We start from the raw sequence: 57,671 nt of genomic DNA, 5'->3' as shown, positions 1-57,671 counted from the left end.
TGCTGCGGGTGGGCACGTGATGCTTTCAGCCGCCAAACGAGGATTGGTCGCGGGTGCAATGGCCGCTGGAGTCACTGCCCCCAAGTTATTAGCGATTACGCAGTTAACTTCGACTAATCAAGCTATTTTGAATCAGGACCAGCAAATCATGGGAACGGTTCGGGCGAGTGTCGTGCATTATGCCAAACTAGCACGGGCGAGTGACTGTGATGGCGTCATTTGTTCCGCCCAAGAAGTTCAGGCGATTCATACGGCCGTCGGTGCTGATTTTCTCGGAATTACGCCGGGAATTCGGCCAGCGTCGGCGCAGTCAGATGACCAGCAACGGGTGATGACACCGGCTGCCGCTGCTAAGGCTGGGAGCAACGGTCTCGTCATCGGGCGGCCAATTACGCAGGCTGCAGAACCAGTTCAAGCTTACCGAGATATTATGACAGAATGGAGTAACTAATATGAGTGAAATTGCAGCAACTATCGCCACTGATTTGTTGACGATTAAAGCCGTTACACTACGACCAAACGACCCGTTCACCTGGGCCAGTGGCATTAAAAGTCCAATTTATACGGACAATCGGCTGACGATTTCTTATCCGGCGGTCCGTCAGCATATCGCGCACGGAATCGCTGCCATCATCAAGCGTGAATACCCGGCGACCGAAGTGATTGCGGGGGTCGCAACGGCTGGCATTCCCCATGCAGCCTGGGTGGCGGAATTGTTAAATCTACCATTGATCTACGTTCGTGCTAAACCCAAGGATCACGGTGCTGGCCGCCAAATCGAAGGGGTGTTAAAGCCCGGTCAAAAAGTTGTCATGCTGGATGATCTGATTTCGACGGGTGGCAGTGTGTTACAGGCGGCCAAAGCCGTTCAAGCAGCAGGTGGCGATATTCAGGCTGTTGGGGCAATCTTCAGTTATGCCTTGGATGCGGCAACGCAAAACTTTGCTGCTGCGTCATTACCGCTGTTCAGTTTGTCCAACTATCCTGAACTAATCAAAGTTGCTCGCCAAGCAGATTACATTGATGACGAGGAATTAGCTTCGCTGCATACGTGGCGTCAGGACCCAGAACACTGGGGAGTGACTGATTAGGATTACTCGCCATAAATGGCTGGCATATTTAAAATAGTCATGAAAATTAAGCTGGATTATCCAGACGATTTTCATGACTATTTTAGTTACCGGCTCGTGCTAATATTAACCTGTGACAGATTGTTAAGACAAGATAAAGAAATGAGGGAATATTCGATGTTAGCAATTTTAGTTGGCTTAGCAATCGGGATTGGGTTACCAATGCAAACGAGTATTAATTCGCGATTGCGCAATTCAGTGGGATCTCCATTTGGTGCCTCCCTAATATCTTTTGCTGTGGGGACGTTGTTTTTGGCGATAATGACACTAATTGATGTCCATACTTTAGGATTTTCGACGACGTTATTTACGAGTCAACCGGTTTGGATTTGGCTGGGTGGGCTGTTGGGGGTCGTCTACTTAACTGGCAATATCTTGTTGTTTCCGAAGCTGGGTAGTGTTCAAACCGTTATTATGCCCGTGCTTGGTCAAATTTTGGCCGGGCTATTGATTGATAATTTTGGTTGGTTCGACTCACCCCAAAGTACATTGACGATGACCCGATTTTTGGGTGCAATTTTAGTCTTGGCGGGAGTCATCATCACCGTTGCGGCTCAGGGGTGGCTCGAACAGCGGCATAATCGAATCACTGAAACAGCGGAAAAAGATACAGCTACTGACACTGACACTGACCAAAGTGGCCTTGGAATTTGGCGTGCACTAGGTGTGGTTGCCGGAATGCTCAGTGCGATGCAAACTGCGGTCAATGGGCACCTAGGTCGGGTGCTTGGCTCCACAGTGCACGCGGCATTTGTTTCTTTTTTAGTTGGTACTCTGGGGCTGATCGTCATCGTGTTAGTCTTGCGACCTCAATTCAAATTGATTAGGCCAACTAAGACGCCTAATCCTTGGTGGATGTGGATTGGTGGCATGATTGGCGCGCTGTATGTTTTGGGTAATGTTTACTTGGTTCCGGTCGTTGGCACTGGTTTAGCGGTCGTCATTGTTTTAGTCGGACTGATGGCCGGTAGTTTAATGATTGACCAATTTGGCTGGTTTGCTTCAAAAAAGAACCCAATTTCGGGGGTCCAGTTGATGGGCTTGCTCGTCATGATTGTGGGGGTTGTGCTAATTCGCGTCTTTTAAGCACTCTGAGGATTGGCGAGTGTCACCGGGTGATCGGTAAGGTGTTTTGAGGTCGAGACTTGCAGCCGGATGAATAAGCGACCGTGCGAGTTGACCACATTAAGCCGTGACCACGTTCGTTAAAGCTTCTAAAATTTCAAATCAGGATGACAAAACGGTACTGGATGCCGGGCACGATAAGCCATTATAAATCCGACGCACATCTGGCAGCAGTGGCCGTCAACGTTGAGAATTAAGACGTGCAGCACACGGGTCGCCTGGCTGAATAACGTGGTATTTAATGGACGCGATAATAAACATCTAACTTACGGGTTAGGTGTTTTTTTAGCCGGTTAAATATGCGATAATGAGACTAACTTAATGAGAACATTTGTTCAGTTCAGAGGAGGAATTAGTGGTGAGCTTACAATTTGTATTGGGACCAGCCAAGATGGACCATCGCCGTACCATGGTGGCGCAGTTAGTGGCAACTTTGATGGCTAAGCCACAAGATCAGTTTTTTTATTTGGTACCGAACCATATTAAGTTCGATACTGAAGTTGACGTGTTGAACCGCTTGGCACAGGCATTTGGGCAACCAGATTTGTATGCCCAGACTCAGGTTCAGGTCTTTTCATTTACCCGTCTTGCTTGGTACTTGATGAAGAATGAAGCAGCTTATCAAGTACCACGACTCTCCGCTGCTGGGATTGACATGCTATTATATCGCATTCTACAACGACATGCCGATGAGCTGCGATTGTTTGGTGGTGAAATCTCGCAAACGGGTTTTGTGACTCAACTAGCTCGTGAAATTAATGAGTTACAGACCGCTAATTTGCAACCAGAAGATGTGGTTCAATTGGCAGCGAATGCTCAGGCGGGTGACTTGCAGGCTAAGCTACATGATCTGGCGATCGTTTACAAAGACTTCGTGGCGGCGACTGCAGATAAGTATCTTAAGCCCGCTGATATTCTCGTTCAATTGAATGCTTACTTACGGCGTCAAGACTTGCACGGAACGCACGTTTATGTGGAACTCGCTGGCTTTGCCCAATTACCGGCCCAGGAACAGGGAATCGTCACGACTATGCTGGAACAGGGCGCGGACGTGACAATCAGTTTGATGCTCGATCACAAAGTCGTTGACCGGGCGCCAGAAAATGGCACGCTGTTTTATCAATCTGGTCGGCTTTATTATCGGCTTTATCAGTATGCCCGTATTCGTCAGATTCCGGTTAGCCAAGATATTTATGCTGAAACGCCGCGCGTGGCTCCCGGCTTAGTGGCTCTCGATGATTTTTGGCGTGGTCAGCCCCAAGCGGCTACCGGTTACGAGGAGCCGAATACGAATGTGCATTTATTCCGGACCGATAGTCGACAGACCGAATTGGCACAAGTTGGCCGCATGATTCGGGCAATGGTCGCGAAAAAACATGCCGATCCCGCCGACGATTATCATTATCGGGACTTCTTGATCATGACACGGCACTTAGATGCCTACCAAACGATGTTAGCGCCGACTTTTCATGAATTAGAAATACCATACTTTGTTGATTTACAGCGTTCAATGGCCGACCATCCGTTAGTTGAGTTGATTAACGCGTTGTTTGATATCGACGCACAGCAGTATCAATATCGTGATGTTATGCGAGTGTTGAAAACCGAGCTGTTGATGCCAAATATCAATGGGCAACCGATGGATCGGCAAGCCTACCGCCAAGCAGTAGATCTGACCGAAAACTTTATCCTTAAAAGTGGTTATCACGGCCAGCGGTGGGTACAAAGGGAAGATTGGCAATACTTTCAATTAACCGAGGGTGATGCCGGGGTCGAGACGGACCAAAATGCTGAAATTTCGCGACAAATCAACTTGATTCATCACTTTGTTGCTGAAACGTTACCACCGTTTTTTAAAAAAATGCGGCAAGCACCGGATGGCAAAGCGGCCGTGACATTGCTGGTCAACTTTTTGACAAGCCAGGGCGTTACGGACCAGCTATTAGCTTGGCGTGATCAAGCCTTGGATCGCCAAGATGTCCGGGCAGCTGCCGAGCCTGAGCAGACCTGGCAAACTTTCTGTGGGATGCTAGATGAATACGTGACGATTTTAGGTGCAGAGCCATTTGAAATTACGGACTTTTTGGCACTATTACAAGCGGGCTTTGAAGGTGCTAGTTACTCGCAAATTCCGTCGACGTTGGACCAGGTGTTAATTTCAGAGAGCGGAATGGTTCAAAGTCAGGACCATAAAGTTGTCTTCATGGTTGGGGCAACCGATTTAGTGATGCCTGACCGGATTATGACGAACAACTTATTGAGTGATGTGGATAAAGAAAATTTGCAACCAACGCTCAGTTCGTTAGATGGTGACCACTATTTAAATGATTCAGCTGTCGTTCAGCTCGGTGATGAAAGTTGTCTGAATTATTTGGCCTTTTTAAGTGCCCGTCGACACTTGTTTTTCAGCGCCCCGTTAAAAGATGATCAAGAAACAGATTTAAATTGGTCCAACTATGTGCGGCGAATTCAACGCCAGTTCAATTTGCGAGAACATACTTATCTTGGGACGCCTGATCCGACTAATGCCGATGCGCGGCCATTTGTTGGGACTAAGCGCCGGACGATTAGTCATGTGATTCAGGTTTACCGCGATGTGTTAACGACGAATACTGACCGTAATCGTGTTGGCGCACCATTACAACCTGCTCCGGTGTGGGTGTGGTTACGGCAACAATTGACGCGTGACCCCCAATTCGGTGAGCTAGCACGTCAATTGATGGCTGGATTAAGCTATCGCAATCAACCTGTCAAGCTGACACCAGCCAGCGTTGAGGCTTTGTATGGGCATCAAATTTATACGTCAATTTCAAAACTAGAAGAATTTTATCGTAATCAGTACGCTTATTTCTTGAAATATGGGCTCAAACTGCGTGAGCGTGATGTGTTCGAGTTATCAGCTGCTAGTACTGGGGAGTTTTTCCACGCTGTCTTAGATGGGCTCATCAAGGCGTTACGGTCTGATCAAATCCCATTGGCCCAAGCCAGTGATCAGCAGTTAGGACAGTATTTAGAGACTGTGACCCGTCAAATCTTAGATCAACCACAGTTTACAATTTTGACGAGTTCTAACCGGATGGCTTACTTGCAACGGCAGTTAATCAACACAGTCCGGCAGATTGCGTTTGCGATTCGCAATCAAAGTAAACTGTCAGCCGCTGAACCGAAGCAAACCGAGGTCTTATTCGGTAACGTTGGCAAGGAACACGGATTAAAAGCGCTCGATTTTCAAATTGATGCAACGCATAGTGTGCACGTGCGGGGGAAAATTGACCGTCTCGACCAAATCCAAGTGGCAGATCAAAGTTACCTGGGAATCGTCGATTATAAGTCATCCCAACATAAATTTGATTTTCAAGAGGCTTACTATGGTCTCGCAATGCAAATGTTAACTTATTTGGATGCTGTGCTGCACAACGAGCAAGCTTTAGTCGGTTCTGATCAAGCTGCGGTTAAATTAGCCGGCGCACTTTACATGCACATTCAAAATCCAACTCTGAAACCAAAAGATATTCAGGGCGGTTTTGAAGCAGCGCTTCTAAAGAAGAATAAGTATAAGGGAATTTTGCTCGATGATCCGCAGCTATTGGAACATTTAGATAGCGAACTACAACAAGGTAACGGGACCTCGAAAGTTTACCCATTCGCACGTAAAAAGGATGGGGCGTATAGTGGGGGGCGTGCAGCTTCACTGGTGACGAATGACCAGTTAGAACGATTATTACAGCATAATAGTCAATTGATTATTGCAGCTGCTGAAGCGATTTTCGCTGGAGAAATTCAACTAAATCCAATTCGGCTGAACGATAAGACGACTGCTTTACAGTATTCGCCGTATCTATCAATTATGCAGTTTGATGCAATGTTGGCAGAAAATGCTTATCGGGATCTACCGCCATTATCAGCCAAACAGGTTCTTGATTTACTGAAGACACAGAAAGGTGGAGAAAACCATGAGTGAGGGTACAAACTATACACCTAGCCAGCAAGCTGTTATCGCACAGCAGGGAAATAACTTGTTAGTTTCAGCTTCGGCTGGTTCTGGAAAGACGACCGTATTGATCGAACGTATTATGCGCAAGATATTGGCCGGAACGAATATTGACCAGTTACTCGTGGTGACGTTTACAAACTTAGCTGCCAAGCATATGAAACAAAAGCTGGAATCGCAAATCAATAAGCAAATCTCAAAGTTAATGACGGACAATCCGGCGCAAACCACGGCGTCACCAGCGATTCGGCAATTACGGCAGCAATTAAATTTGCTCGGGGTAGCCAACATTAGTACGTTGGATGCTTTTTGTCTCCGCGTGATTCAGCGTTATTACTACGTTATTGATTTGGATCCTGTTTTTCGCCTATTGACGGACAACACTGAAGGGTTACTCATTCGTGATCAGGTTTGGGACAGTGTTCGTGAACAATTATATGATGAAGATGGTACGTTATTTGACTTATTAACAGCGAATTTTTCTAATGATCGAAGTGATGATGGTCTCAGTCGATTGATTTTTCGGTTATTTGATTTTGCCCAGTCGACCCCGGATCCGGAAGGCTGGCTGAGCAAGTTACCGGAACCTTATCAGGTGGATGAGGAAGCGTTAACGGCCAGTGCCTTTTATCAACAACAATTATTACCATTGCTCATTAATGAAGTCGATGGGATGCAAATGAAATTACGACAGGCACAAAAAGTTGCGACGGATGCTGACTTAGTCCCGAAAACGCTTGAGGTACTCGCTACAGCACAAAAAACGCTGACGACGCTCCGTGAACAATTGGCAACGGCAAGTTGGAATGAGTTACGTACTCAAGTCGCCACTTTCAAGATTGGAGCTCTCAAAAAAACTTATAAGGACGAGCCGGAGAAGACTGCACGGGCCAAAACTATGGGCAAATTTGTTGACGGTGTCAAGAAACAAATGATCACCCTTAGTGAGACCTATTTTGCGGCCGATGAGCAGCAAGTCTTAGATATTATGGTAGGGGCAAAGTCAATTGTGACTGAGCTAGTGGATGCGACCAAGCAGTTTAAGACGGCTTTTGCAGCTGAAAAACGGCGGCGACACGTCCTGGACTTTTCGGATTTGGAACACCTAACGTTGCAAATCTTAACGAGTGACAATGAAAGTGGTCAGGCAGCTTTGGCGCAGTTACGGGCCCAATTTGAAGAAGTTATGGTTGATGAATATCAAGATATTAACTCTTTGCAAGAAAGTATTTTGCAGCTGTTGGCGCGCGACCAGCCAGGAAATATGTTCATGGTGGGAGACGTCAAACAGTCGATTTACCAGTTCCGATTAGCTGATCCGTTATTATTTTTGCACAAGTATCACGATTTTGGGACGAATCCCGAACACGGGGAACGAATCGTATTAGCTGAAAACTTCCGGTCGGTGGCGAATGTCGATCATTTGACTAACCTAATCTTTAGTCAGCTGATGGACGCGCCGGTCGGGCAAATTGATTATGATGAAGCGGCTTACCTCAAGTATGGGCCCAAGGATTATCCGGCCGATATGCCACAAACGACGAATCTATTACTTTACCAGACGGAAACTGACAAGTCGACAGAAGATGTCTCCACGGATGAAACCAATTTTTCAATTGATGATCCTGCCGTTGGGAGTATCACGATGGTCGCCCAAAAGATTTTGGCACTTAAGGCCCAAGATAAGCCAATCTATGAACGTGCTAATGGGGAATACCGGCCGTTTCGTTACAGCGACGTGGCGTTACTAGTGCCAACACGTAATCATAATTTAACAATTATTGATGTTTTCAAACGGTATCACATTCCCGTTGTGGTCAATGATGCCCAGAATTATTTTCAAACCACTGAGATTCGGATCATGATGTCACTACTCAGTATTATCGATAATCCATATCAAGATATTCCGTTAGTGGCGGTTCTACGCTCGCCAATTGTCGGATTAGACGAAAATCAATTAGTTTATTTGCGTATCCAGAATAAAACGAGTGATTATTTTCAAGCCGTCCAGGACTTTTATCATCATTATCCAACTGGTCCGGCGACTGAATATGGTGATCAAGTTTATGCTAAGATCGAGACCTTCTTGACACAACTGACTGAATTTCGAGATTTGGCACGACGTAATCAAATCGTAACCCTGATTTGGCAAATCTATGAACGAACTGGCTTTTTAGACTACGTTGGCGGCATGCCAGCTGGTAAACAGCGTCAGGCTAATCTCCACGCTTTATATGAACGTGCTTATACGTATGAACAGGGCAGTTTTAAGGGCTTATTTCAGTTCGTTCGTTTTATTCGCCGGATGCAGGAAAAGGACCAGGATTTGGCAGCTGCCGTGGCCGAGACTGATGCGGAAGCAGTCAACGTAATGACGATTCATGGTAGCAAGGGGCTTGAATACCCTGTGATTTTCGTGATGGATATGGATAAGCAGTTCAATCAGACTGATACGCGCTCGAGCGCGCTATTGGACCGAGAAGCGGGGATTGGGATTACTTATTTGGACCCAGAAACGCGTGTGAAGTACCCGACCTTGCCACAAGTTGTGACTAAGCAGGTAGTCAGCAAGAAGATGCGCGCTGAAGAGATGCGGAAACTATATGTCGCGATGACGCGAGCTCAACAACAGCTCTATTTGGTTGGAACAATCAAGGATATTGATACCGCGACCGAAAAATGGCGGCAGGCCTTTGCTAGCGACGGGCGCGTTTTGAGTGCTCAGGCACGAATTTCTGCGACTAATCAATTAGATTGGGTCGGTATGGCCGTGATGCGGCATCCGGCCATGAAGGCATATTGGGGAGATGAATGGCCCAATTACGAATTGACGGATGATCCGACCAAGCTAGCCGTTGAATTGGGAGATGCCACCACCGTCCTGGCGGAGCAAAGTGAAGCGGTAACGGATACTCAACCTGATGCGCTTGAACTAGTTGAACAGCAAGTCACCATCGATGTTGATCAAGTAACGCGTGATTATCTGACCACGTTACTGAATTTTCATTATCCACACCAGGCTTCCACGACGACGACGGCATATCAATCGGTATCAGAAGTGAAACGAATCTTTGAAGATCCGGATACCCCGCTGATGAATGCGAACCCGACTGTTAGTCAGCGGCGTTCACGACCGACATCCCGGTTTGTGACAGGGTCACTGGAGTTACCACAATTTTTACAAACTACGCAGGCGCCAACCAGTGCGGAAGTTGGGAGTGCGACCCACTTAGTTTTAGAACAACTTGATTTGACCAAACCGGTCAATGAAACGACGGTTCAAAGTACGATTGATGGGTTAGTGGCTAACCGGGTCTTAACGACCAATGTCGCGAAATTGATTGCAGTTGACACCATCGTGGCTTTTTACCAGAGTGCGCTGGGCAGTCAAATTTTGGATAATCCGGCGAAGGTGCACCGCGAAGTGCCATTCTCGTTACTGATTCCAGCACGTCAGATTTTCGATGTTGATGAACATGAAACGGGAAAAGTTCTGATTCATGGAATTATTGACGGCTATTTAGAAACGGCTGATGGGTTAACCTTGTTTGATTATAAGACGGACCACGTCAAACGGCCTGAAGATTTGAAGACGCGCTACGCTGGTCAAGTTAAACTATATGCAGCAGCGCTAGCGTCGATGTATCCAGGAAAGGTGACTAAACAGTATTTGTACTCACTGCCACAACAGGTGTTTGTGCCAGTTAATTAAGTTTGGCTGTCAGGTGGTGTTTACAAAATTGGAAAAAGCACGTCAGAATAATCTGGCGTGCTTTTTGTTGAGTTTGGTCTTAATTAAAGCGTTCGTGATGTTTAAAGCCAAATGCCGCGTGGCTGACAAATATTAGGATAGTAGTAACTGATAAGCATTCCGTTGATCGTTGTTGTCATGATTCATGTAGACGATACCACGGTATTCGAAGCCAGCTTTGGTAATAATGTGTTGCATTCGCTTGTTTAACAAGTGCGTATCAATTCGGAGTTGACGAAAGCCGAGTTGGTAACTCATGGTAATGAGATTGCTAAAGTAAAAGTCAGTCAGATGTTGTCCGTGGTAACCATTGGCAATAGCAATACGGTGAATCGAGGCATAGCGGTGGTTCTCAGTAGGCGCCCAGCTGCCATCATAAATAATAGCGTAATTGGGGTCAGGTGTTGTTAGCAGTGCAGCCGTCCCAGCAATCTGATCATCGACAATGAGTACCCAGGCAATTCTAGCATCAATGTCAGCCTGAATATCAGCAGCTAACGGGTAACCATCTTGCCATTGGGGAATCTGATCGGCAGCCAAGGCGTGTTTGCCCTGTTCGATAATAGCCATCATGGCTGGTAAGTCAGCACTAGTAGCTTGACGAATATATTTTGACATGAATTATCACTACTCTCGTTTAGATGCTCATATTATAAGCCAATTTTGTAAACTGGACAAATCAGGAACAGAATGATACTTTTTTGTCCTGGTAAGCTTTATAATGAAACTTAACTAAAGGACAGGAGTGACCCAGATGAAAATCTTTGTGATTGGTGCCCATGGGCAGATTGGTAAGAAAATCGTTTCCAAGTTAGTTGCCCAAGGTGACCAAGTGTACGCGGGTATTCGCCAACCAGAACAGGCTGAGGCTTTCGAGGATGCTGGTGCGCAGCCAGTACAATTCAATTTGATGGCTCAGCCTGAAGATTTAGCGTTGGCTTTTAATGGTATGGATGCCATTGTTTTTGCAGCCGGATCAGGTGGTCAAACGGGTTATGATATGACTTTAATGATTGACTTGGATGGGGCTGTCAAATCAATGGTCGCAGCCAAAATTGCCGGCGTTAAACGCTACGTAATTATTAGTGCTGAATTTACACCGGATCGGAGTCGTTGGCCACGAGCATTACAACCGTACTACGTGGCAAAGTATTATGCTGACGAATGGTTAAAAAACAGAACCCAATTGGATTACACCATTTTACAACCAGGTACGCTGATCAATGATGCCGGTACTGGCAAAGTAACCGTTAACCCTGACGTTGGCGGTGAGATTACGCGTGATGATGTCGCAACTTTTACAGTTCAAACGTTACACACCCCTGCAACGGTCGGTAAAACCATTGCGTTGATCAATGGCGATACCCCAATCTCAAAGGCTGTTCAACAAGCTTAATCTGAGGTTGAGACGGGTTAGCGACCATGATAGGTTACTAAAACTTGTCTGTTTAATGACCTGCATTTGGCGACCTAACTTGACGTACAGTCGTTATAAAATCCACCGTGTGAGCTTATCATATTGATAAACTTACACGGTGGATTTTTAGGTGCTGGTTAGTATGCGTGCCAATCGACGGATTGAAAAGCAGCGGTCAGTCGTTGGATCAGGTCGGCTTGGGTTGGACTAAACGTCATTGAGTGGCGGTACGCAACACCGACATTGAACGTGGGCGCTTGCGCGTCAGTTAGGGGGAGCCGCTGTAATCCCGCCGGTAATTGGACGGCGTTACTCAATAAGGCAATGCCCACATGCTGACGAACCATGTTTAAGATACTGCCGATTTCATTGGATTCAAAGACAATCGTTGGCCGAACATGATTTTGATGACTGAGTTGACGAAACGCCTGGCGGTGGACAAAGTTATCTTTGAGAGCCACAAAATGCTGATGACGCAACGATCTGAACTGAAGTTGTGAGTTGGTTGCTAGCGGATCGTCAGTTGGTACAACAATACTAAATGACTGGGTGTCAAACGTCGTGAGTTGAATGGTCGTATCCGTGAATTCATTGAGGTAAGCAAGTACGGCTAAGTCTAATTGTCCGTTTTTTAATCCTTTGAGCGCCGCGAGTGAACCTTGACTGATAGGTTGAATCTGGCTGAATAAAGCTTGTGGTAATTGGCTTGCAATCCGGGGAAAGTAGTTGATTTCAATGATTGGCGGCATCCCGATGACAAGTTGATCGGTTGTGGTGTGGGCAACTTCTTGGCACATCAGTTGGTGCTCTAATAGGATCTGATTGGCGTGTCGTTGGACTTGAATCCCGGTCGTGGTGAGTGCCACGGGTAAGTGGGGATTAGCCCGAATTAGTAATTGTGTTTTCAGTTCGGTCTCCAATCGCCGAATAGCAGCCGAAATGGTCGGTTGACTAACGTGAAATTGGGCTGCAACTAATGAAAAATTTTTCAGCTGAGTTAACGAAACATAATATTGCAAATCTTTAATATTCATCTTAAAGTCCTTATTTAATTAATGCTTAATTGTTAGTATTATGATTTGTTATTATAACATGGTTATTTGACTATGGTAATCGTTGTGGCTATTGTAGGGCTATTAAGAGAGAAGGGAACGTTGCACATGTTTACGTTCGGAGAGTTAATCGTTATTTTAGTCGTTGTTGGGATTGTTGCGGGTATCGTTAGCACTGCAGCGGGGTTAGCGTCGCTGGTTTCGTACCCGGTCCTACTGGCGCTGGGACTGCCGCCCGTTACGGCTAATGTCACTAACACCGTGGGCTTAGTCTTTACTAGCTTTGGAGCCGTGCCAGCCTCACGCCGGGAACTACGGGGGCATGGTCAGGAATTGAAGACGCTCATCCCACTGACTTTAGTTGGGAGTATTGTTGGGGCAATTCTGTTATTTATTATCCCGGCAGCGACCTTTGCGAAGGTCGTCCCATTTTTTATTTTGATTGCGGGAATTTTAGTACTGATTCCTCGTCATATTCATATTAAACAGCCCGGTGAAATTGTTGTGACACCTAAATGGATGACGGCTTTAGCTTGGTTGGGCATCTTTTTAGTCGGGGCTTATACGGGGTATTTTGGTGCTGCGGGTGGTGTCTTGATGTTGTCGATCCTGTCTTTCACGAGTGCCGCACCATTCGTCGTCTATAATGCTCAGAAAAATCTGGCGTTGGGATTAGCCAATATTGTTTCAGCCGTCGTTTATGGCTTGCAAACGCCAATTCAGTGGCGCTATGTATTACCCTTAGGCATTGGGTTTCTGATTGGTGGTAGCTTAGGACCACGAATTGTACGCCACTTACCTGCCAGATTACTTAAAATTGTGATTGGAATCGGGGCATTGGGACTGGCGGCCAGTTTGTTCAAATCGGCTTATGGATTGTGAGTGAAAATGAAGTTAGTGGGGACAAACTCAATAGCAATGTTAAGGCTGGTAAACTTACTTACGTTACGATCTTGAAATTAAGTCATTGGGTCTAAATCAGCGTTTGGACTGATACTATCAGGCAAAACTGCAGGTCACCTGAAATGGGGAGGGGTTGACCCGGTTGTCTGATCCCTGATGATGAAACAAAAAAGACTTTCAAGCCGTGCCTTGAAAGTCTTTTTTGATTATCCCAATGAGAACTTTAATCGTGATGGCGTGAACGTGTCCCTAAAAAGTAAGCACCAACGGCTAACAGAATCAGTAAGCTGATAATGCCCAAGCCGCCACCCATCCACATAAAGGGCATACCGCCAGTAAAAGCCCAACCGCACATCATGGTCACCACTTTCCTAATTATTTTAGGTTCAGTATACGCGCTTTTGCCAGGTACTACCAACCGTTCTGCATTATTTTAAGCTGTTGAGTAGTTGACTTTGTTCATTGGTGGTTAACGGTAAAATTGGTAGGCGCGTGCTTCCGACTAACCAGTGTTGGGCGTTCAGCGCGGCTTTGACGGGTGCCGGTGAGGGTTGTGTGAATAGTGCTGCCATCTTCGGCATTAAACGTCGTTGAATTTGCCCTGCTTGGGTGATATCGCCGTGGTTCAAGGCGCGGCGCATCGTCGCCATTTCATTTCCAAATAAATGACTCGCCACTGAAATCGTTCCCTGACCACCCAAGACGAGGGTGGTCAAGCTCTGAGCATCTTCGCCCGTGTAAACGAGAAAATCTTTAGGCGCCTTTTCAACAATTGCGGCCAGTTCTTCATCGGAACCACATTGTTTGATCCCAATAATGTTGGGGTTGTGGGCCAACGTGAGAATCGTCGTGACCGTCATCTTAACGCCTACGCGACCGAGAATATTATAAATTATAATGGGCAAGTCTGATTTTTCGGCAATGGCTGTAAAATGCGCCATCATCCCGGTTTGGTTGGGTTTGTTATAAGGCGGGACAACGACGAGGGCGGCGTCGATGCCCTCGATTTGACTGACAATGTGGGTGAAATGAATTGTGGCGGCAGTGTCATTGGTCCCCGTATTAGCGATGATTGGAACTCGCCCAGCAACGATCCTAGCTGTCTGCGTGTATAAATCTCGTTTCTCAGCGATGCTCAACGTGGGGCCTTCGCCAGTCGTGCCCCCGACTAATAAGCCGTCCGTGCCAGTTGCAAGTAAGTGTTCGATCAGTTGCTCTAAGCGGTGGAAATCAATGTGTTGTTGGTCATCAAATGGGGTGACCATGGCGGTAATCAGGTGTGCGGATGCTAAATTCATGTGGCTAATCCTCCTGTGTGGTAGTTTGGGCGCGCCATAAGGCTAAACGATTTAGCCCTTCGCGTAGTGCCGATTGACTGGCTGCATAACTTATCCGGAACCAACCCTCGCCACTCGTACCAAATGCTGAGCCAGGAACGACAGCAACTTGGGCCTCGTGTGCGAGTCGGGTCGCAAAGTCCCAGCTGGTGCCTTGGAAATCCTGTGGTAGCTGGACAAAGATATAGAATGCGCCCGTCGGATAAATATAATTGAATCCAATTTCACTCAGACGTTTGACGACGTAATCGCGGCGTGTTTGATAGACGTCACGCATTTCTGAGCCATCATCCAGACCATGGGTAAGTGCTTCGATACCAGCCGCTTGGGTGATTGAACTCGTTGAAGTAACGAGGTACTGGTGGGTCTTCTTCATCTCGGTAATCAAGTTACTTGGGGCCATGATGAATCCCAGTCGCCAACCAGTCATGGCATGCGATTTGGAGAGGCCATTGATTGTGATCGTTTTGCTTGGATATAGTGTGGCAAAAGCAGTATGGGGCTGTTCATAGGTTAGTTCACTGTAAATCTCATCGCTAATAACGTAGATTCCAGCGGTAGCAATGACGGCTTGCAAAGCCCGTAATTCATCATCAGTGTACGTGACGCCGGTGGGGTTGGTCGGGTAGTTTAAAATTAAGGCCTTGACGTGGTCGCGACGGTGATCATCTAGCGCAGCTTGTAACGCACTGGGTGTTAATTTATAACCCGTTGCGGTTGTGTCAATGGGAGCTAATTTTGCGTTTGCGATGTCAACGACGGGTTGATAGCTCGTGTAAGCCGGTGTTGGCAATAAGACGGTATCGCCAGGATTAAGTAAAGTGAGCAGGGTCGTTGCAACGGCTTCACTAGCGCCGACTGTTGCAATGATTTGCTCAGGTGCATAGGTGAGTTGGTATTTCTGTTGAAAGTAGTGACTCGCAGCATCTTGCAAAGCGGCAAATCCCATTAGTGGCGAGTAGTGTGTCCAATCATTATGAATAGCTTGAATTGCCGCTTTTTTTACGTGACTTGGGGTGGGTAAGTCAGGTTCGCCGACCGTTAATCTGATAATATCGGGAATTTGACTGATTGCTTCATCGAAGCGTCGGATGCCAGAGACTTGAATTTGTTGGATCCGAATATTTGTATTCATCATTAGGACCTTCCTCTCAACGTGATTACCGTTTATAATAAACAACAATCGTCCGGTTAGAAATAGACAATTTTGATAAAAATGAAAGGACAGTTGTGTGATGCCATTAAATCGTCAGTCAACGACACCGTTATATATTCAGTTATACCAGCAGATGCGTGATGACTATGATGCTACTCAAGCCAACCACCAGTTATGGTCAATTCGTAAAATGGCACAAAATTTGGGAGTTTCCAAGACCACTGTCGAACAAGCTTACGATCAGTTGCTAGCAGAGGGCTATGTTTATACCGTTCCCGGGAGTGGCTACTTTTATCGCGATCGGACACACTGGCCAGCAGCTAAACAGGCGCTGGAGACTGTGCCACAGCCCACTAAACCCAGGGCGTTCACTTATGATTTTCGGTATGGTGTGACTCAGTTGTTATCGCCAAGTTGGAACGCTTGGAAACGGGCTGTCCGACTAGCGTTGCGTCAGACTGAGCAGCAACCAACGGCCGTTTATCCGGATGCGCAGGGCTTACCGGCTTTACGTGAAAACTTGGTTCGATTTTTGAAAACGACTCGTGGTGTGCGGTGCACAGCGGACCAGATTGTCATCACGAGTGGGGCTAAGGCAGGTCTCAGTATTCTACTTAGTATCTTGCCACGCGGAACGGTCGGAATTGAGAATCCAGGCTACCGCGGTTTATCCGAATTGGCGGCTAGTTATGGACAGACGGCGGTCCCCATCAGAGTGACGGAAGATGGGCTCGATTTGACACAAGTTCGTGCGCGTAATCCTCAGATCATTTATACGACCCCTGGCCATCAATTTCCATTAGGAGTCGTCTTGCCCATCGAGAAACGATTAGCGTTGTTACAATGGGCGGGGACTCAGCATCTCATCATTGAGGATGATTATGATAGTGAATACCGATACAGTGCGCACCCATTACCCGCGCTACAGTCGCTAGCAACGGCTAATCAGGTGGCTTATTTGGGGACATTTTCGCGGGGAATTGATCCGACATTACGGATGGGATATTTGGTCTTACCACCACAACTGGTGGCAACTTATCATCAACGGTATCAATATCGGGCTGAAATGGTGGCCGGCCTGTTACAACAAGCAATGGCTAATTATTTTGAAGATGGGGCGTATTATCGGCACCTTAGTCGAAACCGAGCTGCTAATCGACAAAAGTATCGGGTACTTTGTCACCAGTTAGCGCAAACTAAGCAGATCCGACCAATTGCAACCGGCGCGGGGGTACACTTAGTTGTTCAGATTCCAGGCATTGCACAGGCTAAATTATTAGAAGCCCTAGAACGGCAACAGGTTCGGATTTATCCGCTTAACTCCAATTGGCGCGACATGCCCACGGCGGACTATTACTTGTTAGGGTTTGCCGGGCTGACACTGTCAGAGTTGACGACCGGTGTCAAACGGTTGATTCAAGTTTGTGAACAACTGGTAGGGTAGGCGTTTATAAGCGGAATGGGTGGTGTTAGGGATTATTGCGACGCTAGTTAAGCTAATCCGCAGGCGCAATCCCGAAGAGCAAAATAAACGTGTATTGCCGATGGGCAGCAACCCATCCAATTGTTAAAGCGATATAAAAAGGACCAGTTATCAACACGTTGTTAGGCAAGTGTTGGTAACTGGTTCTTTTAATTAAGCCATTTAAGTGAATACGCTAGGACGGCTAGTTGCGGTAGACCCAGCGGTGACCATCTTGACGTAATAATTCATCGGCCGCATCTGGTCCCATTGTACCAGGGCGGTAGTTTGGAAATTCGGGTTGATGTTCATCCCAGTATTTTTGAATGACGTCAACGAATTTCCACGAATCGGCAACCTCTTGCCAGTGGGTAAAGTTGGTTGCGTCGCCATTTAAGGCATCGTGAAGCAAACGTTCGTAAGCTTCTGGGCTACCAGCCGTGGCTTCAGCATCGTGAGAATAATTCAACTTGACCGGGGTGGTTGCGAAGCCTTGGCCGATTGCTTTAGCATTCATGCGGAGCTCGAAGCCTTCAGTCGGTTCAACGTTGATTGTCAAGATGTTTGGATCGAGACTGGTTGCTGCGTCGTCATTAGCTCGGACGTCTTCATGATTGAAGATATTGACGACTGGCCGTTTGAACACCACGTCGATTCGCGTGAACTTATCGGCTAAGCGTTTCCCAGTCCGGATGTAAAACGGCACTCCGGACCACCGATAATTATCGATCATGACTTTACCAGCGACGAAAGTATCGGTGTTAGAATCTGATGAAATCTTATCTTCGTCACGGTAAGCTTTAGCATCATCGCCGGCACCGTATTGACCACGGACAAAGTTGGTTGCGACTTCTTCTGGTTTAAGTGGTCGTAAGCTCCGTAAAGCCTTGACCTTTTCCACGTCGATATCATTTTCAGTGAATTCAACTGGTTGATCCATTGTTAACAGACTCAAAATTTGCAAAATGTGATTTTGGACCATATCCCGCAAGGCACCGCTGTTATCATAGTAAACGGCCCGTTCTTCGACACCCAGTTTTTCACTTAACGTAATTTGGACATTGTCGATGTAACGGTTGTTCCATAATGATTCCCAAATATTATTGCCAAAACGAATGGCCGTGATATTTTGAATCATTTCCTTACCAAGGTAGTGGTCAATTCGATAAATCTGATTTTCGTTAAAAGTAGCCGTTAATTGGTCGTTAAGTTCCTTGGCACTTTCATAATCATGACCAAAAGGCTTTTCGATAATGACGCGGTTAAAACCGTTATCTGTCAGAATATTTTCGGAACGTAAGTGTTGGGCAATCGTACCGAAGAAGTTTGGTGCCATTGCTAAGTAGAAGATCCGGTTGCCTTGTAAACCATATTGGGCGTCCAGCTTTTCTGATAATTTTTTCAAAGTTCGGTAATGTTCAGCATCAGTAACGTCATGCGATTGATAATAAAAATGGCTCGCAAATTGCGTCACCGTTTCCTGATCAGCATTCAGATCAGCTAGGGAGTCACTAATAACTTCATGATAGTGATCATCAGTCCAAGGACGCCGAGCCGTCCCAATAACGGCAAAGTGGTCCTTGAGATAGCCCTTTTGATAGAGCTTAAATAGTGACGGGTACAGTTTACGCTGTGCGAGGTCACCAGTACCGCCAAAGATGGTGAATAAGGCAATTTTTTCGTTACTCATCAATTTCACTTCTTTACTAAGAATATTTTAAACCAAGTACTTGTTCATAAGCATTAATTCAGATTAAACTACCGTATTAATATTAAACCATACGTGGTGATGGTCAATTATAAAGTACTAATGTTGCGGAGATTTTGGGAACTGGTGTTTCAGTTCACGCTCAGTTGCAACGTTTTGCATGATCAAACCAACCGCTAAGGCGATGGCTTGAAAATTAAAGCTTTGCAATAGCGGAATCTTGAACAGACCACCAATAATCGCGCCGATTAACAAAATGGAAAAGATTTCGATGCCAAACATTGAATAGAAGCGTTGTGCGAACCGCCATGTTTCCTCATTTTCAATCGCGCGTCGCGACATGTAGCCAGCGAGTGAGCGCATCTTAGGCATTCGCACGCGTTGATAGATCCAGAGCAACAGAATCACTAGGAAGCCTAACGCCAAGCCAAAGTTGTTATTCGCCATGTTGTCACCTCAATTGTTGAAAGATTACACCGGTTGGCAGTGTTTAATTATATTATAACAATCATCAGGGGTGGTAGTCGACAATCAGGTTCAAAAACCGGACATTTCAATATTAATTTTTATGGATTGTCGAATTAATATTAGTACAACCTGGTTGAGACAGTTTGAACTTAGTCCAAATTCATCATGGCATCGTGAATTATAACTGGTTGTTAAGTGTGCTGGGAAGTTTAAAGTGATTCATTAAATTAAATTGATTGGTTTGTTACCAAGTGTGCCATGGTTAATTGGGCCGCTAAAATAAAAATGAACGTTCAGAAGTCCTTCGAACTCTGAACGTTCATTTTTACAGTGGGACTAGCTACTAAGAATGGTGCCGGAAGATATTTATTGAGTAGCAGGATTGGTTAATCCGTCACGTGAATGACGATTTTACCCGTCGTATGGCGACTTTCGATGGATCGATGACCCTTAATGACATTGGCTACGGAGAACGGTAATGTCGCAACGGTTAGCTTCACTTGACCGCTGACAACTAATTGGGCTAAGTCGGCTAGGTCTTGTGATGAGCCTTGGGTGAACTGAAAGGCAACTTTTTTCTGTTGATCATGTTGCTGCTCGTCCGTCGGTTGACCGGCAATGGTTGCAAGCTGGCCGTCAGCTTTTAGGACCTTGAGACCAGTATCAATATCACCAACGGTGTCAAAAACGGCATCATAGTCGTGCAAGACGGCGGCAGGATCGGTTTCATGGTAATCAATGACTTCATCGGCCCCTAGGCGAGTTAACAAGTCACGGTGATTAGCACTAGCGGTGGTCGCGACGTAAGCGCCAAAGGCTTTAGCAATTTGAATTGCAAAGAGGCCAACACCACCAGCTCCACCCTGCACCAGAATCTTCTGTCCGGATTGCAGCTTAAGATTGTGCTTCATGCCGTAATAAGCGGTTAGTCCAGCGATTGGCAAAGCAGCAGCTTGATCAAATGATAAGCCTGCTGGGAGATGGGCTAATTCTTTAGTATTAACAGTAATAAATTCACCATAAGTGCCGTTATTAGCTGCGTGGGCAGGCGCGGCGGAACCAAACACAGCGTCACCGATGTTAAAACCAGTGACGGCCTTGCCCATTTTGGTAATGACACCAGCGAAATCCCAACCTAAGACCAATGGAAAGGCCCATAAGTCAGTAAAAGGTGAGGATAGGGCTCCCATCCGGCCAGCAATATCCATGGGATTGAGACTAAAGGCGTGAATCGCAACTTGAACTTCATCAGCTTGTGGTTCGGTCGTGGGCATGTCGACCATCGTAAATTCATCTGCGGAACCGTATTGGTTAATAGCAATTGTTTTCATAATATCGTAACCTTCTTTGATTAAGTGTGCCGTTAGTATAAACTATGGTGTCCACACGATAGCAAGTAAAAAGTAAAAAAAGTTGGTTAATGATTTGGAGAAGCTTCAAAGTAAGCAATCTTATGTGCTAAAAACTGATCAGTTGCCTGTAATTGAGCGATTTGCTTTTTCACAGTAGCACGATATGCGCTCAGTTCTTGGATTCGCTGGGCCCGGTTTGGAATGTTGCCGTCACCGCTGAGTAGTTTTAGATCAAGGCCTAATTGCCGAAAAGTGGCAACGAATTGTAGACGCTCTAAATTTTGACGTGAATACTGTCGGTAGTTGTTGTGGTTGCGTGGTACGGGCCCAATCAACTGTTGTTGTTCATAATAACGGAGGGCGTCCTTGGTCATACCGGTGATGGCGACAACCTCTTTGGTACTAAATGCCGTTTGTTCGGCTGGAATGGTGAAAAGTCTCATGTCAATTGCTCCTTTTTGACTTTAGTATACACGTGGTCAGTGCTTCTCGGAACAATACTAAAACGGATGAAACGGATCCGCGGAGTGGGGGCCGCATTTAGAATGCACCAAATAGTCAAAGCACGGGCCTAGGCTGCGACTACAGCGTTGCGATTGTAAACAACATGCAGTGTAAGACTTGATGCTAAGCGCGGCTTAAGTAAAAATGATTTCGTAGACTACTCAGCACCTTTTGCGACCTGATTGGTAGGTAAAAACGGTCAGGCGGCGTATACTATTTAGGGTATTGTTTTCTCAATGAATAAACTTAAATTAGAAATGTGGTGAGGAGATGCAAAAAGAAGTTCGGTTACGGTGGCTGTTTCTAGCCAATTTGCTGAATAATGCGGGTGCCGCTTTTATGTGGCCATTAACAACGGTCTACATGCATAATTATCTCAAACAAAGCTTGACGTTTTCGGGAATTATTCTTTTTTTGATGTCGTTGGCTATGATTGCTGGTAACTTTATTGGCGGGCGCTTGTTTGATCACTGGCGACCATATTATACAGCGCTACTTGGTGGTGGTATTTCGACCGCAATTTTAACAACGTTGATTTTCTGGCATAGTTTGTGGCCTTACGCGATTGGCTTGATCATTGTCGGCTTTGGTGATGGTATCAGCATGACAGTCGTCAATGCCTATGCCGCAACGGTAACGACTAGATCCAACCGGTATGTTTTTAACATGCTTTATTTAGCACTCAACGTTGGGGTCGTTATTGGGACATTATTGGTCGGTTACTTGTTGGAACTAGGTATCAATGTGGTGTTCATGGTGGCAACAGTTTGCTACCTTGGTCTTATGACGATTACGCTAAGTACCTTTAACGTCACACCGACTGTTCGGACAGAGAAAGCTGCGCCACAGAAGCGGGATGTGACGCCTAAAAATCACCGTCAATTAATCTGGATGATTTGTTTGATGATTTTCACCATTTATCTGAGTTATGCCTTATGGGAAAGTATTCTTTCCGTGCACATGACCAACTTGGGGATTCCGTTCCGCCGGTATAGTGAAGTTTGGACGATTAACGGGCTATTAATTATTGTGAGTCAGCCGATCGTGGCGTTATTCAACGAACGATTTAAGATTGGCACTCAGATTGGCTTGGGCATTACGCTATTTGCCTTATCATTCTTGGGATTAGTATTTGCCCGGCAATACGTTGATTTTATTATTATCATGGTGGTTTTAACGATCGGTGAGGTCATTGGCTTACCGATTGCACCCGCCTGGGTCGATGATATGGCGGCTGATGATCAGCGCGGAAAATATCAAGGCCGATACAACATGGCTTTGTCATTGGGACGAGCTGTGGGACCATTGTTCGGTGGCATGATGGTGGCTCAGTTCTCCTACTCGTTATTGTTTATTACGGTGACTATCTTAATGTTAGGTAGTTTGGCGTTAGTCTTGTGGCGCGCCCGGCGAGAACACTTATTAAATGGTTAAGGAGCAGGTGGGCCCCGTGATATTAACAAAGCTTTTAAGGTCAAATGCCTTGAAAGCTTTTTTGATTCTTTGAAAGTGATGATGGAGACGATTGACGATACAATTTGAGCATTATCGGATAGAATAAATGAATTAATTAATAAAATGAGGTGAGTACGTGAATTTGATGGTTTCCAGTTTTATTCTGGTGTTGGCTGCGGTTGTTAGTATTTTTATTTCCCGGGTAATGCCGCAAATATCTGTGAACTACTTGAGTCTGATCGTCGGTATTGGCTTGTTTTTTATTCCAGTTTTGAGCAATCATATTGAAAACTTCAATTCTGAAATCTTTATTGGCCTGATTGTTGCGCCACTCCTGTTTTTTGAAGGACAAGCCACTCGACTGAATGCTGTTGGTAAGGAATTAAAGCACATTATCCAAACGACAGTTGGACTAGTCATTCTTGCCTTAATTGTCGCGGGATTTAGCTTGGCAGGGCTGGGATTAGTCGGCTTGCCGTTAGCTTTTATTCTAGCGGCTATCAGTACGCCGACCGACGCCACGGCAATGGAATCGGTGACGAACGGTTTGGAGATGCCATCAACTGAGGGAACTTTTTTAAAAATGGAGTCGTTGTTTAATGATGCTTCTGGCATCATCTTATTGAACATGGCGGTTCTCTGGTATGCTAATGGCTATATTAACTATGGGCAAACGATTATTGATTTTATTATTTCAGCTGTGGGTGGGGTACTCTTTGGTTTTGTCAGTGCCTGGATCATGGTTCTGTTTCGGCAAGTATTGTTACGCTCTTCGTATAATTCGTTGAATGCGTCGCTGTTGATGTACGTGATTACGCCCTTTATTTTGTATTATGCTGCTGAGGCGATTCACGTTTCTGGAATCATTACGGTTGTGGTTGCGGGATTAGTGCATAATGCGGAAGCCCAACGAAGCCGGTTAATTAATGCACAACAAGTTCATTTTGCTTTTGACTTGGTGAGCATGATTACTGAAATCTTTAATAGCATGGTGTTTGTGGTTCTTGGATTCATGTTTATCAAAATTCTTGTTAACGAACAATTCGGGCATGGGTCCTTGAACTTTTTGTTGATTGGGCTTGTTCTGTATATTAGCAATGTGCTGGTGCGTTACAGCTACGGTCGGTTGCGGTTGAGTTTCAAAAATCGGCCCGCATGGATTTTTGCGCTAGGTGGCGTGCACGGTGCGGTAACGCTGGCCTTAGCCTATACGTTAACCGATACTGCGGTCGGACGTGGTGACTTTAACTTGGTTCTAATGGCTGCCAGTACGTTGATTATTCTGAGTATGGTCGTGCCGACGATTATTTTTCGCTGGTTGCTAAAGCCGGCGTTGACTGATGATGAGGCAACTAGTGAGATTGATCAGATTCGGGTGGCGATGGTTCACCACGCGATTGATACAGTTCAGAAAATGTATTTGCCGCCGAATGTGAAAGAATCCGTCATTTTTGATTTGATGACCCAGAAACAACGGACTAGGACTCGTGATTTTGCACGGGCCTGGGTTGACGTTGTTCGGCGACCGGAATTTACTGGTGCAGAAAAAGAATTAGAGATGCGAGCATTTATGAATGCACTCGAACAAGAACGGCAATATTTGGATATGATTTCACAACGAGAGGTCAAGTATCAGAAGTACGTTTTTAAATTGTACAATGAAACCTTATTAGCGGAATCACTAGTCATCGGCCCCACGATATTTGATAAGGATAAGGCAACGGAATAGCGTGAAATCGTCGTTACTGAGGCGATTGGTCAACTTCGTGCTGTGAACACAATCAAGGTCCAAGTTAGCGAAAACTAACTTGGACCTTGATTGTTTGGTTAATTCGATTAAAAGGTTTGATTGTCTAAATAGGCGGCCAAACGGTCTTTCATCACGTTATAGACGCGTTCAGTATCAACGGCAGTCCCGCGAAGCTCATAATCCGCAATCATGTCCGTGTCAAGTTGTTCAGCATAACGCCGAGCGGTTAGACAGTACTGATCGTTAAAGTTACGGTTACCAGAACCAACAACTCCGAGACAGAACCGTGAGTTTTGATCGTAGTTAAGATATTCACCTAACACGTTGGTCATCAATTCCTTAACCCCATTGTCAATGCCGTTACCACCGTCAAGGTAGGTTGGGACAAAGGCGAAGTAGGGTTCAGTCTCAATGGCAAAGTCTGACTGTTCGGTGATTTCTTTTAAGGTAATTAACGGGTTGCTATCATCAGCTGCATGCTGGGTCTTGGCGTAATCCTGCATACCAGTGACAAATGAGCGGGTATTGCCTTCAATGGAGATATAAATGATATTGATTGTTGATTCACTCACAGCAGTTCCTCATTTCTGTTTTACATTAGTTTTAGTTTACGCTGGGCACTACTTAATTGCAAACGACTACGGCTCCGAATCGTCGCAGTTTGTCGTGATAACGGCCGGCTTAAGATAAACTTAATTTTTAGTAGGCTTTCCCTTAAATCAACCGCATCCAATTTATGTACAACAGGTTAGTGGCAATTCACACGACTTATCATATAAAAGTACCAAAGTTGACCAGTTGAAGTTCGCCGGATACAAAAAAATGGCCCCTAAGAAATCAACTTTCTTAAGTGCCATTTTAAGTAGTGCGTGTAAATATTTAGTCTTGTGTTTGATCGTCATTATGATCGTCAGGTGTGCTATCCCTCTGGGCGCTAACCTCAAACCAATTGATATAAGCATTTTCAAAATCAAGCGCTTTGAAATTGAAGTTACCGATTTGAATCGTATCACCGGCTTGGATTTTAGGAAAATTATCCAAAATATAACCGGTCAAAGTGACAACATCGGAATCTTCAAATTCTTGTAAGTCGGTCTTGAAGTAGCGTTCAAAGTCGTAGATGGTCATCTTACCACTGATGCGGTAAGTGCCATCGGCCTGCTTTTCGATGTATTCGTTAGAAACATTGTCGATTTCGTCATTGACGGTTCCGAAAAGTTCTTCGTAAATATCCTTATCAGTGACGATCCCACTGGTCCCACCATATTCATCAACCACGACGACGATCGGCGTTTGTTTGTCGATCATCTTTTGGAGAATAGCTTGAATCGGTGTAGTTTCAGGAATTGTAATGATATTACGCAATAACTTATTGACCCGAATATCATCGTCAACTTCACCTTGGCGAATTAAGTCATAGTTATAAACGTAACCCAGAATCTTGTCCTTATCATTGTTAGCTACGACGGGTAAGCGGCTAAAGCGTTTCTGTAAATAAACGCGAATGGCTTGCTTGACGGTATCGTTGATATCAATCACAACTAGCTGAGTACGGTCGATCATGATATCCTTAGCGATCTTGTCATTGAACTCAAATGCCCGCTCCATGTAAAGGTAATCGTTACGTTCAAGCTCACCGCCAGTTACGGCATTTCGTGATAGGTTAAGAATTTCGGCTTGTGAATAAACATCATTATCTTCATTCGCAACTGGGATGCCTAACATTTTGACGACGCCAGCTGATGAGACATTCAACAACCATACAAAGGGGTAGAACATCACGTGGAACCACCGTAATGGTGTCGTAATGACTGCCATTACTTTGAGTGGCATGTCGATTGCGATATTTTTAGGCACGATTTCGGTTAAGACCACTTCTAAGTAGGTCAGTAGGAAAACCCCAATGACGATACTAATACCTCGTAATACCGCGGTTGAGACGGATAGGTTGAAGAGGGATAAGAAATCAAGCACAAAGTGTTCAGTTGTTTGTTCACCAATCCAACCTAAAATGATACCAGCTAACGAGACCCCCACTTGGGTGGTTGAAAGATACTCGTTAAGGTTGCGGACCATGTGCAAAGAAGTTGCGATCCGTTTTGACGGTTTATCACGTTTTTTTTGTTCTTCTTCGAGAGCGCTAGGGCGGGTCTGAACGAGTGCAAATTCACAGGCCACAAAGAAAGCCGCGACGAAGAACGTAATGACAATAATGACTAAATTTAAAATTATCTGGCCACTGTCCAAAGAAACATTCCTCATTTCATAATATTAGTTACTTTAAGTATAACGCGAAGTAGCTAATATTATAAGGCTTATCACCCGTTTTGTCAGCCCCCGCGACGGTTAATTAATTGGTCTATCGTAGTCAGCGGGCCTACTGGCAACCCTTTAAGCCCAAATAATGCGATTGCGAGAAAGATGGTTAACGTTTCCAATGAATGGTGCTAAACTAAGGGTATACCAAGTAAAGGGAGATCTTTAATGATGCCAGTAGAAACGAAAACTAAGATTCATGAGGATTCGAAGAAATTGGTTTATCAAGATAGTGATGTCAAAAAAGCGATGGATTTAATTCGTGACCGTGGTTACGTGACCCGTGCAGATTTCAATCAGATGGACGATGCGGATTGGGCGGCCGGTTTTGATCAAAAGATTGAAGCCGCTTTCCTAAAAGTTGAAGGCGAAGACCCGTACATCTACTTCGAACAATTTGATTTCAAAGGTGGCGACATTGATTCGATCATCTTTGATATGGACCAAGTTGGCACGCGTGACCATGCCTTAGATTTACTTGCTGAAGCCATTCACCAACAGGCTTACTAATAATTGATTTGATACGGAGGTTATTGACATGCGCCAGCAATTATTCGGTCATCATCTGGATGATCTACTAAAGCCCACCAAATTATTGAAGCGGGCTCACCGGGAAGCAGAGAACGTCTTAAACGCACACGTTGGGATGAAAACGGACGTGGTTGAACATGACGATGATTACACCGTAACGGCAGAATTACCCGGTTTTGATAAGGACGCTATTACGGTGAAGTATGCTGACGAATGGCTAACTATTCGGGCGCACCGGTCGCAAGACGATCGCAACGATGACGGGCGCGTACTCCATCGCGAACGAATGGACGCGGACTTTACCCGGAAGTTTCATCTAACGAATGTCGTGCGCGAAGAGATTCAAGCGCATTATCAAGCAGGACTGCTGACCGTGACGTTGCCAAAAACCGTTGCGGATAGCGAAGGTAAGATCGAAATACAATAAATAAAAGCATCGTCAGCGAATCCTGACGGTGCTTTTATTCGGTACATACACATTGATGACAACGGATTTTTTTGCACACTTAGGGGTGTTGTTAGCAAGGTGCTGTCTCAACTAGTTGATAGAGCTAGCAATCAGTCGTGACAACCTAAGTGAGCACGAATCTGAAAGTCTGTAGCATAACCAGGTACAAATTCGGGGTAGTCAGTGAACATCGGTCACCACCTGAGCAGCTTATTAGCAATCATGATGTGATTTAAAGTGCGAGCCTACTTTTGCTCATCAGTCGCATCGTCATTGGTGTCTTCAGCTTTATTAGCGTCCGAGATGCTCATTTGAATCGTACGGGGACGGTCTTTGATAATAACAATCGTCCCATGGCCGAGGAAGTCTTTGGGCCCATCATAGGCCATTTCATATTCATTGGCGAATGAGCCGGATTTTTGAAGTGTCATGAAGAAAATTTTATTGTCTTCGTAGTCGTCACTGAACATGATGGCCATCGTGCTATCAATCAATAATTTCTCTTTGCGCATCGCTTTGAGACGGTCCCAAAGTCCGGCAATCACTGCTTGTGGGATCATTTCTTTAACATCATCACCGACACGGAGCTTTTTGGTCATTTCATACATACTACATAACCTACTTTTCATTTGTATTTGCATTAACCCATAAATGATACCATATTCAGAAATTAATGTGATTTACAATGTCATCTAGTTTACAAGACTAGTTAATCTAGGTATAATTAATGTAACCTATTTATCAGAGGAGGACGCAGCATGGCAGCTAATGAGACTTATGCAGATTGGCAAGCCCGCATGGCAAAGGTGATTCTGCCGAAGTGGATCGAGTTACCAAACTTTGACTTATATATGGATCAGGTCCTATTATTAATTAATGAAACGTTGCAGCCATTAGGTGCTGATCCAGTTACTGCCGCAATGATCAATAATTATGTCAAACATAAAGTGATCTTGTCACCAGTCAAGAAGAAATATCAAATTATGCAATTGGCGGATATTATTGTCATTAGCTTACTAAAACCGAGTTATCCACTGGATAAAATTCGTCAGGGAATCGACCAAGTGACTGCGACTGGCTATCCCAAGCGAGCTTACGACAATTTTATTACGGTATTAACGAATCAACTTCATCATCCCGATGATCCAATTACGATTTCTGATCAGGATCTCAGTCACAGTTTAACAACCGCAGCGGCTCAACTGATTGTTAATAAATTGCGCACGGATGAATTATTGCGACTTAATCAAGTACAGACCAAGCCACAACAAATTGAAAAATAAGCTGAATGCGGTGGACCAAGTAATGTCAGTTATTTGGTCCATACGTGTTTTTTTGGTTGCTGGAATGGCGGGGCTTTAGTATCATATAAAATGATTGTAAGCAATTTAAATTGGGATAGAGTGGATCAACAGTGGTTTGTTTGTTAATCTGCTTTACATTGGGAAGAGTGATTGATATGAAGGTGTTTATCAGTGACGATCAAGAACAACAGCGTCTCTGGTTAAACGACATCATTACGGCACAGCTGGAGGCATTGCACTTTAATTATGAGTTAGTCTCAGTATGGCAGCCGACCGATGTGTTAGCGGCGGTAAAGGATGGCGGCGGACCAAATCTTTATTTTTTAGATATCGTTTTACAACGCGAAATCAATGGCATTCAATTGGCCTCTAAAATTCGTGATTATGATCCTGATGGGTTTATTGTCTATGTGACGGTGCGTGATGACATGATCCCGGATACGTTGAGTGCGATGACAACACCAACCGGGTTTATTTCAAAAACAAATATGTTCGATAAGGCAAAGTTTGTTCCAGAAGTACAAAGAGTCCTACAAGTCGTAAAAAAACGGTTAGGTATGTTACAGCAATCTGCTGAACCGACTTTAACGATTCGAAGTGGTGCGTTATTATTAACGCTGAAGCTTAAAGATATCATCTACTGTGAGAAGGAACATGGGCTGCGGACCACGCGAATCGTGACGACGACCCAGTCCTATGTCGTACATAAGAATTTAAATACGATTAAGGAACAACTGACAGCGATGCATTTTTTTAATGAGTTTCAAAGTTATGCCCTCAACCTTGACCATGTGATTACGGTTGATTTTAATAAGGGCGTGATTAGCATGGACAATCATGATCACTTGACCTTTAGCCGGGGAACGATCAAGAAGTTACGGGCGTACTACCAGACCCAGGGATAGGATGAGTGTATGATAACTGAAACACAATTAACAGCAATTCAAACGTATGCTTTGCAAAAGCTTGCTCACGATCATAGTGGGCATGGTCGCGATCATTTGCAGCGGGTCAACCGGCTAGCACGCCGGCTGGCAAAAGACGAAGGGGCGAATTTAAATCTGACTTTAGCGGCAGCTTGGCTGCATGATGTGATCGACGATAAATTGATGGCCGACCCAGCGAAGGCGCATCAAGATTTGATTGTTCAATTGAACGCGCAAAATGTTACGGCTGACGATCAAACGGCTATTTTTGCAATTATTGATCACATGTCATTCAGCAAATCCTTCAACGGCCCTCAAAAATTAAGTCTTGAAGGGCAAGTCGTTCAGGATGCGGATCGGTTAGACGCGATTGGCGCTATCGGGATCGCCCGGGCGTTGTATTATTCAGGTCATGTCGGTGAAAAAATCTATGACCCGGCAATTGCGCCACGTGAACATATGACGCGTGAACAATATCGACACCAGCCCGGCACGGCTATCAATCACTTCTATGAAAAGTTGTTCAAGTTAGCAGCTCTCATGAATACGGATACTGCCAAAGCACTGGCAGCCCACCGGACAGCGGTGATGCACGAGTTTGTTGACCAATTTAAGGCTGAGTGGACGGCGGATGATAAGGCGTAATGGCATCCCTACGTCTAGTTGAATCACTAGTTCTTTGAGCTGAGATCATGTTATCAGATGATGCAATTACCATTTATATTGGCTAACGAAAAAGGCCATCACAAGAATGTATCGTGAATTCTTGTGATGGCCTTTTTAGCCCTTATTCTGGTTTTAAGGCTGGCAATCTAAATCAGGCACGGTTGGTCAGAAGATGGGTTACCAACATGACTAGTAGGGACACGAGTAGTGAGTAGCCCAAGATAATGGCGACCATTAGTCCCCAAGTAACTAACGTATGGATCCAACCGGTGATACCGATGAACGTCAGTAAGGTAGTCAGCACGATAATGATGACGATGGTGCTATACAACCCGATCGCACTATTCTGATAATCAGCGGGACTTAGATCGAAGCCACCAATCACAATGACGAGGGTTAGAAAGAGCAACATTAATAGTTGCCACCAACTCGTTGGCGTACTGGTTAACGCGTGAAAACTTGCAGCCCATTGTGGTTGTTCGGGTGTATCAGCTAATTTGAAGATGGCTTGAAATAGGCCAGGAGCGAGTAGCCAGTCTAGTCCAAGGAGTGCCGCTGTGCATCCGAAGATGGGGGCGACACCAATGAACAGGTTACCAATGACTTGATACCGGCTGTGCCGATTCCAAGTATGGTTAACATAGCCTAGTGCCAGATCATCCGCCGACTCATCTTCAGGATGGAGGTGAGGGCGTTTGAGCAGCCGGACCGATTGGATGCCGTGGCGAAAAATCAGTGCGAGGATTAGATGGCTAAGCTCGTGGATGATGATGCCCAGAAAACCACAGTAGACTTGACTGTTAATACCGTAGTGGTTGACCAGATTCGCTTTGGTTTGTCGGTTGATAATCGTCAGTAACCAAGCGAATAGTCCGGGTAAACCAATGATGACCAGCAAGACGATGCCGTTATTCTTGATCAAGTTATCCACGAGGCTACTCCGTTATTGGACCAAAAGTGCCGTGCACGAGCTTGCGTAGATCATCAGCGTCGATTTCAATTGAACGCCCGATTTTACCCGAAGATACGAGAATCTTACCTTGCTGCTTAGCGGTCTCGTCTAAGTAGATGGGAAACTTCTTAGTTTCCCAAATACCAACTGGTGTGTTGGCGCCGTGTTGGTATCCGGTAGTTCGTTCCAAGTCCTTTAATGGAATCATGCCAACTTTTTTGTTGCCGGATAGCTTAGCCAATTTTTTATAGCTGAGGTGCTCATCTAACGGCAAGACACCGACGACGGGACCAGTCTTGTTACCAATCAGCGCTAAGGTCTTGTAGATATGATGTTCGTCAACACCGAGGTGGTCGACTTGTAATTGTTGAACGTCGCCTTCCGCTTCGGTTGGAAATTCATATTGTTGATAGCTGATATTTGCTTTATCCAAAATCTTTTCAACAAGTGTTTTACCTAATTGATCTTTTTTCTTCTTTTTTGACATTATTGTTAACCTCACATTTATTAAAAATACGGTCCAATTTTATAAATGGACCGGAACAATTCACCCAAACGCCATTAATTCTGCTATACTTGAGGTATGAAATAACCTCAAAGGAGGGATTACAATGGCTGACCTAGTTTATCAACAAGTCATCAATGATCTCAATAAACGGATCATGGCGAATGAATTTGTTGATAAGAAGCTTCCAGATGAACGTAGTCTTAGCGAACAGTATCAGGTAAGTCGTAGCTCGATTAAGCGCGCGCTTAACGTGCTAGCCAATAAGGGCCTGATTTTCAAGAAGCGGGGTTCGGGAACGTTCATTAATCCATTATATCTTAAAAATCAATCTTCGTTTAAGTATGAAGGAACTAACCTAGGAATTACGGACAGTTTAAATACTGAGGGTGCTAAGCCCAGTATTCAATTATTAGACTTTCGCGTCATTCCTGCAAGTCAAGAGTTGCAACAAGACTTATTTTTAACTGCTGACGAGTTTGTTTATGAAATCAAACGGCTGCGATTACTGGATGACCAGCCTTTCATGATTGAAAGTGGCTATATTCCAATCAAGCTTGTGCCCCAGTTGAACCGGCAAGTGGTCAGTGGCTCGATCTTTAATTACGTGCAAAAGACCTTGCACGCCGCAGTGACCAAATCATTCTTATCGATTGCGGCCGATGCGTCCAATACGACTGATCAAGAGTTGTTACATTTGCAGCCAAATGAACCGGTGGGCCTGATGAGTGGGATTTTCTTCTTAGATGATGGGACACCCTTTGAAGTGTCTAATATGCGACTACATTATCAATATATGAAGTATACAACGTTTGTGTCAACGAATAGTTAGGAGTCTGAGGTGTCATGGCACTGATTCGTATTAATTTTATGGCGGCTAGTTTACACCGGACCGTTCCCCTGATGGTGTGTTTACCAACGGATAAATTGGTCCCAGATGAGCAGGGCGTGCCGCGCCCGATTCAGGGTCCGTTTGCCACCCTGTACTTATTGCACGGTATCTTAGGTAGTGAAGTCGACTGGATTAGTGGCACACGAATCCAGCGCTGGGCCGACGAACGGAACCTGGCTGTCGTGATGCCAGCGGGCGAGAATAGTTTCTATACTGATCATCCTTGGTCTGGGGAGACGTATAGTCAATTTATTGGTCAGGAATTGATTGATTTTACACGCCGGACGTTTCCACTATCACACCAGCGTGACCAAACTTTTATTGGCGGATTATCAATGGGTGGTTACGGGGCGCTGTATAACGGACTAAAATTTCACGATATTTTTGGGGCCATTGTGAGTTTATCAGCCGGACTGAATGTGCGACCCGGAATGGAAAAGTTACCGGCAAAACCTCAGTGGTTTGCGGAAACGGCCGCATATCAGCATGGCGTTTTTGGCCCAGATCTAGCAGCTGCTGGTCATTCGGAATTAAACCCGCAAGTGCTCGTAACTAAATTACTGGCAGCTCACGTCGCTTTACCCACGATTTTTATGGCGATTGGCGATCAGGACGGCTTAAAGCCAGCGAATGATGAATTTGATCATTTTCTAACGGCCAAAAAAGTTTCGCATGAATATGTGGTCGGTTCTGGAGCGCACGAGTGGGATTTCTGGGACCGCTATCTATTAAAAGCACTGAACTGGTTGCCACTAACTAATCAGGGCGCCGGTGTTAATTCTGGGCATATTAAAGCTAATTGATGGGCTGCTTCAATCATTCTGTGTACAAATTATTAAAAAATATATTAATCTAAAAGCAAGGTGTCCCAAGGGATGAGCCTTGTTTTTTTGTTTTAATTTATAAAATTGGACCGTTCCAATTAACAAAAAGGTTGATTTTTTGAAATGAGTTGTTAAAATAGAACTTGTAAACGAAAACATTTAAACAGTTAGCGTTCAAGTGAAAAGCAAATTAAGGAGTGTTTTTGAAATGACAACAGATTACTCATCACCAGCATATTTGCAAAAAGTTGATAAGTACTGGCGTGCTGCCAACTACTTATCAGTTGGTCAACTTTATTTAAAAGATAATCCACTATTACAACGGCCATTGAAGGCCAGTGACGTTAAGGTTCATCCAATTGGTCACTGGGGGACGATTGCCGGTCAAAACTTTATCTATGCTCATCTTAACCGGGTCATCAACAAGTACGGTTTGAAGATGTTCTACGTTGAAGGTCCAGGTCATGGTGGTCAAGTGATGGTTTCAAACTCTTACCTTGACGGTACTTACACCGATATTTATCCAGAAATTACGCAGGATGTTGAAGGGATGCAAAAGCTCTTCAAGCAATTCTCATTCCCAGGTGGGGTTGCTTCCCATGCGGCACCTGAAACACCCGGTTCAATCCACGAAGGTGGCGAACTTGGTTACTCAATTTCACACGGGGTTGGGGCAATTCTTGACAATCCTGACGAAATCGCCGCGGTTGTTGTTGGTGATGGGGAATCCGAAACGGGTCCATTAGCAACTTCATGGCAATCAACGAAGTTCATTAACCCAATCAACGACGGGGCTGTTTTACCAATCTTGAACTTAAATGGTTTTAAGATTTCTAACCCAACGATTTTTGGTCGGACTTCTGATGCTAAGATTAAGGAATACTTCGAAAGCATGAATTGGGAACCAATCTTCGTTGAAGGTGACGATCCTGAAAAGGTTCACCCAGCCTTAGCTAAGGCCATGGATGAAGCCGTTGAAAAGATCAAGGCAATCCAGAAGCATGCTCGCGAAAATAACGATGCAACATTGCCAGTATGGCCAATGATCGTCTTCCGCGCACCTAAGGGCTGGACTGGTCCGAAGTCATGGGACGGTGATAAGATCGAAGGTTCATTCCGTGCTCATCAAATTCCGATTCCTGTTGATCAAAATGACATGGAACATGCGGATGCTTTAGTTGATTGGCTCGAATCATATCAACCAAAAGAACTCTTCAATGAAGATGGCTCTTTGAAGGATGATATTAAAGAAATTATTCCTACTGGGGACAGTCGGATGGCTGCTAACCCAATCACCAATGGTGGGGTCGATCCGAAAGCCTTGAACTTACCAAACTTCCGTGATTATGCGGTCGATACGTCCAAAGAAGGCGCGAATGTTAAGCAAGATATGATCGTTTGGTCAGACTATTTGCGGGATGTCATCAAGAAAAATCCTGATAACTTCCGGTTGTTCGGACCTGATGAAACCATGTCTAACCGTTTATATGGTGTCTTCGAAACCACTAATCGTCAATGGATGGAAGACATTCATCCAGATAGTGACCAATATGAAGCACCAGCTGGCCGGGTCTTAGATGCTCAGTTATCTGAACACCAAGCTGAAGGTTGGTTAGAAGGTTACGTCTTAACTGGACGTCATGGGTTATTTGCCAGTTATGAAGCCTTCCTACGCGTTGTGGACTCAATGTTGACGCAACACTTCAAGTGGTTACGTAAAGCCAATGAACTTGATTGGCGTAAAAAGTACCCATCACTTAACATTATCGCGGCTTCAACTGTATTCCAACAAGACCATAATGGTTATACCCACCAAGATCCAGGTGCATTAACTCATTTGGCCGAAAAGAAACCAGAATACATTCGTGAATATTTACCAGCCGATGCCAACACGTTATTAGCTGTCGGTGACGTCATTTTCCGGAGCCAAGAAAAGATCAACTACGTGGTTACGTCAAAACACCCACGTCAACAATGGTTCAGCATTGAAGAAGCTAAGCAATTAGTTGACAATGGTCTTGGTATCATTGATTGGGCAAGTACGGACCAAGGTAGCGAACCAGACATTGTCTTTGCAGCTGCTGGGACGGAACCAACGCTTGAAACGTTGGCTGCCATCCAATTACTACACGACAGTTTCCCAGAGATGAAGATTCGTTTCGTGAACGTGGTCGACATCTTGAAGTTACGTAGTCCTGAAAAGGATCCGCGGGGCTTGTCAGATGCTGAGTTTGACCATTACTTTACTAAGGACAAACCAGTGGTCTTTGCTTTCCACGGTTACGAAGACTTAGTTCGTGACATCTTCTTTGATCGTCACAACCATAACTTATACGTCCACGGTTACCGTGAAAATGGTGATATTACCACACCATTCGACGTACGGGTCATGAACCAGATGGACCGCTTCGACTTAGCTAAGTCGGCAATTGCGGCGCAACCAGCAATGGAAAACACCGGTGCGGCCTTCGTTCAATCCATGGATAATATGCTTGCTAAACACAATGCCTATATCCGGGATGCCGGAACTGACTTGCCAGAAGTTAATGATTGGCAATGGAAGGGTTTAAAATAAGCAGTTAAAATCTTAATTTGAAAATAGCGTTGCTACTGGCCTGTGCCTCCAGTAGCAACGCTATTTTTGTGCGCTATTAATTGTGTTGATTGGTGCTGGAATGTAGCCTATGACGTCTTAATCAGAACCTAGCTAACTGACGTTTAATCAAGAAGCAACTTGCAATGACTAGCATAATGTGAATTGTGAGCATATTTTAATTGGTTTTTAATTATTCCTGTTATAATAACGCTACCTAAGCTGATACTAGTGATGGTGATTAGTTAAGGATGAACGGGTCTGACGCAATCAGCTCAGCCTAACATCGTCGATTCCGGTTCCATGAACCGAGTTTATGTGGAAAGGAGCGACTGGTTGTTTAATCGCCAGTCAACGATGCTAATGAAAATTTTGATAACAGTCGAGAATTTAGTGATGGATGGTGTCAAACGAGCGGCGACGGTCCTCGGCAATGCGTTGACCTCGCAAGCCGAGGTTGCTTTTTACTCCTTGGCCCAACCCCGGTCTTTCTATGAACTGAGCGCACCGCTTATCACGGCGCGCCGGCCTGCAAGTGCGACGGTACTTAATTACTTTGGCGCTGATCCGTTGACCGTTTATGCGCCTCAAATAGATGATTTACTCACGACGATTGGGTCGGGAGCTTACGATGCCGTTATTCTCCCGGGAGGTTTACTGACGAGTTTTGCTCCGGCAATCAAACAGCGTTTTCCACGGGTCAATGTCATTGCGTGGATGCACAATAATGTTGATATCTACCTCAATCAGTATTACGTCCAAATGCAAGATGAACTGGTCGCAGGGCTCTTAGCGGCTGATACGGTCGTGACATTGACCGATTATGATTGGGAAGGCTACTCACGTTTTAACGCCCATACGGTCAAGTTCTATAATCCACCGACCATGCAAGCTCATGGTCAGCAGGCCGACTTGGCGCAACATATCATTGCCTACACTGGTCGTATTGACCTGCAACATAAGGGGCTCGATTATTTGTTGACAGTTGCGCGAGCCTTGCCCGATGATTGGCAAATTGCAGTCGCAGGGACTGGTCCCGAAGACCAATTAGCGACGTTCAATCGGTTGATGGCTGAACTCGATGTTCGTGACCGCATTATTTATCGGGGTGCGCTGAAAGATACTGAGTTACGGGCGCATTATCAACAGGCGAGTGTCTTCATGATGACTTCGCGTTGGGAAGGGATGCCATTAGTTATGGGGGAAGCGATGACGATGGGGTTACCGATCGTCTCAATGTGGAATACTGGCTCAGCCGAGTACTTGCAGGGTGGCCAGTACGGTGTGTTGACTCCGGCCCGCGATGTTAATGCTCTGATTACTGGCTTAATGCCACTGTTAACTGATTTTGACTGTCGCGCTGAATATGCCGCGCGCGCTCGGCAACGCAGTCATGACTTTACCTTGAGCAAGATTGTCCGGCAGTGGCTGGCACTATTGAATCGCCAATATGTTCCGCAAACGGTCGTCGAATCAAATTGGCCTGCGGATTTGAGTAGTGGGGGACATTAGCCTGTCATAGCGGTCATGATAATCGCTCAGTACTTAGGACCTGAATGGTCGGTGCTGAGCTTTTTTGTCATTGATGGTGGGGATTTTCTTTGGATAGAACTATTATATAAAAGTTATGAATTCTATTAATCAATTTGCAAACGCGTGACGACTTTGATACACTCAATCAAAAGGTCAGCCGTGCCTGACCGCATTGGAGGAGCTTGCTATTGAAGACAACGTGGCTGGCTAGTTTACTAGTCACAATCTTTTGGGGCGCCGTATTGGGGCTCGTTGTAACGTATTTAGGTGGGGCGATGGTCGAGGCTTTGACCGCCACCCCCATCGTTCGTGAACCATTCAAAGCCATGGCGGTGGGTATCATATTGGCAGTGATGAGTGGGTTATTAGTGACAACGCACCATTAAGAACTGTATGCTGGCTTTAAGGGCGCTTAGCCGACCGTTAACAAGCTTGATAAATTAAAAATGATTCGCCTTCTTGTCAGAGGAAGGTGAATCATTTTTTAGTGTAGATGAATCACGGGGTTCAATGGTGAACTAACTGTCCGGAGTGCGTTGCGCAAATGCTCACGATTTGGATAGTCGGAGTAGTTTGAGTAACGTACCGGCAAGTTCTTCACGTTGATGGGCTGGCAGATCACTCAGGTAGTCGAGTAATGCAACAACATTAGGTGATTGGAGAAGCTCGTCGCGAAAGAAGTCCGCTATTTTTAAATTCAGAGTTTCAGCGATTGCGGTCAAACTTTGTAGTTTAATGTTATCGACCTTACCACGTTCGAGTCGAGAAATTAGCGAGATTGAAACATTCGATTGTTCGGCCAATTGCTCGATGGTGATGCCGTGTTGCTGTCGGCGTTGCCGAATGATTTTGCCTATCTCGGTTAACATGGGAATCCTCCTTAATCCATTAAGCGTCTTAGCACTAATTTTAGAGGTTTCGCTATGCTTGAAACAGAGCTGTAAGTACCTTATAAGTACCGTTATAAGGTCATTAAAGCTTTTGATACGTGATGCTAATTAAATCACGTTACTTTGCTTTCAGTTATCGAACTCATGCTGAATTTGTGATCCGTTGAATGTGACAAAGCAATTATTAGGTTACGGTTAATGATAAAATAGCAACATACTATAAAGGTCTTTAAATACTTCTTTTAGTCGTATATAATGTTATTAAAGCTTTGTTATAACGCTATTAAATAATTAGTATAGCTTGCAAAGCAGAATAGAAATCAGAGTGTTGGGAGGAGCTTATTTCATCGGATGTCAAATTAATGGAGGAGTGTACCAAAAATGAAAATATGTCCAAATTGTCAGCATGAAAATGAGGCTGATAATGTTTTTTGCGAAAATTGCGGAGCGGATCTGACTCATATTGACAGTGCTGAACGAACGCAAGCCAGTGGAACGGAGCAGAAACTCGGGGATTCAAGGCAATATCAAGCTCATAAACCAGCTAAGACGCAGCAATCAAGGTGGTTGCGAATCAGTGGAAGCGTGCTCGCAGTCGTCATTATTGTGGGAGGTGGATTTGGGTTTTATCAATATCACACTGGTAAAAATCAGCAGATTGCCGCGGAAGTCGAAATGATGACTAGTAATAAGCCCACGACATTGTCGAAACACTTAGTTAGCGATAATACTGGGTTAAAAATCACAAAACAGTCCGTAAAGCCCTTAATGACCTATATCCAAAAACATCCCCAGTACGCACAAGATCTGAAAACAGACTTACAACATAACGGTTATTCTAGTGATCACACGTTTGTTGTTAAGCAAATCGGAACTAAGTGGACACTATTCCCAACTTACAAATTACGCGTCACCACGATGCAGCCGTTAATCACGACCAATCTAAAAAATGCCACACTGGAAGCAAATGACATCGAATTGGTGACCACCGAAAGTGCGCATACCACTTATAAGGTTGGTCCGCTGTTTCCGGGGACCTATATGTTTAAACTAAGTAATTCTGACACGACAATCACGCACAAGGTTAATCTGATGGGGCACGCGAACGTCCATGAATTAATTTCGTTAGTTGCGAATAAAAAGGCAGCGACAACGTCAACGGCGAATACTGACACCAAAGCTACCACTGCCAGTGATGAATCAGACTCGAGTTTAATCAACAGCGAGAGTGAATCGCAGAGTGGTACGGGCAGTGCTTATGATGATTTGTCTAGTTCAGCTCAGACAGCTGTGTCAGAAATTGCCGCGGCTACCGGTGGGGATATTAGTGATTATGATTATACGGCGAGTGAACCACACACGGATGTGTATGAAATTAAATGCTATGTTAGTGGTACTAATGATTTAGCAGATACTTATCGATATGATGATGTTAATGATATTCTAGCGCGCTACAACACGAGTACCGGTAAGTTTGAAACGGTAGATTCAAATGATTAACGAGAAATTTATGATTAATTTGGAGGATGTTTAAATGAATAAGCAGGCACTTTTTTGCTCGCAGTGTGGCAATCAACTGAAAGCCGGGGCGAAGTTTTGCCCGAAATGTGGTGCTGTGGTTGCCCCAAACCAGGAAATTCCGGATCAAGGGCAGTCAGTTGCCGAATCCGAGAATACGGTTGAACGTAGTAGTGATGATACCGTCAATAAAATTTTGACCACAGATACCGTCCAACATGTCAAAAAGTTCTCTGGAAGCTACTTTTCGTGGTTTAAGATGACGATCCGGCATCCCGGTCATCCGATTGAACCGACTAATCGGTACTTTGGACTAACTTCGATCGGTCTTGAGGCCTTTTTACTGGTTTTATCAATTGCGTTAATCTTACGTAAGGCACAAAATGTCGCCAATGATTTTACTAGTTCATTGACTGGTGGTAGTTCGGAAGCTGCGATTCATGCTGGCAGCTTTATCCTAAAAACGAGTATGCTGGTGTTTTTCATGGTTCTTGGGATATATGCGATTTATGTTAGCATTGCCTATGCCTTTCGCCGCGTTGTTAATACTGGTTCGATGCAATTTAGTGATTTTATCAATCAATTTGCAGCAATTACGAATTTGATTCTAATCTTTAATCTACTCACGTTGCTTTTGACGATTCTCACTGGAACTGGTAATTTTTCTGGCATGACTGGATTGTTCTTCTTTATGATCCCAACCATCGGGATTATGAATCTGGCATTTATTTATATCATTATTGATAATGTTGTGAAGCCCCATATTGACAAATTTTATGCGTTAATCATTGCTGAAATCGCATTAGGTTTTGCACTATCTGTTTATGTCATGATATTAGCCGTTTTAGGTGGCAATATGCTTTTCTCACAACTATCGTCACTATTTTCGTAAGCGTTAGTACCGTCGGATTACCGCCGTGACGGATTAGTTAATTTTTAAAGAGACGATGCCATGGATTCAGAGCGGAAAAAAAGGGGACCAGATTTTGAAAAAAAGTGAAACTGTCTGTATCAGTCTGCTGTTACTGTTATTTATTAGCGGTTGTGGTAGCTCACAGCAGGCCTCGCAAGCGTCACATGCGGATAAGAAGCATGGCGTTAGTGTGGTCAAAGTGAAGCCCAAAGTGATTACTGATAAGGCGCACAAAACAAATGATGCAACTAAGGCAACGAGTACGTCAGTCAACGCAAGTTCTCAGTCGACAAAAACAACGTCTCAACAACGGGGGGCTACGACTATGAATCTTAATGAGATCAGTCAGGGCTCCTATGGGAGTTTGTTAGGTGACTGGAAGGAAGTTGCTAGTAGTGTCAATAAGCATGATACTAAGGGCGATGTTTGGCAATCTCCCGAGGCTGGCGCTAAATTAACCGTAAAAGACACGAAAATCAGTGACGGTGAAATAGCCTTAGCAAGTGGGAAATTTGAAGATGCGAATGGTGATGAAGAGGCTGTTACTACTACCATCAAACAGGAAAAAGGCGCACTGCATATTGATGGTGATATCGGTGCAGCTGCCGTCACGTACTGGTTTTATCCAAAGGGAGTTGCAATCAGTGGCTGGGGTGATAACGTTCCTGCCACCATTAAGACGGATACTGAGCGAATCATAACGCGCACAAGTAATAATTCTTATGTAAAAGTTTTTGAACGTCAAACGACCGCCGCCAATACGGGAAACCGCAAGTCGACAATGGCGCTCGGCCAGATTAAAACTGGTGATTATTCAAGTTTGAATGGGACTTGGCAAAATGGACAAGGAAATCAAATCAAGATTCATAATCAGCGGATGAAATTTAGCGATTTTGGCCTGACGCAAGACGCTACTCCGGGGACGATTACTAAACTCAAAATGGATGTGCCATCATTAGATGATCAGCAAGGAAATTCTAAGACGGTTGATGGATTGAAGTATCATCAACAATTAACTTATCAAACCTCAAATGGTGCCAGCATGCTTCAAGGCAGTTTTTCAATATCAGGCTCATCTGGCGGACTTTATGATGTGGTATTTATGCCCGGTGGAAATAATGCTGACCTAAATAATGGTGATAGTAGTCGGGACCGTATCGTAGCGTTAGGAACGCAAAATGATCCCCAAAACATTCCAAGTGATAAGATTTATTATCGCTCAAATTAACAGTTTAGAGGCATAATTAAGCTCTTTTTGGCTAAGATAAATATGCAGGTGTCAAAAAAAGGAAGCTCACTGAGCTTCCTTTTTGGACCCTTCAAGATAGATACTTTCACAACAGTTTGATGGCAAGCGCCGGTAGCCATCTGAATGAAGTTGAACTTGCTTAGTCAGTAGCGCTCGATTAAATGCGGACTATTAAATAAACTTGGCAATGGGGCCGGTACCGTCACCCGTGTGGTGCTAAATGGAAGTTGTAGATCCAACAATTGGGCATGTAACATCAGCCGAGGCGCCGACTCCGCTTGCGAGTCGTAAAGTGGATCACCGATAATCGGGTGGTCACTGGCGGCCAAGTGGACCCGTAGCTGATGGGTACGGCCAGTATGCAGGGTCAGTTTAACTAAACTCTGATGGGCGGTTGTTGCACATACTTCGTAGTCGGTGAGTGCTGGCTGGGCATCGGCCGTGTTTACCCAGCGTTTGCGTTTGTCGGTAGCATCGTGACCGATTGGCGCGGTGAAATGCCCAGTTGGCGTGGTAAAGTGACCACGTACCCAGGCATAATAAGTCCGGCGAATTTGCTTGTCACTGATTAAGCGGTCTAAAATCGGGACGACGACCGGGTTCAATGCGACTAGCATCGCACCAGAAGTCATCTGATCGAGCCGGTGAACCATGTATGGTACCTGCTGAGTTGGTTGGAGTGTGGCTGCTAGGTCATTTAAAATTGATCCGGTTTCACCTGGTTGATTAGGATGCGATTTCACGCCAGCGGGTTTATCAACGACTAACAGATCGCTGTTTTGATATAAAATCGTGGCTGGGGCCGTGGCAGCCGCAATATAGTTTGAGGTCGGAGTCCGAAAGTCACTGGGGATAAACGTCAGCGTCAGGCAATCACCAGTATTGACGAGTTGTGCAATCGACGTTGGTGCACCGTTCAGCTGAATCCGCCGCGTTTGGCGTAACTGGCCCTGAATCCGCTTAGGAATCAGCCAGGTCCGAAGGCAAGCCCGAATCGACTGTTGATTCAAGCTAGACGGGATAGTGAGTTGATAAGTCCAGGTCATGAATAAAGCTCCTTTATAACGGGGAAGACGGGGCAACGCACGGAAACCACTAAAAAAGTCTGGAACGTATCCAGACTTTTTTGTTAGTCTTCTTTTTTAGCGGTCGGCTTAACGATCAAAACGTCACAAATTGCGTTGCGACTGACGTAGGTGGTTACGGAACCGACCATCAAACGTTCAACGGCAGATAAGCCGGTTGAACCAATCATAATTAATTCATTATGGTGGTCAGCGGGAAATTCACGCGCGATAACCGTTTTGGGATTACCAAAACGAACATGGACATCAACGTCGGTCACCCCAGCGTCAATTGTTTGTTGCTTGAGTTCTTCCAAGCGCTTTTGAACGTCTTCCGACAACTTGTAGATGACATCACCACTGACCGCACCGCCGTACGTGTCACTAAATTGGTTGACTTCCGACACGTTTAAAATGTCGAGATGGGTCTTGTTACGCTTAGCGACTTCGATGCCCCGCCGAAGAACTTCGTCGGTAGCCTTGGAGCCATCAACTGGTACCAGGATATTTTGATATTGTTGTAACATAATGGTTACCCCCGTTTGATATGGCTAGTTAATAACTATATTTTAGCATTAATTTTCAGCAATGTAAGCATTTAAAATCGATTGATTTATTTGATAACTTGAGTTTGTAAGGATAATTATTTTAATGGACTGAAAAATGACTAATTTTTTTCAGTCGGTACTAGTCATTGAAAAATAATATTCTTCAAGGTCGTTAATCGATCAATCAGTCACATTTAATTTAAATACAGTAATTTAGAAGCAAGGTGATTTTGGAAAAGCCCCTGGTCATAACGTCTTGCAGCGATTGTCAATTCGGTCAACGATAACAAATTGTTAACTGATCAATCAGTTAAAATGATAACGGTGTCAATCAATTGATATTAATAAAATAATTCGAAGCGATCTCGTTTGAATGTCCCTCTTCGACATGCTAATATTATTCTGTAATAGCAGGTGCTACAGGGGAATTAAATCGGTTGTGCTAACAGCTAACTCACGGAAAGTTTGGGGATTTTAAAATTGAAAATTGGAATGACAAAAAAAGTAGTAACTTCATTATTGCTAAGTACCGCTTTGCTGCCGATGTTGAGTGGTAAAGCTGATACGGCAAGTGAAAATCAAAAACCGGCAGCTGCGACTAAGGGAAACAGCGCTGCTTCAGCTGCAAGCCAACAAGTGACCTTAAGTGCTGGCAGTCAGACGGAAACGACAGCGGCTGGTGCGACTGACCAATCAGTTGCCAGTGACGGTGCCAAGACTGACGATCAAGCTGAATCAACCAGTACGACGACGTCTACTACCAGTGCGGCAAGTCGTGTCACAGTGCGGGCAGCCAGCCAAGCCGCTAAAGCTGACAGTACAGGACTGCAAAGCCAGTCCTCCGCCAGTGAAGCTGCCAAGGATAACGCGGCTGCTAGTGCTACGGCGGACTCCACAACTAGTGCTGTTGATCAACTTGATAAAACGGCCAAAGCTAGTGCAGCCACGAGCCAAGCCAGTCACAGTACGACTAATGAGACGGCTAAAGCCAGCGCGGCCGCAAGTCAGGATAGTCATGTCACTACGGACCAATCCAGCGCGACTGTGACGAGTGAAGTAGCCAAATCAGCCGCATCGTCAGCCGCATCGTCAGCCGCACCTAAGCAAGCGACTGAGCAGGCGGTAGCCGCGAAAATCTCACCAAAGATTGAGACGGCTGTGGCGGCTGATGCGGTCCAGTCATCAGCGATGATGGCACGGTCCACGCGGGCAATGACTAGTCAGGAAATCTTCCTGAGTCAGATTAAAGCGGGGGCAATCTCTGGTTGGAACAAGTATCAAGTCTTGCCATCAGTCACGGCCGCACAGGCGATTCTGGAAAGTGGCTGGGGACAGTCACAACTAGCAACTGAGGGAAATAACTTATTCGGTATCAAGGGAAGTTATCAAGGGCAATCAATCTACTTCCCAACCCAGGAATGGAATGGCTCACAATACATTACGATTCAAGACGCTTTTCGGAAGTACCCGAATTGGTCAGCTAGTGTTGAAGATCATGGCGCCTTTTTGGTTGTCAATCCGCGTTACAGCAATTTAATTGGGGTTACCGATTATCGGCGCGTTGCCAGTCTCTTGCAACAAGACGGTTACGCAACCGCGCCAACGTACGCGAGTTCGCTGATCAGCATCATTGAATATAACAAGCTACACGAGTGGGATCAAGAAGCGCTCAGTGGTCAGGCAAGTGGCGGAAATGATAATAACCAAGTTCAGCCTGATCAAGACGTCACCCCAACCAGTGGTACACATAAGTTTACTAAGACAACGACAATTCACAATGCGCCGGACGCCACGAGTGCCGTAGTGGGTACTTACAACGCTGGTGAAACAGTCAATTACAATGGTAAGTTAACGGTCGGTAATGCAACTTGGTTACGCTATCAGTCCTATTCTGGCGTATCACGGTATGTGATGATTAGTCAAACAACAACTAATGATAATAATAACCAGGCGACAGTTACGCCAGCTAGTGGGTCGTATAAGTTTACCGCAAAGACCAACATTCGATCAGCCGCAAGCAAAACGGCTCAAGTGGTCGGCACTTATAATGCTGGTGAGACGGTTTACTATAATGGCAAGATTACCACGGGTGGGACAACTTGGTTACGGTATTTATCCTATTCAGGCGCTCAGCATTACGTGGCTATGAGTGGTGATGAGGTTGGTGCTGTGGCTAAACCGGACGTGGTTGCAACCAGTGGGTCGTATCGTTTCACGAAAACGACAGCAATCAAGAGTTCACCTGCAACTAGTGCGACAACGGTTGGGTCTTATAATGCTGGCGATACGGTCTATTACAATGGTAAGGTGACGACAAATGGTCAGACTTGGTTACGTTACATGTCTTACTCAGGTGCCCAGCATTATGTGCAAATTAGTGGTGAGAGTACGTCGACCAATGTTGATAAACCGCAAGTAACGCCTCAAAGTGGTAGTTATCGCTTTACGCAAACAACGGCGATTAAGAATACACCGGCCGGAAATGCCCCAAGTGTCGGTACCTATAGTGCTGGTGATACAGTCTACTACAACGCTAAGGTAACGGCTAACGGCCAGACTTGGTTACGGTATTTGTCTTATTCGGGCGCCCAACATTACGTAGCGATTAGTGGTAATGCCGCTACCGGAAATACGACGTCTAAGCCGGTAACAAACAGTCAAGGGGCGTTCCGCTTCGTAACGACGACTAATATTCGTACGGCGCCAAGTACGCGCGCAAGCGTTGTCGGTGAATATAACCCAGGTGAAACGGTTTATTACAATGGGACGGTTCAAGCTGAGGGTTACACGTGGCTCCGATATCTGAGTCGCTCCGGTGCAACGCACTATGTTGCTAAGCTTGAAGGCTAGGCATATTAGTTGTTCCGGCGTCCAAATGGCTTTATACTAAAGATATTGAAATGGAATAGCGATTACGACCGCTATTAATGTTTCGGCAACCTAGTTGGCTTCGGCTGACTAGGTTGTTTTTTTACTCGGTTTGCAATCGCTTACATTGTATGCTATATTGGATTTATCGGAAGAGTCACAGGTCAGTATCAAACTGTTACCCAATTGTTGTAACAAACCCGTCAAGTGATAGCTAGTGCAGTATAGCAGCGTTTCCGCTAATTTCGGATAACTGACTGGCCCAACCTCCATCTATTGATGGCACGGTTATGTCCACGGAGAACGGATTGCCGCCAATCAAACGTTCACGGATGTGGATAGTGAATCAGTCATCTTGTGGTGTGAAGAATGCCACGCCAAACTTTTTGTATGATTCTTCCAAAAAATGGGCTCACATTGTGGGTCCTTTTTTCATCTTGCTGTATGATTAAAGTAACCTAAAGCTGAAGGAGATTTTAAAACATGTATTATGTCGCAATGAAAGATCATGAGATTGGCCGTAACTTGGCAACCGAACAATATTTAATGAATAACGTGGATTTCGATGAACCATTAGTTTTGTTCTACTATGAAGAACCGTGCATCATTGTTGGTCGGAACCAGAACACCCTTGAAGAAATTAATGCCGACTATGTCCGGGAACATCACATTACCGTAACGCGGCGTCTCTCTGGTGGTGGGGCTGTGTATCAAGATCTTGGTAACCTCTGCTTCAGCTTTGTGGTGGATAGTGACAGTCAAGAGTTTGGCGACTTTAAGACATTTACCAAGCCAATCATTGATGCGCTTCACGATATGGGGGCGACGACAGCGACGGTCAGTGGTCGCAATGATTTGCTCGTTGATGGTAAGAAATTCTCCGGTAACGCCATGTATTCACGGAATGGCAAGACGTTCTCCCATGGCACTTTGATGTTGAATGTTGATTTAAACGTTGTCCCACAGGCGCTAACAGTCCCGACCGACAAGATTGCTTCCAAAGGTATTAAGTCCGTTCGGAGTCGGGTCACGAATTTACGGCCTTATTTAGCGCCAGAATATCAGAATATCACGGTGCCAGAATTTCAGGATGCCCTGTTAAAAGAGTTGTTCCATGTTGATTCGTTGGATCAGATTGCGGATAAGGAATATCACGTGACACCTGAACAACAAAAAGCTATTGATAAAATTTACGAAGACTATTATGCTAATTGGGATTGGGTTTACGGTAAATCACCGGAATTCTCGGTTAAGCGGCGTCAACACTTTGATATGGGAACCATTGATGCGCGGATCTCGGTTGATGACGGCTTGATCAATAACATTAAATTTTATGGTGATTTCTTTGGTAGTGGCAACGTTCAAGATATTGAAGCCGCCCTTAAAGGTGTGCGGTACGACCATGAGGCCATCGCTAAAGCGCTGGCAGATATTGATTTAAATCAGTACTTCACGGGAATTGAACGGTCAGCCGTTATTGACTTAATTGCCCAATAATAGGAGTGATTTGTTGAAACTGACTCGCTTAGTTGCATTTGCGTTTGTGTCCTTTTTTTGTTACGGTATCGTCAATTGGATGATGTCGACTAGCCATTTTCACCTGCAGGCAAAAAATATTTCGGTAGCGGAAATGTGGCAGGGGTTGCTGATTGCCCTAGTCTTATATTTTCTAGGCGTTCTAGCAGTGTATATTAATCGTATGCTGGGTTTTTACGTCCTAGGGTTAGTTGTACTGATATATAGCTTGGGACTTGTCAGCGCCTTAATGTCGGGTTATCAGAGTACGGCTGGCATGGAAATTAAACTGGCGTTAGAAGTTATGGGTGTGATTGGATTGGGGATCAACTTTTATACGTTGGTGTTACTGACTCGCTGGCGACGTGCAAATTAACGAAATTGAATAATGAATGAGGGATAATGTTTTATGCAACGAAACGTACAAGCTTTTATTGATGATGTTACGGCTGACAAGGTTACGCAGGATAGCTTGACTGGTACCTATGCCAAACTAGCGACCAAGGTTAAGCCTTGGCTGGCGAAGCTGGTAGCGGCACTCAATGCCGACCAGCTTGCCCAAGTGACGCTGACGGCTAAGCATGAGCCAGCTATCAGCTTTCGGTTGGAGACGAGTGTTATTAATTTGCCACTGGCTAATCTGACCGAAATTGGAAAGGTTACGGCGGCAGAGGATACGCTGCCAATCAACGTTTACATGATTGCAGAATCCGATGCGTTACCATCAGGATTGCGAATTGATGAGCTGGGAAGCGTTGCCGACGTGCTCGCTGATCAAGCCAACGCTGAAAAGTTATTAACCGATTGGCTGACGGCTCAGACTGATCGCTTAGATCAGATCACGGCGGCGGAAGCTTAAACGTAATCTTTACGAGTTAATTACTAAATCTTTACATGACTATGGTAAGGTAAGAATTGATATTGGAGCCAAGCCAAAATCAAAATACCAATGGAATTGAGTGTGTCGTTCATTAAATCGAACGGGATACTCAATTTTTTTGGTTGCGAAAAGTTAAGTACTGCGGCCCAACTGTGGTGAGTAGGAGCCACGAATTTTGTGGCGGTGCGACTTGCATTTTATCAATGAAGATGATATGGTAGTCCATGCGATGAGTCGATAGAGTCAGATCGTTAGCAATAACGGTTCCGCGCGAGCGGCTAGTGACTAATATTGATAGCGGGGCACGTTTCTCTGACGTATTTCAGAGTGTCTGGGTCACTGACATTGTGGAGTGTCACTCCCGCTGGTTTTACCAGTGCCGCGATGAACGCGTGTTAACCATTTTCGGATGGCTGACACGCGTTTTTTTTTGCGTACAGATCACGCATAAGACTTTCATAGGGTGGACTATTCGGCAAAAGCGGTGGTCGACTGGATAGTCGTAAAATAAAACGGACGGCCATCAGGATAAGATTATCCCGGCGACCGTCCGTCAATGGACTGAAAGATTAGTCCTCTTCGTTCATTGCAGCTGCTGACTCGGTGTTAGCAGTTGCCCGTTGCATTTTTCCAAGCACACCGCGGGCGATTGGGCCGACGATGATGAGTTGGAGTGGTAATGCAACAATCAAGTTAAAGATCCAAGTGTGACCGTAAGTCGCTAAAACGTGACTTCCGGACAATTCACCTTCCACTGCAATCCCGAAGAGGGACATGCAAGTTACCATGCCAAGAACCATCAAGACGGAGATGGTAATCCCAATCAAGACAACCCGTTTGCGCATGTAATCATTAATGATATATTTGAAAGCTAATCGTTTGGCAATTGGTCCCACGACCAATAAGTCTAAAATGATGGCAACGAATAAACCGAGTGGGTAGCCACTAAGGATTGCCATTACTAACCCATTGCTGAAACCTTGAGCAAGGGTAACGTTATAGGCGGTCATCACAAAGACCATTAAACCGGCCATAATGGCGGTAAAGACAACTTCTTCTTTTAAATTACGTGGCATTCTATTCACACACTCCTAGTTTTTTTGTATCGGTTGATTACTATAGCATGCGAAGGGGGCCTCACATAAGTAACAATTTGATGACAAATTATGAAACGGTTACATTGTTAGCCTGTTTTGGGCCGTAGTCGGGTGTCATTTACGATATACTTATAAGGGGCAGTATGATGGCAAAATGAACTTTAAAGAAATAAGGTTGTGGAAACAGCTTTCAAGTTAACAAAATTCATTTCTGCTGATGCCACGGTTGTTGTTGAGGAGATACGTAGTCAAGAAAAGGATGGCACAATGAATCTTAGGTGCCCAAAAATGGACCAACTGAGCCAAATATAATTTAAAGTTAAATTTCGATCCAGAACAGGTAAACGTTGGTAAAGTGAGACAACATAGCGTATGCTGTAGTTAGCATCAGACAATTAATCTTTGGGGAGTTGATTATCTTGAAAAAAATGTTAGTTAGTTCAGCCGTGATTGCTGGGATCATTGCGCTGGGAGGGGGTTATTACTTAGAAGCCGACCATCAGTCTAGTCAGTCGCGGGTTAGTGAAACACAATCAGTTGTGTCAAAGACTAAGGCTAAAAAAGACGCGTCATCTTCAGCAAAGTCGACGAAGCAATCGACAGCTGCTAAATCGTCGTCAACTAAAGCATCGTCAGTTTCCACAACTTCAGCTAATGAGTCACAATCCGAAGCTAGTGCAACGACTAGTCAGGGTAGTAAGACAGCTACTGCAGCTAGCTCGCAGGGACATTCAAATACCACTGCAACTAGTCAAACAACTACCGGGCAGTCTGCATCCGCGACCTCATCATCAACTAGCGGCCAGCAGACGACCAATCCACAGCAGTTAACAGCTAGTCAGATTAATGATTGGGCTTGGCAACAAGTGGCTAAGGACTATCAACAAACAACCGCCAATAAGCAAAACTTTGTGTTTAATCAGTATCAAAGCGGTGGTTTAGTTTACGTGGAAGTTTATGAAAATACCAACGCCGATGTCGCACACTTAGCGGGTCGTTTTCGGATTAACGCCCAAGGTCAATTGGAACAACAGCAGTTGGCTAAGGGGAACGTATGGCAAGTTGTTGCAACACAGCCATAATGGCGTCGTTTAGCAGGTTATAATTGAAAAATAGTTATTGCCAATTGGGTGTTCAGCGGGTGTCAATTTTGAACACCTAATTTTTAGTATCATCATGGTCAATTTGGTAGCTTGATTCAGCTGTTATCACGGGTAAGTGCCGGCAAGGCCCAAGGTAAGGTATGACAAGCTAGCCTAGTGATGCCTCAGTAATTTGACCAGGATATTGTAACCGCCTTCTTGCTCATTGTGACCAAATACGGCATACTGAAAGTAGTTCATAAAGATTGGTGGCTGGTTTGATGGCAAAAGAGAAACATGAAATTTATGACGAACAGGATAAGCGACTGGGCCGCTTGATTCTGAAAATACTGGGGATCGTCGCGATTGTCAGCGGCTTAGTGGGACCGTTCATTTACTTATTGAATGCAAACTGGGGCCGTGAGCTAGGAACCTTGGCCGTGATTTGTGGCGGCGTTGCGATTTGTCTGGGCCCTAAAGGTCGAACTGCAGGGGGCCAGTGGTTAGCCCTCTTGAAGACGCTGGGGTTGAGTATTTTGATTTTAGGATATTTTGTGATTGTCTTGAAATTATTGGGATAGCTAGGCAGTGTCGAATGCGTTTCTGTAAAAATGGTGGTCAGGATAATGCTGGCACCATTTTTTATTGTGCTGAAATAAGATTGGGGCTTGCGCTCCTATTATTATGAGAGTAAGATGAAAATATCATTAAATAACATGTTGATGAGAAGAGTAGTCAGGTTATACCTTTGACAGGGAGCCGTGGGGAGTGTAAAGCGGTAAGGTAGCGCCTGATGAAGATGAACTCGGAATGCCCAGTTGCGGTCGCAAGGCTGTACTGGCGGGACTGGCCGATACTCCAGTGAGTCAATAATGACTTGATGAGTTTAACGGGATGACCCGTAATTGAACTTGGGTGGTAACACGCGACCGGCGTCCCTTGAAGATGGCGGCTTTTTTTGTAGTCATTTTTACACTGGCGTCTCTGTAGACTGCCCGACCATAACTAGATTGGATGGGATTGAGATTATGACAAAACAAGCTGAGAAATTACACATTGAAACGCGGTTAGCACAAGCTGGTAATCGGAGTGATGATGAGAAGACCGGGGCAATTTCGGCGCCCATCTACTTGTCGACAGCATATCGACATGCTGGTTTAGGACAATCTACAGGATTTGACTACCCGCGCGAGGCCCAACCGACCCGCTGTATTTTGGAACGAGTGCTGGCAGAGATGGAACACGGCATCGCTGCGTATGCGCTGACTTCTGGCATGGCGGCAATCCAGCTCGTTTTCACGCTTTTCAATAGTGGTGACAAAATTATTGTGTCTGATGACTTATATGGGGGTTCGTACCGCTTCTTTGACCTCTTACACGACCATTATCATTTGGATTTTACTGTCTGGGATGGGCAGGATCAAGCGACATTGGCAGCACTGGCAGACGATCAAACCGTTGCCCTGTGGTTGGAAACGCCATCGAATCCAACCATGAAGGTCATAGATATTACGGCCACAGCGGCTACCGCACACGCCCATGACCTCAAGTTAATCGTTGATAATACTTTCTATACACCGTTGATTCAAAAGCCACTGGATCTAGGCGCAGACATCGTCGTTCATTCCGCAACTAAGTATTTAGCCGGTCATAATGATGTTTTAGCCGGTGCAGTGGTAGTCAAGTCGCAGGCGGATGCTGATGCGCTTGAATTTAATCTGGTGACGACTGGTGCGGTCCTTGACCCGTTCGACGCTTGGCTACTCTTACGGAGCTTGAAGACTTTGCCATTACGTTTGCATCAGCAGGAGGCTAATGCGCAGGAACTCGTTACGGTCCTTGAGGCAGATGAACACGTTGAACGCGTCTTATATCCAGGACGTGGTGGAATGATTAGTTTTTATCTCGCTACGGGTACCGACGTCGATACCTTTTTACGAGCATTGAACGTAATCTCGTTTGCGGAAAGTCTTGGCGGTGTCGAGAGCCTGTTAACAGTTCCGGCAGTTCAGACACACGCAGATTTAACGGAAGAGCAACGACAATCAAAGGGGATCACCGCTAACTTATTGCGGCTATCCGTTGGGATCGAAAATAGTGCTGATTTAGCAGCGGATCTCAAGCAAGCGCTGATCCGAGCAACAAAATAAAGCAAAAGACTTTACTTACTTTTAGTATGTGGTAAACTATAATTATTATAAAGATATTGGAGGCATTTTTCATGGCAACTGCAACTTTAAGCGACGAAGAAATTCGCGAACGTATCAAGACGGGTAAACACATGTTATTCTTTACGGCGGACTGGTGCCCGGATTGCGCTTTTATTAAACCAGTAATGCCCCAAATCGAAGCGAAGTACGATCAATATGACTGGATCACGGTTGATCGTGACGCCAACATTGAAATTGCCCAAGACATGGGTGTGATGGGGATTCCTAGTTTCGTTGGGATTGAAGATGGTCAAGAAATTGGTCGATATGTTGACAAATTCCGTAAGACCCAAAAGCAAGTTGAAGATTTCTTAGATACACTTGAAAAGTAGTTTTGAAAGGCATGACGTTAGCTGATAACTAACCGTGTTAAAACGAGCCAACTCGAGTGCGTCCATGATGGTTAAGCTTTAACCACGATGGACGCGTTTGGGTTGGTTTTCGTTTGGGCTTCTGCTACACTATTAACTATTAATTTTGGAAACGGTGATAAACATGACAACAAATTTATTTGAAGATGTGGTGGTGCGGACGACCAAATTTGGTGACTTGCCCGTATTACACGTGTTTGCAGCTAGTCAAGCACAAACTAAGTTACCAACGATCATCGATTATCATGGTTGGACAAATCAGACAGCGACTGAACTGGGTACGGCTTATCAGTTAGTACGCGCGGGTTTTCGAGTCATTCTCCCGACAGCGTATTTACATGGCAGTCGAAATGATGGGACTGATCTCGATCGGCATCCTGAACATTTTTGGTCGATTGTTGGACATTCAGTTGCGGAATTTCCACAATTAGTCGCGGCCTTAGTGGCTGCTGGAATTAGTGATGCTAATAAAATCGGTGTCATGGGAACTTCGATGGGCGGCATTACCGCTGCCGGTATTATGGCAACGCAGCCCACGGTAGTTGCTGGTGTCTCGTTAATTGGTTCACCAGAACCGGTGGCCTTTGCAACCGATCAAGTTGCACAATTACCAGCGGCATTACAAGCTAAGCTCCCAGCAGAACTAATTGAACAAACTTATCAACAATTGGCAAAGTTTGACTTATCTGAACACCCAGAAGCACTGGCGGGACGACCAATGTTCTTTTTCAACGGTACGGCCGATCAAATGGTACCTTATCAGTATATTCGTGATTTTAAGCACCGTTTTAAAGATGAGCCAGCCCTGAAGGCAACTGTCTTTAAACGCGCTGAAGGTGGCGTTCACCATGTACCTCACAAGATTCAAGAAGCTGCTGTCGCCTTCTTGGAGACCAACATTCTTAAATAATGCACACAGCACCCACACTGTTCATAAAACTGAACAGCATGGGTGCTTTTTATTGCCATCAATACCATAACCGTCGGACACTATGATAGCCTAAATCGCCTAAAAGTAGTGGTTCTGACAGTAACATTAGACAGCCGCGTTCCAGTAAGAAAATCGCGAGATTCATCTCATCATCCCAGCGCGCGACCCGTTCGTTGAGCCGGCAGTTGTATCTTGAGCTTGCCTTTAGAGCCAGTGAATTCATTTTAAGGGGGTTGTGGCGCAAGCAGGGAATCCGGGTGAGGAGCCAGGGATAGGCCAACAGGTCGGAACTGATCAGCCAATAAACAGGGAGACTAAAGGTCAGCTGCCACTGTCCAGTCGGTTTCGCGGTAAGCGCATAGTACGTCATTATTAAAACGGGGAGTGCTGACAGTTCGGCAGTCAGAATATTAATTGCTTTATCTTTCATCATTATTTCACCTTGCTGATTGGTTAGATTAAGCCGATGGATAAGCGTTCAATATTTTCCAGAACAACGGCAGGCTAACACGATTTCGGACCAGTGTCAGGTCATCGAATTTGGTTAGTTAAGAAAATATTTATAAAATAATGATTGTTTACAATTGAATTTTGAACAATTTAGATGTATTCTGATAACCGTAAATGAAAACGTATACAATAATTTTAAAAAGAAGGCATTTACTATGGCAAAGATGATTGAAGCGTCTGTTGCAATGTTAAAAGTTATTGAAGCTTGGGATGTTAAACAGATTTACGGCTATGCTGGTGGATCGTTTAACTCAACCATGCACGCGTTGGATGTTGAGCAAGAACGGCTCCAATATGTGCAGGTACGTCACGAACAAGTGGGGGCCCTCGCTGCGGCAGCGGATGCAAAGTTGACGGGTAAAATCGGGGTCGCCTTTGGGTCGGCCGGTCCTGGTGCCGTTAATTTACTCAACGGGTTGTATGATGCTAAGGAAGATCACGTGCCCGTACTTGCCTTGGTGGGCCAAGTTGCTCATACTAATATGAACTATGATTATTTCCAAGAATTCGCTGAAGAACCGATTTTTAGTGATGTGGCGGTCTTTAATCGAACCGTCATGACGCCAGAAAGCTTACCATACGTCGTCGATAAGGCCATTCGGACGGCTTATCGTGAAAATGGGGTTGCGGTGGTGACAATTCCTAATGATTTTGGATATGTTGAAATTCCTGATCTTAATTACGATTCAGCAAGTGTCCCTGCTAAACTGACCGGCATTCCTACTATTGATGATGAACAAGTTAAGACGGTGTTAACGATGATCAAGAACGCCAAGTACCCCGTCTTCCACGTTGGTCAAGGGACGCGTGGTGCAACCGAGGACATGATGGCGTTAGCGGAGCGTCTGCAAGTACCGATTATTATCACTGGGTTAGCCAAGGGCGTCATTCCTGATAGCTTTGATGGTAATATGGGAAGCGCTTATCGGGCAGCCTCGAAAGCGGCAGATGAACTGATGGGGATTACCGATTTGGTCGTTTCAGTTGGCGCGGATTATTCGTTCGCACAGATTATGTACACGACTCACGACTTCAAATATGTGCAAATTGAACTGGATCCTGGCAAGTTTGGTCGGCACCATCATTTGGATTTCGGGGTTAATGGCGATGCTAAAGTCTTCATCAAACGGGCCTTGGCATTAAGTGAACCAGCGTCACCGTCGCCATACTACCAAGCGGCTAAAGCAGATATGGCTGACTGGAAACAGTATTTGAAGAAGCTGAGTGAACGGACGACCGATCCACTTGAATACGAACAAGTCTACCAAGAAATCAACCGGGTCGCTGCCGATGATGCAGTTTTCTCAATGGATGTTGGCGACAATACGATTAATAGTTTCCGTTTCCTAAAGATGAATCCCAAGCAAAAATTATTGACTTCAGCACTATTTGCCACGATGGGTGCCGGCGTTCCCGGTGCGATTGCGGCGAAGATGAGTTATCCTGATCGGCAAGCCTTCAACATTGCTGGCGACGGGGCCTTCTCAATGGTCATGCAAGACTTATTGACCGAAGTTAAGTATCACTTGCCAATCTTTAATATTGTCACGTCTAACCAAACGTTGAACTTTATTAAATCAGAACAAGAAGATGTGCCGCAACCATATTATGGTATCGACTTGATTGATGCTGATTTTGCTAAGATAGCTGAAGGAATGGGCGTCAAAGGTATCCGTGTTGAACATTTTGATCAACTGCACGCAGCCTTCGAAACTGCGATGACCGAATTAAAGGCTGGTCGTCCGGTCCTAATTGATGCCAAGATTACGGACAAACGGGGGTTACCAGTTGAAATCCTTGATGTTGATCCAGCCAAGACATCGGATGCTTCTGTCAGTGCCTTCAAAGAAAAATATGACGCGAACGAATTGAAACCACTAACCAGTTATTTCAAGGAGTTCAACGTCGAATAGTCAGTGTGAACGAGAGGCTGTGACATAACTAGCCTCTGTATAAGCAAATGGGACGAGAAAA

The 57,671-nt window shown here is 45.1% G+C and carries 52 protein-coding genes (1 of these 52 running past the window's edge); 33 read left to right on the top strand and 19 right to left on the bottom strand.

The window, feature by feature from the left end; genetic code table 11:
* The 5 genes from pyrF to addA all read left to right on the top strand — a co-directional run.
* Positions 1-451: the 3' portion of an orotidine-5'-phosphate decarboxylase gene (gene pyrF / locus ACWQAU_RS09615; RefSeq protein ID WP_003642610.1), read on the top strand. The gene continues 263 nt to the left of window position 1, outside the view; the window shows 451 of its 714 coding nt (coding positions 264-714); the start codon falls outside the window, past its left edge; its stop codon occupies positions 449-451.
* A gap of 1 nt (position 452) precedes the next feature.
* Positions 453-1,091 (top strand): orotate phosphoribosyltransferase, encoded by a 639-nt coding sequence (gene pyrE / locus ACWQAU_RS09610; RefSeq protein ID WP_011101885.1) that lies wholly within the window; start codon positions 453-455, stop codon positions 1,089-1,091.
* Positions 1,092-1,106: 15 nt separating this feature from the next.
* Positions 1,107-2,216 (top strand): DMT family transporter, encoded by a 1,110-nt coding sequence (locus tag ACWQAU_RS09605; protein WP_011101884.1) that lies wholly within the window; start codon positions 1,107-1,109, stop codon positions 2,214-2,216.
* Positions 2,217-2,613: 397 nt separating this feature from the next.
* Positions 2,614-6,216, top strand: a complete 3,603-nt coding sequence (locus ACWQAU_RS09600) for a PD-(D/E)XK nuclease family protein (RefSeq protein WP_003645885.1) — start codon at positions 2,614-2,616, stop codon at positions 6,214-6,216.
* Complete coding sequence (addA, locus tag ACWQAU_RS09595; RefSeq protein WP_027821852.1) at positions 6,209-9,958, top strand: helicase-exonuclease AddAB subunit AddA; 3,750 nt, start codon at positions 6,209-6,211, stop codon at positions 9,956-9,958. The genes ACWQAU_RS09600 and addA overlap by 8 nt, the downstream gene beginning before the upstream one ends.
* A 132-nt stretch (positions 9,959-10,090) precedes the next feature.
* Here the strand turns inward: addA and ACWQAU_RS09590 are convergent, their stop codons facing one another.
* Complete coding sequence (locus ACWQAU_RS09590) at positions 10,091-10,615, bottom strand: GNAT family N-acetyltransferase (RefSeq protein ID WP_003642615.1); 525 nt, start codon at positions 10,613-10,615, stop codon at positions 10,091-10,093.
* A 136-nt stretch (positions 10,616-10,751) separates the two neighbouring features.
* Here ACWQAU_RS09590 and ACWQAU_RS09585 point away from each other — a divergent pair, with 136 nt between their 5' ends.
* Entirely contained in the window at positions 10,752-11,393 is a 642-nt protein-coding gene (locus ACWQAU_RS09585; protein ID WP_003642616.1) for an SDR family oxidoreductase, read from the top strand.
* Positions 11,394-11,551: 158 nt separating this feature from the next.
* On the opposite strand, the gene ACWQAU_RS09580 is transcribed toward ACWQAU_RS09585, so the two are convergent.
* Positions 11,552-12,448 carry a LysR family transcriptional regulator gene (locus ACWQAU_RS09580; RefSeq protein WP_003642617.1) on the bottom strand — a complete coding sequence of 299 codons (897 nt, stop codon included), beginning with the start codon at positions 12,446-12,448 and terminating at the stop codon, positions 11,552-11,554.
* Positions 12,449-12,574: 126 nt separating this feature from the next.
* Between ACWQAU_RS09580 and ACWQAU_RS09575 the strand changes: the two genes are divergently transcribed.
* The gene (locus ACWQAU_RS09575) at positions 12,575-13,348 is read left to right on the top strand and encodes a sulfite exporter TauE/SafE family protein (RefSeq protein ID WP_003644715.1); all 774 of its coding nucleotides are present in this window, start codon (positions 12,575-12,577) and stop codon (positions 13,346-13,348) included.
* A 244-nt stretch (positions 13,349-13,592) separates the two neighbouring features.
* Here ACWQAU_RS09575 and ACWQAU_RS09570 read toward each other — a convergent pair whose 3' ends face one another.
* The 3 genes from ACWQAU_RS09570 to ACWQAU_RS09560 form a co-directional block, all read right to left on the bottom strand.
* On the bottom strand, positions 13,593-13,727 hold the full coding sequence (locus ACWQAU_RS09570) for a hypothetical protein (RefSeq protein ID WP_003645890.1): 135 nt from the start codon (positions 13,725-13,727) through the stop codon (positions 13,593-13,595).
* Positions 13,728-13,797: 70 nt separating this feature from the next.
* The gene (gene dapA, locus ACWQAU_RS09565; RefSeq protein WP_079111832.1) at positions 13,798-14,667 is read right to left on the bottom strand and encodes a 4-hydroxy-tetrahydrodipicolinate synthase; all 870 of its coding nucleotides are present in this window, start codon (positions 14,665-14,667) and stop codon (positions 13,798-13,800) included.
* Between the two features lie 4 nt (positions 14,668-14,671).
* Complete coding sequence (locus ACWQAU_RS09560; protein ID WP_003642620.1) at positions 14,672-15,844, bottom strand: aminotransferase class I/II-fold pyridoxal phosphate-dependent enzyme; 1,173 nt, start codon at positions 15,842-15,844, stop codon at positions 14,672-14,674.
* Between the two features lie 97 nt (positions 15,845-15,941).
* Here ACWQAU_RS09560 and pdxR point away from each other — a divergent pair, with 97 nt between their 5' ends.
* A complete protein-coding gene (gene pdxR, locus ACWQAU_RS09555) occupies positions 15,942-17,306 on the top strand; it encodes a MocR-like pyridoxine biosynthesis transcription factor PdxR (RefSeq protein ID WP_003642621.1) in 1,365 nt (454 codons plus the stop codon).
* A 223-nt stretch (positions 17,307-17,529) separates the two neighbouring features.
* On the opposite strand, the gene zwf is transcribed toward pdxR, so the two are convergent.
* From zwf to ACWQAU_RS09535, 4 genes are all read right to left on the bottom strand, one after another.
* Positions 17,530-19,014, bottom strand: a complete 1,485-nt coding sequence (gene zwf / locus ACWQAU_RS09550; protein ID WP_003644713.1) for a glucose-6-phosphate dehydrogenase — start codon at positions 19,012-19,014, stop codon at positions 17,530-17,532.
* A 117-nt stretch (positions 19,015-19,131) separates the two neighbouring features.
* Complete coding sequence (locus ACWQAU_RS09545; protein ID WP_003642623.1) at positions 19,132-19,479, bottom strand: SdpI family protein; 348 nt, start codon at positions 19,477-19,479, stop codon at positions 19,132-19,134.
* A gap of 407 nt (positions 19,480-19,886) precedes the next feature.
* The gene (locus ACWQAU_RS09540) at positions 19,887-20,831 is read right to left on the bottom strand and encodes an NADP-dependent oxidoreductase (RefSeq protein ID WP_003645894.1); all 945 of its coding nucleotides are present in this window, start codon (positions 20,829-20,831) and stop codon (positions 19,887-19,889) included.
* An 86-nt stretch (positions 20,832-20,917) separates the two neighbouring features.
* The gene (locus tag ACWQAU_RS09535; RefSeq protein ID WP_013355818.1) at positions 20,918-21,295 is read right to left on the bottom strand and encodes a MerR family transcriptional regulator; all 378 of its coding nucleotides are present in this window, start codon (positions 21,293-21,295) and stop codon (positions 20,918-20,920) included.
* 331 nt (positions 21,296-21,626) lie between these two features.
* Here ACWQAU_RS09535 and ACWQAU_RS09530 point away from each other — a divergent pair, with 331 nt between their 5' ends.
* Both ACWQAU_RS09530 and ACWQAU_RS09525 read left to right on the top strand, forming a co-directional pair.
* The gene (locus tag ACWQAU_RS09530; protein ID WP_013355817.1) at positions 21,627-22,790 is read left to right on the top strand and encodes an MDR family MFS transporter; all 1,164 of its coding nucleotides are present in this window, start codon (positions 21,627-21,629) and stop codon (positions 22,788-22,790) included.
* A gap of 157 nt (positions 22,791-22,947) precedes the next feature.
* Positions 22,948-24,540 carry a cation:proton antiporter gene (locus ACWQAU_RS09525; protein WP_011101877.1) on the top strand — a complete coding sequence of 531 codons (1,593 nt, stop codon included), beginning with the start codon at positions 22,948-22,950 and terminating at the stop codon, positions 24,538-24,540.
* A 107-nt stretch (positions 24,541-24,647) separates the two neighbouring features.
* On the opposite strand, the gene nrdI is transcribed toward ACWQAU_RS09525, so the two are convergent.
* Positions 24,648-25,133 (bottom strand): class Ib ribonucleoside-diphosphate reductase assembly flavoprotein NrdI, encoded by a 486-nt coding sequence (gene nrdI / locus ACWQAU_RS09520; protein ID WP_003642628.1) that lies wholly within the window; start codon positions 25,131-25,133, stop codon positions 24,648-24,650.
* Between the two features lie 307 nt (positions 25,134-25,440).
* Positions 25,441-26,808 carry a hemolysin family protein gene (locus tag ACWQAU_RS09515; RefSeq protein ID WP_011101876.1) on the bottom strand — a complete coding sequence of 456 codons (1,368 nt, stop codon included), beginning with the start codon at positions 26,806-26,808 and terminating at the stop codon, positions 25,441-25,443.
* Positions 26,809-27,045: 237 nt separating this feature from the next.
* On the opposite strand from ACWQAU_RS09515, the gene ACWQAU_RS09510 reads away from it, so the two are divergent.
* Entirely contained in the window at positions 27,046-27,387 is a 342-nt protein-coding gene (locus tag ACWQAU_RS09510) for a hypothetical protein (protein WP_003642630.1), read from the top strand.
* Between the two features lie 28 nt (positions 27,388-27,415).
* Positions 27,416-27,835, top strand: a complete 420-nt coding sequence (locus tag ACWQAU_RS09505) for an Hsp20/alpha crystallin family protein (RefSeq protein WP_003642631.1) — start codon at positions 27,416-27,418, stop codon at positions 27,833-27,835.
* 266 nt (positions 27,836-28,101) lie between these two features.
* On the opposite strand, the gene ACWQAU_RS09500 is transcribed toward ACWQAU_RS09505, so the two are convergent.
* Positions 28,102-28,464 (bottom strand): hypothetical protein, encoded by a 363-nt coding sequence (locus ACWQAU_RS09500; protein WP_011101875.1) that lies wholly within the window; start codon positions 28,462-28,464, stop codon positions 28,102-28,104.
* Positions 28,465-28,614: 150 nt separating this feature from the next.
* On the opposite strand from ACWQAU_RS09500, the gene ACWQAU_RS09495 reads away from it, so the two are divergent.
* The 3 genes from ACWQAU_RS09495 (at position 28,615) to ACWQAU_RS09485 (ending at position 30,731) form a co-directional block, all read left to right on the top strand.
* Positions 28,615-29,139 carry a DUF1836 domain-containing protein gene (locus tag ACWQAU_RS09495; protein ID WP_003642633.1) on the top strand — a complete coding sequence of 175 codons (525 nt, stop codon included), beginning with the start codon at positions 28,615-28,617 and terminating at the stop codon, positions 29,137-29,139.
* Positions 29,140-29,315: 176 nt separating this feature from the next.
* Positions 29,316-30,065, top strand: a complete 750-nt coding sequence (locus ACWQAU_RS09490) for a LytR/AlgR family response regulator transcription factor (RefSeq protein WP_003642634.1) — start codon at positions 29,316-29,318, stop codon at positions 30,063-30,065.
* 9 nt (positions 30,066-30,074) lie between these two features.
* Positions 30,075-30,731: an HD domain-containing protein gene (locus ACWQAU_RS09485; protein ID WP_027821853.1), complete on the top strand. Its 657-nt coding sequence runs from the start codon at positions 30,075-30,077 to the stop codon at positions 30,729-30,731.
* A gap of 172 nt (positions 30,732-30,903) precedes the next feature.
* On the opposite strand, the gene ACWQAU_RS09480 is transcribed toward ACWQAU_RS09485, so the two are convergent.
* Complete coding sequence (locus ACWQAU_RS09480; protein ID WP_021356259.1) at positions 30,904-31,683, bottom strand: hypothetical protein; 780 nt, start codon at positions 31,681-31,683, stop codon at positions 30,904-30,906.
* A 4-nt stretch (positions 31,684-31,687) separates the two neighbouring features.
* Positions 31,688-32,191, bottom strand: a complete 504-nt coding sequence (gene ybaK, locus ACWQAU_RS09475) for a Cys-tRNA(Pro) deacylase (RefSeq protein WP_011101872.1) — start codon at positions 32,189-32,191, stop codon at positions 31,688-31,690.
* A gap of 124 nt (positions 32,192-32,315) precedes the next feature.
* On the opposite strand from ybaK, the gene ACWQAU_RS09470 reads away from it, so the two are divergent.
* The 5 genes from ACWQAU_RS09470 to ACWQAU_RS09450 all read left to right on the top strand — a co-directional run bounded on the left by ACWQAU_RS09470 (position 32,316) and on the right by ACWQAU_RS09450 (position 38,437).
* The gene (locus tag ACWQAU_RS09470) at positions 32,316-33,041 is read left to right on the top strand and encodes a GntR family transcriptional regulator (protein ID WP_003642638.1); all 726 of its coding nucleotides are present in this window, start codon (positions 32,316-32,318) and stop codon (positions 33,039-33,041) included.
* Positions 33,042-33,055: 14 nt separating this feature from the next.
* Entirely contained in the window at positions 33,056-33,904 is an 849-nt protein-coding gene (locus tag ACWQAU_RS09465) for an alpha/beta hydrolase (protein ID WP_027821854.1), read from the top strand.
* Between the two features lie 229 nt (positions 33,905-34,133).
* Complete coding sequence (locus tag ACWQAU_RS09460) at positions 34,134-36,500, top strand: phosphoketolase family protein (RefSeq protein WP_011101870.1); 2,367 nt, start codon at positions 34,134-34,136, stop codon at positions 36,498-36,500.
* Positions 36,501-36,881: 381 nt separating this feature from the next.
* Positions 36,882-38,030, top strand: a complete 1,149-nt coding sequence (locus ACWQAU_RS09455; RefSeq protein ID WP_044432928.1) for a glycosyltransferase — start codon at positions 36,882-36,884, stop codon at positions 38,028-38,030.
* Positions 38,031-38,239: 209 nt separating this feature from the next.
* Positions 38,240-38,437, top strand: a complete 198-nt coding sequence (locus tag ACWQAU_RS09450; protein WP_003644707.1) for a DUF2929 family protein — start codon at positions 38,240-38,242, stop codon at positions 38,435-38,437.
* A gap of 162 nt (positions 38,438-38,599) precedes the next feature.
* Here ACWQAU_RS09450 and ACWQAU_RS09445 read toward each other — a convergent pair whose 3' ends face one another.
* Positions 38,600-38,920 carry a helix-turn-helix domain-containing protein gene (locus ACWQAU_RS09445; protein ID WP_003642643.1) on the bottom strand — a complete coding sequence of 107 codons (321 nt, stop codon included), beginning with the start codon at positions 38,918-38,920 and terminating at the stop codon, positions 38,600-38,602.
* A 402-nt stretch (positions 38,921-39,322) separates the two neighbouring features.
* On the opposite strand from ACWQAU_RS09445, the gene ACWQAU_RS09440 reads away from it, so the two are divergent.
* The 3 genes from ACWQAU_RS09440 to ACWQAU_RS09430 all read left to right on the top strand — a co-directional run bounded on the left by ACWQAU_RS09440 (position 39,323) and on the right by ACWQAU_RS09430 (position 42,600).
* Complete coding sequence (locus ACWQAU_RS09440; RefSeq protein WP_003642644.1) at positions 39,323-40,441, top strand: zinc ribbon domain-containing protein; 1,119 nt, start codon at positions 39,323-39,325, stop codon at positions 40,439-40,441.
* A gap of 34 nt (positions 40,442-40,475) precedes the next feature.
* Positions 40,476-41,351, top strand: a complete 876-nt coding sequence (locus ACWQAU_RS09435; protein ID WP_003642645.1) for a zinc ribbon domain-containing protein — start codon at positions 40,476-40,478, stop codon at positions 41,349-41,351.
* 94 nt (positions 41,352-41,445) lie between these two features.
* Positions 41,446-42,600 (top strand): DUF6287 domain-containing protein, encoded by a 1,155-nt coding sequence (locus ACWQAU_RS09430; protein ID WP_024971435.1) that lies wholly within the window; start codon positions 41,446-41,448, stop codon positions 42,598-42,600.
* A 164-nt stretch (positions 42,601-42,764) separates the two neighbouring features.
* Here the strand turns inward: ACWQAU_RS09430 and ACWQAU_RS09425 are convergent, their stop codons facing one another.
* Positions 42,765-43,667: an RluA family pseudouridine synthase gene (locus tag ACWQAU_RS09425; protein ID WP_003642647.1), complete on the bottom strand. Its 903-nt coding sequence runs from the start codon at positions 43,665-43,667 to the stop codon at positions 42,765-42,767.
* An 83-nt stretch (positions 43,668-43,750) separates the two neighbouring features.
* Positions 43,751-44,212, bottom strand: coding sequence for a universal stress protein (locus tag ACWQAU_RS09420; protein ID WP_027821855.1), 462 nt, complete (start codon positions 44,210-44,212; stop codon positions 43,751-43,753).
* 501 nt (positions 44,213-44,713) lie between these two features.
* On the opposite strand from ACWQAU_RS09420, the gene ACWQAU_RS09415 reads away from it, so the two are divergent.
* The 4 genes from ACWQAU_RS09415 (at position 44,714) to ACWQAU_RS09400 (ending at position 49,475) form a co-directional block, all read left to right on the top strand.
* Positions 44,714-47,083: an SH3 domain-containing protein gene (locus tag ACWQAU_RS09415; RefSeq protein WP_027821856.1), complete on the top strand. Its 2,370-nt coding sequence runs from the start codon at positions 44,714-44,716 to the stop codon at positions 47,081-47,083.
* A 501-nt stretch (positions 47,084-47,584) separates the two neighbouring features.
* Entirely contained in the window at positions 47,585-48,598 is a 1,014-nt protein-coding gene (locus ACWQAU_RS09410) for a lipoate--protein ligase (RefSeq protein WP_003642650.1), read from the top strand.
* Between the two features lie 13 nt (positions 48,599-48,611).
* On the top strand, positions 48,612-48,992 hold the full coding sequence (locus tag ACWQAU_RS09405) for a hypothetical protein (protein ID WP_003642651.1): 381 nt from the start codon (positions 48,612-48,614) through the stop codon (positions 48,990-48,992).
* A gap of 33 nt (positions 48,993-49,025) precedes the next feature.
* On the top strand, positions 49,026-49,475 hold the full coding sequence (locus ACWQAU_RS09400; protein ID WP_003642652.1) for a hypothetical protein: 450 nt from the start codon (positions 49,026-49,028) through the stop codon (positions 49,473-49,475).
* A gap of 590 nt (positions 49,476-50,065) precedes the next feature.
* Here ACWQAU_RS09400 and ACWQAU_RS09395 read toward each other — a convergent pair.
* Positions 50,066-50,572 carry a DUF2798 domain-containing protein gene (locus ACWQAU_RS09395; RefSeq protein ID WP_003642653.1) on the bottom strand — a complete coding sequence of 169 codons (507 nt, stop codon included), beginning with the start codon at positions 50,570-50,572 and terminating at the stop codon, positions 50,066-50,068.
* 440 nt (positions 50,573-51,012) lie between these two features.
* Here ACWQAU_RS09395 and ACWQAU_RS09390 point away from each other — a divergent pair, with 440 nt between their 5' ends.
* The 5 genes from ACWQAU_RS09390 to ACWQAU_RS09370 all read left to right on the top strand — a co-directional run bounded on the left by ACWQAU_RS09390 (position 51,013) and on the right by ACWQAU_RS09370 (position 55,166).
* Positions 51,013-51,675 carry a hypothetical protein gene (locus tag ACWQAU_RS09390; protein WP_021356250.1) on the top strand — a complete coding sequence of 221 codons (663 nt, stop codon included), beginning with the start codon at positions 51,013-51,015 and terminating at the stop codon, positions 51,673-51,675.
* Positions 51,676-51,956: 281 nt separating this feature from the next.
* Positions 51,957-52,256 (top strand): hypothetical protein, encoded by a 300-nt coding sequence (locus ACWQAU_RS09385; protein ID WP_003642655.1) that lies wholly within the window; start codon positions 51,957-51,959, stop codon positions 52,254-52,256.
* 447 nt (positions 52,257-52,703) lie between these two features.
* Positions 52,704-53,825: a PLP-dependent transferase gene (locus tag ACWQAU_RS09380; protein ID WP_003642656.1), complete on the top strand. Its 1,122-nt coding sequence runs from the start codon at positions 52,704-52,706 to the stop codon at positions 53,823-53,825.
* 71 nt (positions 53,826-53,896) lie between these two features.
* Positions 53,897-54,217 (top strand): thioredoxin family protein, encoded by a 321-nt coding sequence (locus tag ACWQAU_RS09375; RefSeq protein ID WP_003642657.1) that lies wholly within the window; start codon positions 53,897-53,899, stop codon positions 54,215-54,217.
* 163 nt (positions 54,218-54,380) lie between these two features.
* The gene (locus ACWQAU_RS09370; RefSeq protein WP_003642658.1) at positions 54,381-55,166 is read left to right on the top strand and encodes an alpha/beta fold hydrolase; all 786 of its coding nucleotides are present in this window, start codon (positions 54,381-54,383) and stop codon (positions 55,164-55,166) included.
* 58 nt (positions 55,167-55,224) lie between these two features.
* Here ACWQAU_RS09370 and ACWQAU_RS09365 read toward each other — a convergent pair whose 3' ends face one another.
* Entirely contained in the window at positions 55,225-55,620 is a 396-nt protein-coding gene (locus ACWQAU_RS09365) for a hypothetical protein (protein ID WP_003642659.1), read from the bottom strand.
* 232 nt (positions 55,621-55,852) lie between these two features.
* On the opposite strand from ACWQAU_RS09365, the gene spxB reads away from it, so the two are divergent.
* The gene (gene spxB / locus ACWQAU_RS09360) at positions 55,853-57,610 is read left to right on the top strand and encodes a pyruvate oxidase (protein WP_003645912.1); all 1,758 of its coding nucleotides are present in this window, start codon (positions 55,853-55,855) and stop codon (positions 57,608-57,610) included.
* Positions 57,611-57,671: the final 61 nt, after the last annotated feature.

The organism is Lactiplantibacillus sp. 3062 (assembly GCF_055413545.1).
The sequence above is the reverse complement of the archived record's forward strand: the minus strand, read 5'-3'. Positions and strand labels throughout refer to the sequence as shown.

Excerpts from the sequence above, each read along its gene's own strand:
- pyrE (WP_011101885.1), top strand. The coding sequence starts at position 453 with ATGAGTGAAATTGCAGCAACTATCGCCACTGATTTGTTGACGATTAAA.
- ACWQAU_RS09605 (WP_011101884.1), top strand. The coding sequence starts at position 1,107 with ATGGCTGGCATATTTAAAATAGTCATGAAAATTAAGCTGGATTATCCA.
- addA (WP_027821852.1), top strand. The coding sequence starts at position 6,209 with ATGAGTGAGGGTACAAACTATACACCTAGCCAGCAAGCTGTTATCGCA.
- ACWQAU_RS09590 (WP_003642615.1), bottom strand. The coding sequence starts at position 10,615 with ATGTCAAAATATATTCGTCAAGCTACTAGTGCTGACTTACCAGCCATG.
- ACWQAU_RS09585 (WP_003642616.1), top strand. The coding sequence starts at position 10,752 with ATGAAAATCTTTGTGATTGGTGCCCATGGGCAGATTGGTAAGAAAATC.
- ACWQAU_RS09580 (WP_003642617.1), bottom strand. The coding sequence starts at position 12,448 with ATGAATATTAAAGATTTGCAATATTATGTTTCGTTAACTCAGCTGAAA.
- ACWQAU_RS09575 (WP_003644715.1), top strand. The coding sequence starts at position 12,575 with ATGTTTACGTTCGGAGAGTTAATCGTTATTTTAGTCGTTGTTGGGATT.
- ACWQAU_RS09570 (WP_003645890.1), bottom strand. The coding sequence starts at position 13,727 with ATGATGTGCGGTTGGGCTTTTACTGGCGGTATGCCCTTTATGTGGATG.
- dapA (WP_079111832.1), bottom strand. The coding sequence starts at position 14,667 with ATGAATTTAGCATCCGCACACCTGATTACCGCCATGGTCACCCCATTT.
- ACWQAU_RS09560 (WP_003642620.1), bottom strand. The coding sequence starts at position 15,844 with ATGATGAATACAAATATTCGGATCCAACAAATTCAAGTCTCTGGCATC.
- pdxR (WP_003642621.1), top strand. The coding sequence starts at position 15,942 with ATGCCATTAAATCGTCAGTCAACGACACCGTTATATATTCAGTTATAC.
- zwf (WP_003644713.1), bottom strand. The coding sequence starts at position 19,014 with ATGAGTAACGAAAAAATTGCCTTATTCACCATCTTTGGCGGTACTGGT.
- ACWQAU_RS09545 (WP_003642623.1), bottom strand. The coding sequence starts at position 19,479 with ATGGCGAATAACAACTTTGGCTTGGCGTTAGGCTTCCTAGTGATTCTG.
- ACWQAU_RS09540 (WP_003645894.1), bottom strand. The coding sequence starts at position 20,831 with ATGAAAACAATTGCTATTAACCAATACGGTTCCGCAGATGAATTTACG.
- ACWQAU_RS09535 (WP_013355818.1), bottom strand. The coding sequence starts at position 21,295 with ATGAGACTTTTCACCATTCCAGCCGAACAAACGGCATTTAGTACCAAA.
- ACWQAU_RS09530 (WP_013355817.1), top strand. The coding sequence starts at position 21,627 with ATGCAAAAAGAAGTTCGGTTACGGTGGCTGTTTCTAGCCAATTTGCTG.
- ACWQAU_RS09510 (WP_003642630.1), top strand. The coding sequence starts at position 27,046 with ATGATGCCAGTAGAAACGAAAACTAAGATTCATGAGGATTCGAAGAAA.
- ACWQAU_RS09505 (WP_003642631.1), top strand. The coding sequence starts at position 27,416 with ATGCGCCAGCAATTATTCGGTCATCATCTGGATGATCTACTAAAGCCC.
- ACWQAU_RS09500 (WP_011101875.1), bottom strand. The coding sequence starts at position 28,464 with ATGTATGAAATGACCAAAAAGCTCCGTGTCGGTGATGATGTTAAAGAA.
- ACWQAU_RS09495 (WP_003642633.1), top strand. The coding sequence starts at position 28,615 with ATGGCAGCTAATGAGACTTATGCAGATTGGCAAGCCCGCATGGCAAAG.
- ACWQAU_RS09490 (WP_003642634.1), top strand. The coding sequence starts at position 29,316 with ATGAAGGTGTTTATCAGTGACGATCAAGAACAACAGCGTCTCTGGTTA.
- ACWQAU_RS09485 (WP_027821853.1), top strand. The coding sequence starts at position 30,075 with ATGATAACTGAAACACAATTAACAGCAATTCAAACGTATGCTTTGCAA.
- ybaK (WP_011101872.1), bottom strand. The coding sequence starts at position 32,191 with ATGTCAAAAAAGAAGAAAAAAGATCAATTAGGTAAAACACTTGTTGAA.
- ACWQAU_RS09470 (WP_003642638.1), top strand. The coding sequence starts at position 32,316 with ATGGCTGACCTAGTTTATCAACAAGTCATCAATGATCTCAATAAACGG.
- ACWQAU_RS09465 (WP_027821854.1), top strand. The coding sequence starts at position 33,056 with ATGGCACTGATTCGTATTAATTTTATGGCGGCTAGTTTACACCGGACC.
- ACWQAU_RS09460 (WP_011101870.1), top strand. The coding sequence starts at position 34,134 with ATGACAACAGATTACTCATCACCAGCATATTTGCAAAAAGTTGATAAG.
- ACWQAU_RS09455 (WP_044432928.1), top strand. The coding sequence starts at position 36,882 with ATGAAAATTTTGATAACAGTCGAGAATTTAGTGATGGATGGTGTCAAA.
- ACWQAU_RS09445 (WP_003642643.1), bottom strand. The coding sequence starts at position 38,920 with ATGTTAACCGAGATAGGCAAAATCATTCGGCAACGCCGACAGCAACAC.
- ACWQAU_RS09440 (WP_003642644.1), top strand. The coding sequence starts at position 39,323 with ATGAAAATATGTCCAAATTGTCAGCATGAAAATGAGGCTGATAATGTT.
- ACWQAU_RS09435 (WP_003642645.1), top strand. The coding sequence starts at position 40,476 with ATGAATAAGCAGGCACTTTTTTGCTCGCAGTGTGGCAATCAACTGAAA.
- ACWQAU_RS09425 (WP_003642647.1), bottom strand. The coding sequence starts at position 43,667 with ATGACCTGGACTTATCAACTCACTATCCCGTCTAGCTTGAATCAACAG.
- ACWQAU_RS09420 (WP_027821855.1), bottom strand. The coding sequence starts at position 44,212 with ATGTTACAACAATATCAAAATATCCTGGTACCAGTTGATGGCTCCAAG.
- ACWQAU_RS09410 (WP_003642650.1), top strand. The coding sequence starts at position 47,585 with ATGTATTATGTCGCAATGAAAGATCATGAGATTGGCCGTAACTTGGCA.
- ACWQAU_RS09400 (WP_003642652.1), top strand. The coding sequence starts at position 49,026 with ATGCAACGAAACGTACAAGCTTTTATTGATGATGTTACGGCTGACAAG.
- ACWQAU_RS09395 (WP_003642653.1), bottom strand. The coding sequence starts at position 50,572 with ATGCCACGTAATTTAAAAGAAGAAGTTGTCTTTACCGCCATTATGGCC.
- ACWQAU_RS09385 (WP_003642655.1), top strand. The coding sequence starts at position 51,957 with ATGGCAAAAGAGAAACATGAAATTTATGACGAACAGGATAAGCGACTG.
- ACWQAU_RS09380 (WP_003642656.1), top strand. The coding sequence starts at position 52,704 with ATGACAAAACAAGCTGAGAAATTACACATTGAAACGCGGTTAGCACAA.
- ACWQAU_RS09375 (WP_003642657.1), top strand. The coding sequence starts at position 53,897 with ATGGCAACTGCAACTTTAAGCGACGAAGAAATTCGCGAACGTATCAAG.
- ACWQAU_RS09370 (WP_003642658.1), top strand. The coding sequence starts at position 54,381 with ATGACAACAAATTTATTTGAAGATGTGGTGGTGCGGACGACCAAATTT.
- ACWQAU_RS09365 (WP_003642659.1), bottom strand. The coding sequence starts at position 55,620 with ATGATGAAAGATAAAGCAATTAATATTCTGACTGCCGAACTGTCAGCA.
- spxB (WP_003645912.1), top strand. The coding sequence starts at position 55,853 with ATGGCAAAGATGATTGAAGCGTCTGTTGCAATGTTAAAAGTTATTGAA.